Consider the following 57,351-nt stretch of genomic DNA (forward strand, 5'->3'; position numbering starts at 1 on the left):
TGGCTCAGCTGTTCGGGCAAAGTGAAGCCCCCATGATGATCTCGACGATGTCACCGAAGGAACACTTCGGCCCGGACGGCACTGTCGCAACGTCGCGACTTTCCTCGGCCGGTCGACCGTCGCCGTTGGTGACCGTGGGGATCATGGACGACAAAGGCGCACTGCTCGACCGCGGGGAGCGTGGTGAGGTGGTGATCCGCAGTTCGTTGGTGATGGCGGGCTATTACAAGAACCCCGACGCAACCGCGGAAGCGTCGGCTCACGGCTGGCATCACACCGGCGACATCGGATACCTGGACGAGGACAATTTCCTGTTCATCGTCGATCGTGCAAAAGACATGATCATCACGGGCGGTTTCAACGTCTACTCGGTCGAGGTGGAGCAGGCGCTCATGGCGTATCCGGGGATCCAGGACTGCGGAGTGATCGGGTTGCCGGACGACAAGTGGGGCGAACGCGTTGTGGCCGTGGTGCAGCCACACCTCGGCGCCGCTATCGACGGCGCCGAGGTGATGGCTTTCGTGAAAGCTCGCATCGGAAGTGTGAAGACTCCGAAGCAAGTCATCGTCTGGGACGATCTACCTCGCTCCAAGGTCGGTAAAGTTCTCAAGAACGAGATCAAGAGTGAGCTGACTGGCTGAATGCCCCCGGAACGCCTATGTTTCACCGCGCGGAGTGCCTGTCGAAACCGACAGGCACTCCGCCTTCTTGTCACCCCGGCCGGTCGATTGCTCACGAATCGAGTACCGATCATCGGGAATCGTGTCTGTGAAGTTCGAATCGCGACCCGCATCGTCTCTGTGTCAGCCATCACAATGATGTGTTCGAATGAGTACGAGGTGAATCATGCGTCACGAAAGAACAGTCACCGAGCAACTTCCCCTTCCGGCCAGGACCGTCCGGAAGGTCATGCTCCGCTTCATGCCGGTCATCGGATTGGCATACATCGTCCTGTATCTCGACCGATTGAACATCGGCGTTGCAGCATTGACGATGAACAAAGAACTCGGAATATCGGCCTCGATGTTCGGGTTTGCGGCCGGAATCTATTTCTGGAGTTACACGATCTGCGAACCCCCGAGCAACTACATCCTCACAAAGGTCGGTGCGCGGCGCTGGATCACACGAATCATGATCACGTGGGGCGTGGTCACCATCGGAACCGCGTTCGTTCAGGGTGCCAGCGGATTGGTGGCAGCACGATTCCTGTTGGGTATTGCCGAAGCCGGCTTTTCGCCCGGCATGCTGTTCTTCGTCTCGAAGTGGTTCCCGAATCGGGATCGAGGCAAAGCAATGGCGTGGATCGTGACCTTCATCTGTATCTCCGGCCTGGGTACTCCGATCACCACGCACCTGATGGCTATCGACGGCTTTCTCGGGCTTTCCGGATGGCGATGGGTATTCATTCTCACCGGCGTCCCCGCCGTGGTCATGGCGTTTGTGATCTACAAGGTTCTGCGGGACAAGCCTTCCGAGGCGGAGTTCCTCTCCGAGGAAGAACGCGGTTGGCTCACCGATACGCTCGAGTCGGAGGCGCAAGAGCGCGAAGCGGTCGTCGGTAAGCACAGCTTCCTCCAGGGACTCGTGCACCCACGAGTGCTGGTGTTGATCGCCGTGTTCATTTGTTTCACCTTCAGCCTCAACGGTTTCCAGATTTGGATGCCGCAGATTTACGCGCAATTCGGGATGAGCACCAATCAGATCGGATGGGTTGCCGCACTACCTGCACTGATTGCGATCGGACCGATGATCTGGTGGACGCGCCATTCGGACCGCGCCGGAGAGCGCCCCGTGCACTTCGCCATCGCCGCATCGGTCGCAGCACTCGGTTTTGCTATTGCTGCGCTGTTCTTCACCACACCTGTTGTCGCCATCTTCGGATTCTGCATCGCCGGGATCGGTCTCTACAGTTCGATGAGCATCTTCATCACCATGCCTTCGAGCTTCCTTACCGGCGCTGCCTTGGCGGCAGGTTTCGGTGTCATCAACGGAATGGGTAACCTCGGAGGCTATTTCGGTCCACAGGTCACCGGCTGGATCAAGGACGCGACCAACAGTTTCACACCGGCAATCGGGGTGTACTCCGCGGTGCTGGCGACGGCAGCATTGATCGTGCTGCTGCTCAAGGTGATCACCAGAAAGGCCGACAAGGCCAACGCCCAACTGACTCTGGATTACCGGGCGGAGCGCGACGCCGGAACCTTGGTTGCACCTGAGCAGGTTTGAGCCGAGTCTCGGCCCGGAAGATTCCCGATCAACGGGAATTCTTCATTCTTCAGGCGAGCATGCGCAGGACATCATCACTTATCAGGATCACAGTCGTCGACCGTAGTTTCGTCGGCAACGAACAAACGAGGACTTCGTGAGTAGATACTTCGGGCCTTTGCGCCAATTGGGTTTTGTGGTCAACGACATCGACAGCGCGCTGAAGCATTGGATCGACGTTGTCGGCGTAGGCCCCTTCTTCTTCGTGGAGGACCAACCGTTGAACGACTTCGTCTTCCGTGGCAAGTCGAGTGCGCCTCGATTCAGTGTGGCGCTCGCGCACAGCGGAAGCGCGCAGATCGAGCTGATTCAACAACACAACGATGAGCCGTCGGCATTTCGCGAGTTCGCAGATCGCGGGCTCGAAGGACTTCAACATGTTGCCTACTGGACAGCGGATTTCGATCGATATATGGAGGAATCCAAGAACCGAGGGCTCGTCGAATTGCAGAGTGGTAGGTCCGGTAGTGGCGCTCCGGACGAGCGATTCGTGTACTACGAGGACGGCCCGTATCCGGGAACAGTCATCGAAATCTCGGAGGTCAGTGGAAGGAAGGGTGATCTGTTTCGCGCAGTCGAGGCTGCATCGAAGGAGTGGGACGGGTCGAATCCCATTCGCGACATGAGGAAGGTGCTGTAGTCGTGAGTAGGAAGGTAGCGATCGTCACTGGTGGCGCATCGGGGATTGGCCTGGCAACGTGCAAACGATTCGCCGACTTGGGTTGGAATGTCATCTCTGCCGACCTGTCGCATACATCCGGAGACACTGCGCCAGAACCAGATACACGGACAGTCGGCGTTCGAGTGGATGTCACCGATGAGGGGGATATCCGACGGCTTCGCGACGTCGCCGAGAAGCTGTTCGGTCGTGTCGACACGGTTGTGACCTCGGCGGGAACCGCGGACAACGCGCCGATCCGGCACACCACACCCGATCGATTCAGGCGAACCCTCGAGCTGAACCTCGTTTCCACGTTTGCGGTGGTCAGGGAGTTCGTGGATCTGCTCGCCGGAGATGGCGGCGGATCGGTGGTGACAATTGCCTCGGTTTCCGGCCTACGCGGCAGCGTAGACCGCGCTGCGTATTCCGCCTCGAAAGGTGGCGTGGTCGCGTTGACCACACAACTCGCGATCGAGCTCGCCGGCGAGGGGATCCGAGTCAACTGCGTCGCGCCCGGATCGACCCTGACCCCGCTCGCCAGTCGGGCCCAGAGCCCTGAAATGCAGAGCGCCATCTTGCAGTCGATCCCGTTGAGCCGTTACGCGGAGCCGGCTGAGATTGCCGAAGTCGTGACCTTTGTCGCTGGTCCCGGCGCCGGTTTCGTGACGGGTCAGACGTGGACGGTCGACGGAGGTCAGTCGATGACAGCCGGTTGGAATCTTGCGAAGGAGCGACATGACTCTTGACACAACGTCCAATACAACGGAGAAACCGGTAATCATCGGAGTGCACGTCAACGAGAACACCATGCGCGCACCCAACCCCCACATTCCGTGGACGCCCAGCGAAATAGCCGACACCGCCCGCGCTTGTGAGGATGCGGGGGCGTCGTTGATGCATTTTCACGGTCGAGCCGTGGACGGCGGCGTGGATCACTCGGCGGCGACCTACGGAGAGATCGTCGAGCGGGTTCGGGCGGTATCGAATCTGCTGCTTGCGCCGTCGATGGCCAATGTTCCCGGCTACACGATAGATGAGCGGCTGTCGAATCTTGCCCCGAACCAAAGTGATCCGAAACGACGTTCCGACTTCTTGGTCGTCGATATGGGTTGTGCGGCGATGGACTTGATCGATGCGACGACAGGCTTGTTCGCAACCGATTCCAGGGTCTTCGTCAACGACACTCGAACACAGATCGAGTTACTTTCGCGCGCTGTTGAATTGGGAATGACGCCATACCAGACGTCATTCAACGTGAGTTGGACGCGCGCGATCTTCGCCCACGCAAGGGTGCGGAATCCGTCGTCACCATTGGTGATCGCTTTCATTCTCGGTGGTGACGAGTTTCCGGCTGCACATCCGGCGACAGCGGCAGGGCTACGTGCGCAACTGGACCTCCTGCCGGCTGATCTTCCAGTGGAGTGGATCGTCTCGGCCTACCGAGGCAATGTTCTTGCAGCAGCTGAAGAGTCGATCAAGCGCGGGGGCCACGTTGCAATCGGAGCCGGTGACTACCACTACGAAGAACTGGGATATCCCTCCACACCTGATCTGGTCACCGAAGTTGTTTCGATCGCTCGGCGGTACGGGCGTGAACCCGCAAGTCCTGATCAGGCACGTCGAATTCTAGGGGTGGATGGCCATGCGAGTAGTTGAAACCGAAGGTGCCGAACCTACTTTGGTTCATTCCTCTAACGGAAAGAGAGTGTGGATCATGGATTCGATTGCGTTTGCTTCTTCGGCTCAGGCCGGTGATGTGATCGTGACCGGATCACACGGAGGGACGAGTGCTGGAGAGTACGCCGTCGGGTTCGGGGTTCGTGTTGTGGTGTGCAATGACGCCGGCATAGGGAAGAACAAGGCCGGAATCGCAGGCTTGGCTGCGATCGATGCCCAGAAGATCGTCGGCATTGCAGTCGGACACGAGAGTTCGCGTATCGGAGATGGCAACGACGTGTGGGAGTGCGGCATCGTGACGTATGCCAATCCGACTGCGGTCGCAGCGGGTGTGCGTGTGGGCAGCCGCGTTTCCGAAGAAGTGCTGGCACTGATAGAGAGGAGCGTCGACTGATGTTTCGGAACATTGTCGGTGTGGAGAACGGTAGACAGATTGTCGTCATGGACAGTATGTCGCAGATCGAACGGTCGGACCGCGACCGCATCGTCGTTGCGGCATCCAACGGCGGTCAAGAGTCAGGGCGGATGGCGATTGCGACGGGCTGTGCGTTGGCTGTGCTGAACGATGCCGGAATCGGCAAGGATAACGCAGGGATCATCGGAATCGTCCGCATGGGAGATGCGGGACTTGCCGGCGTAGCGGTCAGTCACGACTCTGCCGAAATCAGCAATGGAATGGATATGTGGCACAACGGAACTGTCTCCTACGTCAACGAACCCGCGGCGTCGGCTGGGATACGGGTCGGTGACAATGTTCGCACGTGTGTGAGTGCGTTCGCGGTTTGCTTCCCTGTCGGTCCAATGTCGGCGTCCGAGAGTTCGTCATGATCGGCCATGTGGTCAATCGGCCCGAGGATGTAGTCCGCGAAGCGCTCGAAGGACTTCAGATCCTGCACCCGGAAATGCTCTCCTACCACCGAGATCCGTCGTTTGTGACTCGCGCGGTTGTCGCCCGAGACAAAGTTGTGTTGGTCTCGGGTGGCGGGGCCGGGCATGAGCCGCTACACGCGGAGTTCGTCGGATCCGGCATGTTGGACGCCGCAGTTCCTGGGTCGGTCTTCGCCAGTCCCACAGCCTTTCAGATCCGCGCTGCGGTCAATGCTGTCGAGACCGGACGGGGTGCCCTTCTCATCGTGAAGAACTACACCGGAGACAAACTGAATTTCTCGATCGCGGCCGAGTTACTCGGAACTGAGCGGCAAGTGGAGATCGTGATGGTCGACGACGATCTCGCGACGACGACTGCAGACGAGGGTGGACCTGGACGTCGTGGTACCGCTGCGGTAATTGCCGTGGAGAAGATTTGTGGGGCGGCCGCGGAACGGCACTGGGCGCTTTCCGAGATCGCTGACTTGGGGCGCCGGGTGGTGGCGGCGTCGGCGACGTTGGGTGCAGCTTTCCGCTCGTGCACGGCTCCCGGACAGGATCGTCCGTCCTTCGAACTGGCGCCGGGGGAGATGGAGTTCGGCATCGGAATCCATGGCGAGCGTGGACGTGAGACGCGTCCGACGGTTCCTGCAGCCGAACTCGTGGCGCAGTTGTCGGAGCCGATCCTCGATGCTGTCGGGGTGGAGCGCGGGGACGGTGTGATAGCGATAGTGAATGGGCTAGGGGCAACCCATGGGCTCGAATTATCGATTGCCACTGCAGAATTGAAGTCTTTCCTCGGGGATGCCGGTATCGGTTTGGATCGGGTGATTGCAGGTTCTTTCGTCACTGCATTGGATATGCACGGGCTCTCTATCACCCTTCTCCGTTCGACCGAGGAGTTTCTGGATCTCTGGGATGCAACGGTACGCACTCCCGCACTCGCTTGGTAACTCGAATATGCACTACTGAAAAGAGTTTCATGATGACAACGTTGAGCGTCGGGGACACTCGGGCGTGGATCGATCGATTTGCCGACGCTGCCGAAGATCAATTCGATTCCCTCACAGATTTGGACCGGCTTGTCGGAGACGGCGATTTCGGAATGAATCTGCGGACGGGCCTGCGAAGTGCGGTGCAACGACTTCGTTCCGACCCGCCGACCAGTCCTGGTGAAGTGTTCGCCCGTACGTCGGATGCGTTTCTCGGCATCGGTGGGACAAGCGGACCACTTCTCGGTCTGTGGTTCGGCCGGATCGGAGCAGTCTCTGGAGTTGAAGTGACCGCAACAGACTTGGCTTCTGCCCTAGGTACGGCGACAGCTGCGGTGCAGCGTCTCGGCAATGCCCAGGTGGGTCACAAGACCATGGTCGACGCCATGGTCCCCGCAACCAGCGCATTGACCGAGGCGGCAGTCAGCGGGGCAACCTTGTCTGCTGCCTTGAGCTCTGCGGCCACGGCTGCGAGGCTCGGCGCCGAATCGACTCGCGCGATGCTCGCCCGCCGCGGACGCGCGACCTACGTGGGAGAACACGCCAGGGGCGTCGAGGACCCCGGGGCATCGGCGATTGCCATGTTCTTCGCCGCATCCAGCTACAAGAGCGTTCCGGCATGAGCGATCTGCGAGACAAGGTCATCGTCACAGTTGCCCCGACGGGTGGCTTCCTCACTGTTGCCGACAATCCGTTCATTCCGACTCAGCCTGAGCAGATTGCGGCGGATGTGGCACGCTGCCACAGCGCTGGAGCCAGCGTGGCAGCACTTCATGCTCGACGACCGGACGATCAAGCGACCTGTGATGCCGCAATCTATCGGCGGATGAATACGCTTGTCCGCCAAAGCTGCGACATCGTGATCAACAACTCGACCGGCGGCGGAGTCAACGGTGACATGGTGAGTGTTCGCAGTGACGGAACGCGCGTCGTGGACTGGGACGCGAGGCTGCAGGGCCTGCATGGCGGAGCAGACACATGCACGCTCGATGCCATCACGGCCTATGTGACATCACCGGTCGGTGAGGTACTGATGGACACGCCGCCCAGTCGTGCCGCCGAACTGGCAGCGTCAATGCGCGAACTAGGAATCAAACCTGAATGGGAGGCCTTCAGCCCGTCACATCTGCTCCAGGAGATACGTACGTTGACCGAAGAGCAGCCTGGCCCGCACCTCGTCAATCTTGTACTGGGACTTGATCGAACTTTTCAGAATGCGATGCCGTACTCCCCGCAGATCTTGCAGCAGATGGTGGAACACCTACCGGAGAAATCGGTCTTCTCCGTGAGCATCAGCGGGCCAGATCAACTGCGTGGTCTGACTCATGCACTCGTGCTCGGTGGGCACGTGCGTGTGGGAATCGAAGACTATCCGTTTCTCGCGAATGGGGAGCCGGCCGAGAACGTTCGTTTGGTGGAGAACATCGTCGACATCGTCCAGCGACTCGGAATGCAGCCTGCAACACCTGGGGAGGCAAGGGCAATCCTTGGTTTGGAGGGTTCGGATGAGTAGAACACCGACGAGTAGAACACTTCGCTCGCAGGATTGGTTCGGAGGCAATGATCTCAATGCATTCATCCACCGCTCGTGGATGAAGAACCAGGGTATCCCTGATCGGATGTTCGACGGCCGACCGGTTATCGGTATCTGCAACACGTATTCCGAGCTCACGCCGTGCAACGCTCACTTCAGAGATCTGGCCGAGCAGGTGCGACTGGGTGTCATCGAAGCGGGCGGATTTCCAGTTGAGTTTCCGGTGATGTCATTGGGTGAGACGATCATCCGCCCCACCACGATGCTCTATCGGAACCTCGTCAGCATGGACGTGGAGGAGTCGATTCGAGCCAATCCGATCGACGGCGTCGTACTGCTCTGCGGCTGCGACAAAACCACCCCGGCGCTGGTAATGGGCGCAGCCAGTTGTGACCTTCCCACCATTGTCGTATCCGGTGGGCCCATGTTGAACGGCCGCCATCAAGGTAAAACTGTCGGATCTGGAACCTCGGTGTTCGAGATGAGTGAAGCAGTGCGAGCGGGGTGCATGAGCGAATGTGAGTTCAGAGCAGCGGAATCGGCGATGTCTCGATCGCCTGGTCACTGCAACACTATGGGCACCGCGTCGACGATGGCTTCGATTGTCGAGACTTTGGGCCTCACGCTGCCCGGTAATGCTGCGATCCCGGCAGTGGATTCACGGCGACGTGTACTTGCACGCGACAGCGGCGTGAGAATCGTGGAGATGGTCGTCGAGAACCTGACGATGTCTTCGGTCGTCGACCGAAATTCATTCGAGAATGCGATCAAGGTGAACACGGCGATCGGTGGGTCCACCAACGCTGTGGTGCACTTGCTTGCCATCGCCGGGAGGCTGGAAATTCCCCTCGAACTCAGCGATTTCGGGGAGCAGAGTCGTGACGTTCCCCTGCTGGTCAACCTCATGCCTTCGGGTACCTATTTGATGGAAGATTTCTTCTACGCAGGCGGACTGCCCGCGGTGATCGCCGAGCTCGGAGACATCCTCCATCTGGATGCCGCCACGGTTACCGGAAAGACTCTCGGTGAGAACAACTCCGGCGAAACGATTTGGGATGACGACGTAATTCGTAGCACGGCGGCACCGTTGCTGGAGCAAGCCGGCATAGCGGTATTGACCGGCAATCTCGCGCCGAACGGTGCAGTGATCAAGCCGTCTGCGGCGTCGCCCGAGTTGCTCAGCCACGTGGGTCGTGCGGTCGTGTTTCACGGAATGGATGACTTCACGGCGCGCGTCGACTCGCCGGATCTCGACATCGAAGCCGACGACGTCATCGTCCTCACCGGTGCTGGGCCGAAGGGGTTTCCGGGGATGCCAGAGGTAGGTAATCTGCCACTCCCTCGAAGGCTGCTCGAGCAGGGTGTGCGAGACATGGTCAGGATCTCGGATGCGCGAATGAGCGGAACAGCCTTCGGCACAGTCGTTTTGCACGTTGCGCCTGAAGCGGGAGCCGGTGGGCCTCTCGGCGCCGTCAGGGATGGTGATTTGATCGAGTTGGATGTTGCTCGTGGAGTCTTGCGTGTACTCGTCGACGACGACGAGCTGGCCAGGCGTCTCGAGGCGTTGCCGCCACGCGTACAAAAGAGTACGAGTGGGTATCAACGACTGTTCGTGGATCATGTGATGCAGGCCGACCGCGGAGTCGATTTCGATTTCCTGGTGGGCAGGCGTGGAACGGAGGTACACGGTGACAATCACTGAGCGTGTCGGCCGAGTCGTGGTCGTGACCGGTGCAGGGTCGGGACTCGGCCGCGCAATGGCCAGAGGTCTACTCGACGCCGGACACCACGTTGTATTGGCTGGTCGAAACAGCGTGAGCTTGGAAGGGACAGGTGGGGGTCACGAGCGTGCAGTGGTAATTCCCGCTGATGTGTCCTCGCCCGAATCGGTTCACCGGTTGTTCACATCCGTGACTGAGCGTTTCGGCAGACTCGATGTACTTGTCAACAACGCAGGGACATTCGGGCCGTCGGGGAGTGTGGACGAGATCGATCCTGAAGCGTGGAACGCGACAGTCGCAGCCAATCTCACCGGCGTATTCCTTTGTGCGCGTGAAGCGATTCGTATCATGAAAACACAGGATCCGAGAGGAGGCCGGATCATCAACAACGGTTCGCTCTCTGCTCACACACCACGGCCCGACAGCGCCGCCTACACTGCGAGCAAACACGGTGTGTCAGGCTTGACGAAGTCGATCTCTCTCGACGGCCGAGAGTTCGACATCTGCTGCAGTCAAATCGACATCGGTAATGCGGCAACTGATATGACAGCCGGAATCGGCCACTCCGCCAGACAATCCGACGGCACCACCAAGCCGGAGCCGACATTCGATCCACGTCATGTGGCGGACACCGTTGTACAACTGATCGATCTACCACTCGACGTGAATGTCCCGACTCTGACGATCATGGCCAACCGTATGCCGTACGTCGGGCGCGGTTGACGGCGTCAACGTCGTTGTAGGACAGGGCGGACGACGGACTGGGCGCTCGAGAGATCGCGTGAGATGGCGATTGCCGTCGTCCGCACCGCCGCGTCGATACGGGTCAGATTGATTCGGCCGGCCATGCCGGAAATGGAGATAGCGCCGAGGACGTCTTCGTCGGGGCCGAATATTGGTGCTGCGGCGCCGACGATCCGGGGAAATGCTTCCTGGCGGTCGAAGGCGACACCACGCTTGCGAACACGATCCAGCTCTCGGTGGAAGAGTTCGGGATCGGTGATGGTGTTCTCGGTGTGTGCTTCGAGTAGAGTGGGCATCGCGAAGTCCGAAGAGTCTGCGAAGGCCAATACTGCTTTGCCGGAACAACTTGCGTGTGCAGGCCATCGACCGCCGATCTGTTGCGGAAGGCGTGGTCCGTCGTCTCCGCGGAAGACATCCAGGTAAACCACGTCGAAACCGTCCAACACCGCGAGGCCCACATTGTGTCCGGTTGCTTCACGCAGTGCCGAGAGGTGTCGGCGCGCTGCTTCGCGGAGGTTTCGCTGCCGTGGAACGGATTCACCGATCTCGAACAAGAGCAGGCCGAGGCGGTAGTTGGTTCCTTGCCGTTCGAGCAACCCGACTCGGACGAGATCGTCGACCATTCGGTACACCGTTGTTTTCGCCATGCCTGTTCGGCGAACCAGCGCTGCTGCGCTGAGAACGCCTGAGCTGTCACGAAAAGTCTTCAGGATCTCGGTGGAACGACCAATTGCCGAAATCTCGCCATCGGCCCGATGAATGGGACTCACCGAACTATTCTGTCTGCCTGATGCGCGATTGTCGAGGGGCAATCGCGCATCAGATCACGCAGGTCTTCCGGCGACGGGATCACCGGATATCGTCACGACTCGCACACCACGTCCTCTTCCGGCAGTGTGCCGTCGAGTAGGTACGAGTTGACGGCGGCGTTTGCGCAAGTATTCGCGTAACCGGGGAACACCGCATGAGTTCGGCCTGGAACTGTCACGAGCCGTGAGCCTTTCATCGCTTCATGCATACCGAGTCCTTCGTCGTACGTCGTGCGGGTGTCACCGGTTGCCTGAATCTGCAATGTCGGAACGTTGTTGTCGATGTCGATCCGCGTCGGGGCCTCACTGCGCCAGAATGCACACGGCATGATCGTGTTGTGAGTGCCGGCAAAGATCGGCTGATCAGTGCGGTGCTCCTCCAACTTGTCGCGGTACCACTGGGGATCGCTCGGCATCGACACGTCTCCGCAGACAATGGCGATTGTTCCGGCATAGTCAGGGCCGGTTCCCAACTCGGTCTGGAACCACGCCTGCATCAGTCCCGTCAGCTGGGGATGGATGTTCTCGACGGTCTTGCCGGCGGCGAGATCGCGCAACTGAACCAATACCTGTGCGAATGCCTCGCTCTCTATCTCGGTGTCGCCGGTTCCGTTGACGTACATCAGGAATGGAAGGACGTGATCGTCTACGACGTAGTCACCGATACGAATCGGAGTGGTGGCAGCGTCCGAGATCAGCTTCTCGATGAGGGCTCGAACCTCGGCGGGCGTCGATCCGAGTGCATAGGTGGAGTTGTGTTCTGCTGCCCACCGCGAGAAACCGTCGATAGCCTTCTCGTTGGCCGGGCCCATGTCCTGGAACATTTCGTATCCGTATTTCTTCGGGTCCGGTGCACTGTCGAGAACCACACGGTCGATCCGGTCGGGGAACATTTGAGCATAGGTTGCACCTAGATATGTGCCGTACGACCACCCGAAGTACGACGCTTTCTCCTGGTCGAGGGCACCGCGAATCACGTCGAGATCGCGGGCGATGTTCTGAGTATTGATGTGCGGCAGATAGTCCGGGTACTTGTCCCAGCATTTGTCGGCGGCCTCGCGTGCGAGCGCAACACTCTCGTTCCACCCCTCATCCGTGGTACCGGGTGAACGCATCCATGTCATCTGCTCGACGCCGCAGTCGATCGGCGTGCTCTTGCCGAGTCCTCGGGTGTCCATACCGATGACGTCGTATGCCGCTGCGACTTCCGGTGTCATGCCCGCATTCAGAATCTCGGGCAAACCGAGACCTCGGCCGCCCGGGCCGCCGGGGTTGGTGAGCAGGATCCCGCGTCGCTGCGCGGGGTCGGTGGAGGCGACCCGCGAGATCGCCACTTCGATCGTCTTGCCGTCAGCGGCGGAATAGTCCAAAGGTACTGTGACCATGGCGCAGTCACTTGCCGTGGATGTCGCGGTATCGGCGGCGCACGGCCCCCATTCGACAGTCTGATCGTAGAACGCGCTGAGATCGGGTTGTGGAGCTGTCTGCGGGGCAGAAGGTTCCGAGCACGCCGCCAATGCGGGCACAGCGAGTGCGGCCGCAGCGACGGTGGAAGCCAGCCATTTTCGTGGTCGAGGCATGCGTGATCTGGGCATGATGGATCCAGTCATTGTCGTGTCCTTGCGTCGAGCCCTCTTCGGGCAGCATTGATCGCCCCACTTCTGATGTGGGGATTCGGTGTCGGGGTTCAGGGTCGGGATTGGCGGGCGGCGAACTCCGCAGCCACGGCCTTCGCGAATCTTTCCTGGGTGACGGTTCGTCGATCCGCTTGGTGTTCGCGCAGTACCGCTACCAGTCGAGTTGGGGAAGCGTTCTCCGGTGCAGCTTGTTCGGGTAGCACGCTCTCGGTGAAGTCGCAGAACTGAATGGCAAGGGCCGCAATTGTATCCGCGTCCGCCGGTGCGTCGGCGAGGGCATACATGCGAGCTATCAGTTCGATGGCCTGCTCGCGGTTCGGCTCAGCCAATACCCGGCGATGTGCGGACAGGAGTGAATCGCAGACCTCGGGATCACCCCCGGAGACCGTGAGTGCGAGGATCAGAAGTTCGCGCTCGTTGTCGATCCACGCTGTCGGCGCACCGGCAACGACATACTGTGCGAGCACTTCCGAAAATGCATCGGGTAGTTCAGGGTCGGCGTTTCGGCGTAGCGACTCGATGTGAGCACGCTGAACAGCGATCTGTTCGGCCTTTGTTGCCAAGTCCTTGTCGAGGGCATCGAGTGCGGACCGGGTGTCGTGAGCGTCGCCGTCGAGGAGTTCGGCGATCTTGGCGACAGGAATCCCCAGATCGCGCAGGCGGCGGATGCGGCTCAGTCGTGCCAGGTCCACCGCGCGGTACATGCGGTAGCCGTTCGGTTGGCGTTGTGGTTCTTCGAGAAGGCCGTTCGAGTGGTAGTAGCGCACGGATCTGACGGTGGTGCCGGCCAATTTGGCCAGCTCGCCGATGGTCATCATCGCCTTGCCCTCCCGTGATCGAATCGGATTCCGTCTGTGGAAACCATTCTCCAACCCTGACGCGGCGTCAGGGTCAAGGTTCGACCGGGGAACGTGACCGTTGACACATTAAGGATGAAACCTTAACGTGGATACCGTCCGTTACGACATTGTCGATTCCGAGGAAGTGCCCTGATGGCTACCCTTTTTCCTGCGGCAACAATCTTTCCGATCCCCACCGATCCGCTTGCTGCCTACGGTCCACTCGTTGCTCGCCGGAATCCCGAGTCGGTAGTTCCGGCGCCGTACGAACACTTTGCAGTCAAGGCGGTCGCGCCGACGATCGGAGCGGAAATCTCCGGTATTCGACTCAGCGGGGGCCTGTCCGATGCCGTGATTGCGGAACTCGGCCGAGCTCTCCTGGAATGGAAAGTCCTCTTCTTTCGGGATCAGGACCTCGACCGAGCGGAACATCGAGCATTTGCCGAGCGTTGGGGCGATCTGGAACAGCATCCGTTCTTCAAGTACACGCAGCCCGGGCAGACGGACGTCGATGTCACGACGCTGGCCAAGGATGGGATGGTCGGCGGCGTCGAGAACAACTGGCACAACGACGTGACGTGGCACGAGTTTCCATCGTTTGCTGCCGTGCTTCGTGCAGTCGAGGTGCCAGAGGTGGGTGGTGACACATTGTGGGCTGACACCGCTGCTGCCTACGATCTGCTTCCGGAAGACGTCAAGAGGCGAATCGATCCTCTTGTTGCTGAACATGATTGGATCAATTCTTTCGGGAGGTCGATGCCGGCCGATGCCGTCGAGATGCTGCGGCCTGAGTTTCCTGCTGTGCGGCACCCCGTGGTGCGGGTCATTCCCGAAAGCGGCAGGCGGGTGTTGTTCGTCAACATGACCTTCACGCAGAAAATCTTGGGGGTATCCGAAGAGGAGTCGAACGAGCTTCTCGCGATGCTCTACCGGCACGTCAACCGTCCGGAGTTTCAGGTCCGTCTCAAGTGGGAGCCGAATACCGTTGCCTTCTGGGACAACCGAACGTGCCAGCACTATGCAGCCAGCGACTACTTCCCGGCGAGACGTGTGATGGACCGAATCTCGATTGTGGGAGATCGACCAGTGGGCATTGTGGGTTGATTTGGCACTCACTGCTTCGGTTGCCTACTACAAGTCGTAGTTATGTACCTCACATAGCTTTTCGACGCCTTGTCGATATGATTTCGACAAGGCGTCGATAAAAGTCGGCGTGACTCGCATCGACGACTTTGGAGCTTCCCGAATGTTCCTCGCCCTGCGTGAACTGTGGTTTGCGCGAAATCGATTCCTCTTGATGGGTGCCGTGGTTGCCCTCATCGCGATCCTGATGGTGATCCTGTCCGGGCTCTCGTCCGGCCTGGTCAACGATGGTGTGTCCGCGTTGCAGCGGACACCGATCCAGGCATTCGCCTTCGCTCCGGACACGAAGGCAGACTCTGCCTTTTCACGGTCGGTCGTCACCGAAGAGCAGGCGCAGGCATGGCGCGCGCAACCGGATGTCCAAGACGCCGAACTGTTCGGAAACATGATCGTCAATGCAAAAACTCGCAGTGGCACTCCCGTCGATCTCACTCTTTTCGGCATCGAACCGGGCTCGTTCCTCGAACCCGCCCCTGCCGACGGGAGGGCTTTGCTCGCTGACACCGACATCATCGTCAGCTCCACCTTCCGTGACGACGGTGTCTCGATCGGTGACACCGTGATACTCGACCGACTCGGCACCGAGCTGACAGTGGTCGGATTCACCGAAGACAAACGCACTTTCGGACACGTCGACGTCGCCTACCTGCCCTTGCATACCTGGCAGGAGGTACACGCCGGCGCCAAGATCGGCGAAACTGTCAACGCCAGTGCGTATTCCGAAGCAAGTGTTGTGGCAATCCGAGGCAAGGGCGATGCGTTGCCGGGCCTCGCATCGGGAGATGCGGCGGCGGGAACGTCTGCCAAGACGCTCGAGGACTCTTTCGACTCGTCACCGGGTTTCTCCGCGGAAATGATGACGATGTCGATGATCAAGGCGTTTCTGTACGCGATCTCCGCGCTGGTTGTCGGCGCATTCTTCAGTATCTGGACTGTTCAGCGCGGTCGTGAACTCGCTGTGTTGCGTGCGATGGGTGCTTCCACCGGTTTCCTGCTCCGCGACGGACTGGCGCAGGCATTGGTGGTGCTGCTCGGCTCCATCGGTGTTGGCGTCGTACTCGGGTTGGGTCTCGGCTCGGGACTCGAAGGTGGAGGAATGCCGTTCGCTCTCGAGTCCGGTCCGATCGTCAACGGCGCGGCGCTCTTGGCGGTACTCGGGCTGATGGGCGCAGCCGTTGCCATCGTCCGCATCACCCGTGTCAACCCGCTCACCGCGTTGGGAGAAATCCGATGACCACAGTCGAAAAGACCACTACCGGATTGACATTGGACGCGGTCTGTCTTCGATTCGGTGACGGTGACTCCACGGTGCTCGCCCTCGACGACGTGAATCTCGACGTCCGGCGTGGGGAACTCGTCGCGATCGTCGGGCCGTCAGGTGCTGGTAAGTCGAGCTTGCTCGCTGTCGCAGGCGGCCTCGCGCGTACCTCGAGTGGGTCGGTCGTCATAGACGGCACCGACGTCACGGCCATGCCGGCCCGTGCCCTGGCCGAACTCCGGCGAGACAAGATCGGATTCGTCTTTCAATCCGGAAACCTTGTTCCGGCGTTGACGGCGCGTGATCAGCTTCGGCTGGTTGCCAAGATTACGGGCCGGCCCGGACGCGACGCCGATGAACTGCTCGACTCGGTCGGTATGAGTCACCGTGCCGATCGCCGGCCCGGGCAGCTCTCCGGAGGCGAACGTCAACGTGTGGGTATCGCTCGGGCACTGATGAGTAACCCCTCGCTCCTGCTCGTCGACGAGCCGACGGCTGCTCTCGACCGCAAGCGCAGCCACGAAGTGGTTGAACTGCTCTCGCGCGAAACTCATGAAGCAGGCGTCGCTACGATCATGGTGACCCACGATCACGACGTGCTCGGGCACTGCGACCGCATCCTCGAAATGGTTGACGGTCGATTGCGTCAGAGCGAGTAAGCCCGCAAGGGGACTGGAGGAGATTCGGTGCCGAGGATCGATGCCCCCACTGTGGCCGAGCATCGCGCTGCTCAGCGCCGTTCTCTCCTCGACGCTGCACACGCTCTTCTGTCCGAGACCCCGGACCGGCCGCCGGGGCTCGGTGAGGTTGCAGCGAAGGCCGGGCTCGCCAGGTCGAGTGCCTACCACTATTTCCGGTCCCGAGAGGATCTCCTCAGCGCCGTCGTCGAAGACATGTTCCCGCGCTGGAACGACAAGATCGTCGAGGCGATGGCAGGCGCCGACGATCCGGTATGGGCGTACGTCGAAGCAAATCTGCAATTGGTTGCCGACGGGGAGCATGCGATAGTCGGAGCGCTGGCGACGCTGACCCCGCAAACGTTTCGAGATTCGCGGATCATGGAAATGCACGACAGCCTTGTGCTTCCACTTGTCGAGGCACTCCGTCTCCGCGGTGTGTCGGACCCCAAGCTCACCGCGAAGTTGATCAACTCGCTCGTGCATACGGGTACAGAACTGATCGAATCCGGTTGCAGCATGGACGAAGTCAGGTCCGCCGTGCGCGAGGTCCTGGCGTGACGAGCAGGTTCAAGCCGTAGTCAGATCCATCCGGAGATACTCGGTGATGCGGAGCATCCTCGGGGGTTGGGACACGTCTGAGGAAAGTGCTTGAAATGCTTCGTCTTTCGCGACGAGGCGCGGGGCGCCGAGGCTCACCTCCGTCTCGTCGACCGACAGTCGAGCGCTCCCCGCTTTCAAGACGTTCTGCACCCAGTCCGAGCCTGATCCGTACACCAGGATGAAGACGTAGCCGCCGTCGACCGGATAGGCGTCGAGAGGCGTCTGATAGGTCGTCCCGGATGTGCGTCCGACGTGTGTCAGTACCGGCCACTTCCCGCTCGAGATCGCTCGCGGATTGAACACTCGCTTGTTGACGTGTCCCCACCATCTCGGCATCGGCATCGTGATCTCCTTTCGCGAGCGCCTTACGAGCGTAAGGCTGACTTACACCTGTAAGGGTGACTTACGTCTGTAAGGTTGTCAACGTATTCGTTCCTCGGAGGGGAGTCTGTGTGGCACGGCAACCGCGACAGTCGCTGAACAGAACTCGCGTGATCGAGGGTGCAATCCGCGTTGCCGACGCCGGCGGTGTCGAGGCCGTCACGATGCGACGAGTGGCTCAGGAATTGGGCATCGAAGCAATGTCGCTCTACCACCACGTGCCCAACAAAGATGCGATTCTCGACGGCGTCGTCGATGCGGTCTTCGAGGCGATCGACCTACCCGACAACGAGTGTGCGGATTGGCGAGATGCAATCCGTGGACGCGCCTTCTCCGCTCGCGCAGTCCTGTCGCAGCACCGTTGGGCTCTCGGTCTGCTGGATTCGCGACGCAACCCTGGCTCGGTGACTTTGCGTCATCTCGACGCTGTGCTGGGAGTTCTCCGGAAGGCGGGGTTCACGCTGCCGATGGCCGCCCATGGAGCCTCGCTGATCGACAGCTACATCGGCGGATATGTTCTCCAGGAGGCAAATCTACCGATCAGCGCCCCCGGCGACGTCGAAGAAGTTGCGAGTGGCATCCTCGAGCACCTTCCGGCTGAAGAGTTGCCCTTCCTTCACGAGATGATCGTCGATCACGGTCTGAGTCCGGCTTACGACCACACGAGTGAGTTCGCCTACGGTCTCGATCTCATTCTCGATGCGCTGGAAGCGCGTCGGAGATCGGCGACACCCGTCCTCGAATAGCGACCATTCGTGTTCAGTTGCTCACTCGTACTGGGGTGACGCAAGGTGTGCGCACGCGGATGAGCTGCGGTGTCCCTATTGACAGGTGGCTGTATATACAGGAATATACATTCATCAAAAGTGACCCAGGGCACATTGCATGGATCATGTGATGCACGCCGGTCGCGATGGCCGAGTCCTTCGATCGATGGAGTTCTGATGACTGAACGTCTTCCTGCGGAAGACCGGACGGAAGACGACAATGTCGTGCTCGACGGGAGAGGGTTGTCGGTTCACCGGGTGAACGAAATTGCGCGAGAGCCGGCCGTGATTCGACCTGCCGACGCGGCGCTCGAGCTCACACGGCGGTCATGGGAGACCGCGGTTCGGGTTTCCTCCCGTCAAGCGGTGTACGGGCGCACGACGGGGGTAGGCGGGAATCGTGAAACGGCCGTCTCCGACGGTGTGCAGCAGGATCTGAGGCTTCTGAGAAGTCACGCGACGGGATCGGGCCCCAGGCTCCCGGACCGGGTGGTGCGCGCCGCGATCGTCATCCGCACCAATCAAATTCTCAACGGTGGCTCAGGCATGCATCCCGACATCATCGACGGTCTGGTCGCTGCTGTTGCATCGCAGAACCTGCCGACAGTGCACGCACGCGGTGCGATCGGAACGGGTGACCTGAGTGCGTTCTCCGAAATCGCCATGGGGCTGATCGGTGAGAGCCCGCTTCGCGACGGACGCACCGGAGTCAGTTGGATTCCGCACCACGGTGATGCACTTCCGTTCATTTCCACCAATGCGATGACGGTGGCGATCGCAGGCGACACCAGTATCGACGTCGCGCGGTGGCTTCAACACTGCTTGGTCGTCAGTGTTCTTTCCGTGCTTGCGTCGCGTAGTTCGGTCGAACCGTTTGCTGCACAAGTACAGTCGGCAAGAATGCACTTCGGTCAAGCGGAGGTCGCCGAGCGCGTTCGCGATCTGCTGGCCCCACACGACATCACACCCGTGAGAGTTCAGGACTCGTTCGGGTTTCGCGCCCTACCGCAAATCTTGGGTGCCACCTGGCAAGCGGTGCATCGACTGCAGAACACGCTGAGTATCGAGATGAATTCGTCTTCCGAGAATCCGCTGGTGTCGGTCGAAGACGACATGGTGTTCCACAACGGAAATTTCCATGCGATGCCAATCGCTCTTGCAGTTGACGAGGCGAAGTTGGCGGTCGCCAGTGCTGCCCTGCTCTCGCAATGCCGGCTCGCCAACCTCTCCGACCCTGCAGTCACCGGCCTCCGTGCGTTCCTCGCAGACGGTCCTGACGGCAGCAGTGGAACCATGCTTCTCGAATACACGACTTCTGCTGCCATTGCCGAGATCCGCTCGTCGGCGGCACCGGGGTCGTTGGGCCACACGGTAATTTCGCGCGGAACCGAGGATCACGCAAGTTTTGCATCCCAAGCTGCAACCCAATTGGCGGACATTCTTGCCCAGTCTCGATTGGTGCTGGCGTGCGAACTGATCTCGGCAGTTCGCGCACTCTCGCAACAACAGCGTGAGCTGGATCCGGCGACCGAGCTCGGTGCGTACCTCGCGCGTGCGCGTTTGGTGCTGGATGCGAGGACCGAAGACCGGCCACTCAGTGCAGATCTGAGTGCTGCCGTGAACTTTCTTTCTCAACCGCTCGACCAGTAAGCAGGTGGACCGAATCACAAGTAGGTGTGTGCTCGAACGGAACTCGACCATTTCTCCTGGGTGCGTCCGGACTCAGGTCGACACGAAAGTAGTTCGTAGATGATCAAATTCGACAAGGTCACCAAGGCGTATCCAGACGGAACCATTGCCGTCGATGCTCTCGATCTGGAGTGCCCGACGGGAAAGATCACCGCCTTGGTGGGTCCTTCCGGCTGCGGCAAGACGACCTCACTTCGCATGATCAACAGGCTGATCGAACCGACGTCAGGCACGATTTCGCTCGACGGTGAGTCCGCAGCGGGAATGGATCCGGCTCTCCTGCGTCGACGCATCGGGTACGTGATCCAGCACGCGGGTCTCTTTCCCCATCGCACCATCGTCGACAACATTGCGACGATGCCTCGATTGCTCGGCGCGAGTAAAAAGGAATCTCGTGCTCGCGCTATGGAACTGCTCGAAACTGTTGGTCTGACGAGCAACTTCGCCGACCGCTATCCGTGGCAGCTCTCCGGAGGACAGCAGCAACGAGTCGGTGTCGCGCGAGCGCTGGCCGCGGATCCGTCATTCATGCTGATGGACGAACCGTTCAGCGCCGTTGATCCGGTCGTTCGCGGCCAACTGCAAGACGAGTTTCTCCGTCTGCAGAAGGAAATCGGAAAGACGATCATCATCGTCACTCACGACATCGACGAAGCGCTGAAACTCGGGGATCAAGTGGTGGTACTGCGTACCGGCGGCATTCTTGCGCAGGCGGCGACGCCTCTCGAATTGCTGACTCAACCTGCTGACGAATTCGTTGCCGACTTCGTCGGACGTGACCGTGGGTACCGATCGTTGGGGTTCACCACATTGGACGGCGAGTTACCGACAGTGTCAGAACCCGTTGCGCATCTGGGCGATTCCGCTGCGGCGGCCCGCGCACTCACCGGCGATACGTGGCTGTTGGTAGTGGATCCCGCGAACAAGCCGCTCGGATGGGTGAAGCCGGACGCGCTCACGGATTGTATCCGCCCGGACGACTTGAATCTCAGTGGAACACTTGCTGATTCCACAGGGACGATGCGCGCTCTGCTGGATGCGGCGCTGTCAGCGCCGAGCAAGCGTGGCGTCGTCGTGGACGACGCCGGACGTCTGGTGGGAACCGTCACCGCGCACGCCGCGGTGGAAGCCATCGAGGCCGCCGATCTGGCTGACGCGGGGAGGGCACTCCGATGAACTTCGAATGGCTCGGACGTCAGTCCGACCGGATCATGGACCTGGTGGGATGGCATGTTCTGCTGTCGTTGATTCCCTTGGTGATCGGCTTGGTGGTCGCGTTGCCGATCGGCTGGGTTGCCTATCGCAGTCGTCGGTTGCATCCCTACGTGGTGGGCACGGCCGGATTGCTCTACACGATCCCTTCGCTCGCGCTGTTCGTGCTCCTGCCTCCGATTCTGGGTACCAAGATTCTGGACCCGATGAACATCATCGTTGCGCTCACCGTGTACACCGTTGCTCTGCTCGTGCGGGTAGTGGCCGATGCGCTCGATTCGGTTCCGCCGGAGACAGTTCTGGCAGCGACGGCGATGGGTTACCGGCCGTATCAGACGCTGTTGAAAGTGCAGTTGCCAGTGGGAGTTCCGGTGATCTGTGCGGGTTTGCGCGTCGCAGTCGTCTCGAATGTCAGTCTTGTCTCACTCGGCGCACTCCTGGGTATTCCGCAGATAGGTTCGTTGTTCACCCAGGGATTTCAGTTGCGTTTCTACACTCCCATCATCGCGGGTATCGCTCTGTGTCTGGTGCTGGCGTTGATTCTTGATCTCCTCATCATGTTGGCGAATCGGCTCTTGACGCCGTGGACCCCGAAAGTGACCACATCATGATCAACTACCTACTCGACGGATCCCACTGGACCGGGCCGGACGGTATCCCCACCCTTCTCGTTCAGCACTTGATGTACACCTTCGCCGCGCTGGCGGTGGCTGCGGTTATCGCGATCCCGCTCGGTCTCTACATCGGACACACGGGCCGAGGCTCCGTTGTTGTTGCTGGACTGGCCAACTCGCTACGAGCGCTGCCGACCATCGGTCTGCTGATCCTACTGGTTCTCATTATCGCGCCGTCATTCCCGAACAAACTCGCGTATCTGATCCCCAGCCTCATCGTCCTGGTGCTTCTCGCGATCCCTCCCATTCTCACCAACACGTATGCCGGAGTTCGAGCGGTCGATCAGGCTGCAGTCGACGCCGCGCGGGGGATGGGATTTCGGTCGATGCGGATCTTGACCGAGGTCGAGATTCCATGTGCCCTGCCACTCATGTTGTCCGGCATCAGAAGTGCCGTTCTTCAGATCGTCTCCACTGCGACTGTGGCCGCCTACATTTCGTTGGGCGGGCTCGGCCGGTTGCTGATCGACGGAAAAGCTCAGAGCGATTACGGCCAGATGGCGGCCGGAGCCGTACTGGTATCGCTGATTGCGCTGGTTTTCGATCTCGGAATCGGCGCACTGACTGCGCGAGTCGTTTCGCCTGGCATCACCAGGCGCGATCGGAAGAAGAAGTCAGAGAAGCCTGCCGCCACCGAACAACGCACTGCTGTGCCCGAGCCCGCACCGATCTGAGGACATTCGAAATGAAGAAGGTATTGATCGCCGCGTTGGTCGGTGTGACAGCGGTTGCATTGTCCGGCTGCGGAATCGGCAAGGACCCCTTGGCCACGGACGGCGGTGGTAGCGCTGAGGGCGCCATCGTGATCGGTTCCGCCGATTTTCCCGAGAGCCAACTGATTGCGACCATTTACGCCGAAGCGCTTCGTGCCAACGGTATCGACGTTACCGAGAAGTTGAACATCGGTAGCCGAGAACTCTATGTACCGGCATTGCGCGATGGTTCCATCGATCTGATCCCCGAGTATTCCGGCGCCTTGTTGCAATATCTGGACAGCAAGACAACGGCGACGGCTTCAGCTGAAGTATCCGCCGAAATCGATGCGAAATTGCCCAAGGGTCTGGTAGCTCTCGAGCCGTCGCCCGCTGAGGATAAGGATGTACTTGCCGTCAAACAGGAGACGGCGGAAAAGTATTCGCTCGAGACCGTCGAGGATCTGGTGCAGTACGCCGACGAGTTGACGCTCGGCGGACCGCCGGAATGGAAGACGCGCGAAAACGGTGTTGCCGGCTTGAAGACCAAGTACGGCCTGACGTTCCGGGAGTTCCTGGCACTCGATGCAGGTGGACCCCTCACGCTCAATGCGCTCCTGAGCGGGCAGATACAGGTAGCCGATGTCTTCAGTACCGATCCCGCGATGCGCTCGGAGAACTTGGTTGCGCTCGAGGATACGAAGCATCTCTTCCTCGCCGAGAACATCACGCCGATCATCAACGAGTTGAAGGCTCGCGATGACGTCCGATCCGTGCTCGCGGGGGTTTCGGCGGCACTGACCACTGAAGACCTCATCGAGATGAACCAGCGCGTTGCCGATCTCGATGACATGAGCGACATCGCTCAGGACTGGTTGCAGAAGAACTCCTTGGTGCCATGATCGAAGGCCGGGTGGCGTTCACGTCACCGACCGCGCACACCAGTTGACCGAGTTCGGAACGGCGCAGCCACTACAACCACGGTTGTAGTGGCCGGCGTCTGTCTGTCGTTGTTTCTCGGTGGCTGTTCCTCTGACAGTCTCAACAGGACAGACGTAACGTCGTCAACGGAGTCTGCGTCGAGCACTGTTGTTTCGAGTAGTCCCGGGAAGGCATCGGCCGTGACAGAGGCAAGTTCAGAGAGATTCGGCTCGCTCGCGCTCGGTATGACACAGGCAGAAGCATTGTCGTCGTTGGGGAATCAAGCCGGAACGCCCACGCAGTTTCCGAGTTGCGCTGTCGTTCCGTTCACGACGTCTGGTGGCACTGGGCGGGCACTTCTCACCAGCGCCGGCGTCACCGTCATCGAATCATCGCCGGGAACGCTGACCGACCGCGGCGTCGGTGACGGCTCCACCGTGGCTCAGATCGAATCGGTCTACGGCAACGATCATTCGACAATGACGATTCAGACCGAGTCAGGCGAATCGATCTTCGTCACCACCGGAGATCCGCGGCAAGTCGGTAATGGCAACCCAGGAGGGTTGATCGGCTTTTCGATTCACGACGGCACGGTCGGGCCTCCCGTGATCGGTGGAGTCCCCGGCTTCGAGTACTGCTCGGGCAACTCGTCGACTTCGACTTCACAATTGCCGACGACATCCACATCCGAGGGGTGCGGAACGATCACCTACCCCGAGACAGGCGGTGTCGCCTCCATCGACAATCTGCAAGGTGGCGTCACTTGTGAGGTGGCAATGGGCATTGCCGAAAGGTACCTGAACGACACGTCGCTCAGTCATGCCGGAAATACCTGGTCAGCGGAGTTCGACGGCTGGCTGTGCGGCGTCTTGACTGCAACCGCCAGCGAGCTCGAAGGGCATAGTTTGGAGTGTGCTGACAGATCTCGCGGCATCAGCTTTCAGGCCGTTCCGTAGATCTGCTCAGTGTTGCTGAATGTACTCGGGGCTAGCGCCGAACCGGCACGTGCTTGGTGACAATCCGATGGATCAGGCGAGCAGCGGTCCGTGCAGTGCGATTGTCGACGTCGAGGCTCGGGTTCAGTTCGGCGACATCGAGAACCGCGAGCTTTCCGCTGGACGTGACTCGATCACATACGTATTGGATGGTTTCCAGGCTGACACCGTAGGCCGCGGGTGCGCTGACGCCCGGCGCCACGGCGGCAGGAAGTACGTCGAGGTCGATGGTCAGGTAGACCAGATCGACGTCGTCGAGGAAGTCTGCGAGGAACTGATCCACGACGCCTCGATCGATCACTCCGCATTCTTCGTCGAGCAGATAGCGAACGCCGAGACGGTGGGCCGTGTCGAACAGAGCAGTGGTGTTGCTGGGCTGGCTGATTCCGATCACGCTGTACTGATGCGAGGTACCGGCCGCGGCTTCGTCCTCGGCGATCTGACGAAAGGGCGTGCCGGAGCTGGGGATCGGATCGCCACGTAGATCGAAGTGCGCGTCCAAGTTGAGGATTCCGAGTTTGGCTCCGGCGGTCCGCAACTCGGAGCCCGCGACGCCGAGGTATGTACCGTAGGCGATTTCGTGTCCTCCCCCGAGAACCACGGGGAAGTGTCCCGAATCGAGCGCAGCGCTGACTGCGTTCCCGAGTGCGGCTTGACCGGCCTCGAGTTCTTCACCCGACACGGCAACGGTTCCCGCGTCCTGAATCTGCAGCGGTTCGGCTAGCGCCATGGAAGCCAACCCGGCTCGCAATGCGTCCGGGCCGTCCACGGCACCGCGACGGCCCTTGTTGCGACGGACTCCTTCGTCGCTGGAGAATCCGATCAGAACACAGTCACCGGGTGCGGTCTCGGCTGAATACGGTTGCACGGCATGATGCCACCGCAGATGCTCCGCAGAGGTACCGTCGGAGCGTCCGGTCCACGGCTTGGGTTCGATGTCGACTGCGATCTGATGTGCCACGACGGCCTCCCGGTGAGTGTATTTCAGTAGCTTGTGGCGAGTGCGCCGTTTTTCCAGACCTCGCGCACCAGAGGCACGCCCGGGCGGTAGGCGAGGTGGAGGTACGACGGTGCATCGAGCGCGATGGCGTCGGCACGTGTTCCGAGAGAAAGGGTTCCGACGTCGGTACGTTGTAGCGCGCGGGCGCCACCGGCAGTGGCCGCCCAGACCGCCTCAGCGGGCGTCATGTGCATGTCTCGCACCGCAATTGCGATGCAGAACGGAAGGCTGGTGGTGTAGCAGGTGCCGGGGTTGCAGTCGGCGCCCAGAGCTACGGTGACTCCGGCGTCCAGAAGTGCGCGGGCGTCGGGGTACTTGTTGCGGGTGGAGAAGTCGGCGCCGGGCAACAGTGTTGCGACGGTGGAACTCTGAGCCAGAGCGTCGATGTCCTCGGCGGTGACGTAGGTGACGTGATCGACGGACGCGGCACCCATCTCGACGGCGAGCTGGACTCCCGGCCCTTCGCCGAGTTGGTTTCCGTGGACACGGGGGATCAGTCCGGCGGCGACGCCTGCGCTCAGGACTGCATGTGCCTGTTCGCGGTTGAATGCTCCTCGCTCGCAGAAGACATCGATCCACTTCGCGTGTGGCGCACAGGCAGGGATCATCTCGTCGCACGCCATGGCGACGTAATCATCGGCGCGGCCGGCATATTCGGGTGGTGGAACGTGGGCGGCCAGCAGTGTGACCTCGTCGGTGAACTGCCCGGCGATCAGCGCGCTGCGTAGTTCGCTCTCGGTGTTCTGCCCGTACCCGGTCTTGCATTCGACGGTTGTGCTGCCCGAGCGCAAGGATTCGTCGAGTAGGCGCCGAATATTGGCCTGCAATTGCTCGTCGGTGGCCGAGCGCGTCGCTTCGATGGTGTTGCGAATGCCGCCGGCGGCGTACTTTTCGCCTGCCATCCGAGCTGCGAATTCCTCGGCCCGCTCGCCACCGAACACCAGGTGTGAGTGACTCTCCACGAAGCCGGGAAGCAGGGCCCGACCGCCGATATCCTGACCGATATCGGCAGCCGGGGCGTCGGCGGAATCGCCGACCCAAGCAACAACGCCGTCGTCGAAGACGATTGCCGCGTCGTGTCGTACGCCGAGCTTGCCCTCACCCAGAGTCGGGTCATTGGTGACGAGGGTTCCGATGTTGGTCAGAACTGTGGTTCGAGAACCATTCGTGGTCAATGTAATTCCTAACTCAGGGTGAGGTGGTGGAGCTGTTTCAGTTCTCGGTCATCGGGATACGGACGCCGCGCGTGGCTGCCGTGTCGATGGCGTGGTCGTATCCTGCATCCGCATGCCGGATGACGCCCATACCGGGGTCGTTGGTGAGAACTGCTTCGAGCTTCTTGGCTGCGAGTTCGGTGCCGTCGGCAATGCACACCTGACCCGCGTGGATGGAGCGTCCCATACCGACGCCGCCACCCTGGTGAAGTGAAACCCACGAAGCGCCGGATGCGGTGTTGACCAGGGCGTTGAGCAGCGGCCAGTCGGCAATGGCGTCGGACCCGTCGATCATCGATTCGGTTTCGCGGTACGGCGAGGCGACCGATCCCGAGTCGAGGTGATCGCGGCCGATGGCGATGGGTGCGGACAGTTCGCCCGAGGCGACCATCTCGTTGAACTTGAGGCCGGCGAGGTGACGCTCGCCGTATCCGAGCCAGCAGATGCGGGCCGGAAGGCCTTCGAAGGCAACCTTTTCGCCTGCCATGGTGATCCAGCGGCGCAGGTGCTCGTTCTCGGGGAAGAGTTCGAGGATGGCCTTGTCGGTGGCCTCGATGTCCTTGGGGTCACCGGAGAGCGCTGCCCAGCGGAAGGGGCCGAGTCCTTCTTCGAAGAGCGGGCGGATGTAGGCCGGAACGAATCCGGGGAAGTCGAAAGCGCGGTCGTAGCCGGCCTTGCGGGCTTCGTCACGGATGGAGTTGCCGTAGTCGAACACCTCGGCGCCGGCGTCCAGGAATCCGACCATGGCCTTGACGTGCGCGGCCATCGCGTTGCGGGAATCTTCGGTGAACTTCTGCGGATCCTTCTCCGACATGATCTTCATGTCGGGGAAGTCGATGCCGATCGGCAGGTAGGCGAGGGGATCGTGCGCCGAGGTCTGGTCGGTGACGATGTCGATGGGGGCCTTCATCTCCAGCAGCGCCGGGAAGATCTCTGCCGCATTGCCTTCGAGGCCGATGGAGAGCGGCTTCTTGGCGTCACGTGCCGCTGTCGCCAGTTCGAGCGCGTGCTCGATGCTGTCGGCCTTGGTGTCGAGGTACTTGTGAGCGATACGACGGTCGATGCGGGTGATGTCGCAGTCGACACAGATCGCGACACCGTCGTTCATCGTGACGGCGAGAGGCTGAGCGCCGCCCATGCCGCCGAGACCTGCAGTGAGGGTGATCGTTCCGGCGAGTGAGCCGTTGTAGCGCTTCTTCGCGATGGCGCCGAAGGTCTCATAGGTGCCCTGCAGGATTCCCTGGGTGCCGATGTAAATCCAGGAGCCTGCGGTCATCTGGCCGTACATGGTCAGACCGAGGTCTTCGAGACGGCGGAACTCCTCCCAGTTTGCCCAGTCACCGACGAGGTTGGAGTTGGCGATCAGGACTCGGGGTGCCCACTCGTTGGTGCGGAAGACACCGACCGGCTTGCCGGACTGGACCAGCATGGTCTCGTCGTTCTTCAGCGTCTTCAGCGTGGCGACCATGGCGTCGAATGCCGCCCAACTACGTGCTGCGCGACCGGTTCCGCCGTAGACGACGAGGCTGTCCGGGTGCTCGGCAACATCGGGGTCGAGGTTGTTCATGAGCATGCGCAGGGCGCCCTCCTGCTGCCAACCGAGCGTTGTGAGCTCGGGGCCGCGGGGAGCACGGACGGGGCGCGGCTCGTGGCCGGGGGTGCTGATTTCCATTGTGTTCTCCTAGCTTGCTGAAGTTCGAAAGATGTTGGGGGATCAGACGCGAGAGTCGGTCATCGCTGTGTGATCGGGGTAGATCATCGACGCAGGCGGATTACTGGTGCGCTTGGCGAGCGGGTAATAGATCAGGCCGGTGAAGACGATGCCGACGAGCCACGAGATGTCGGCGCCACCGAGCATGTCCGTGACGGGGCCGGTGTACATCTTCTGGGCGAGGAACGGGATCTGGGCGAGAACACCGGCGGCGTAGCAGGCCAGGGCAGTGAAGTTCCAGGCTCCGTACCGACCGTTGACGTCGTAGAGCGCCGGAATGTCGATGCGCTCCTTGGAGATCAAGTAGTAGTCGATCAGATTGATCGCACTCCACGGCGTGAACACCATCAGCAATACCAGGACGAAGTTCTTGAAGTTGTCCAGGAAGTCGGCGCTGGCGGCGATCGCGATCAACACCGAGACGGCGGTGAAACCGAGGATGTAGAGGGTGCGCGCGGTGCTGGAGATTCGCGACTGGCCGTTGAAGGCTGTGACGGTGGTCAGGATCGACATGAATCCGCCGTACGCGTTGAGCACGTTCACCGTCAGCTTGCCGACCAGGATGACGAAGTAGATCAGGAAGGCGATGGCAGCGGGTCCGGCGAGATCTCCCATGAAGCCGACCTGGTTACCCAGGAACGCGTCGCCGGCGCAGGCCGCGACGAGAGCGCCGAAGGTCATGGACCACTGTGATCCGATGACGCTACCGAGGAACGTCGACCAGAACGTGGTGCTCTCGGAGGTGCTGCGCGGCAGGTAACGCGAGTAATCGGCGACGTACGGGCCGAAGGTGAGCTGCCAACCGGCGCCCAGCGAGATCGCGAGCAGGAAGGTGACGATGTCGAAGCCCTTGATGCCGACGTATGAGGCGACGTCGTACTCGAGGAACAGTCGAACGGCCAGGTAGGAGAATCCGACGATGCCCACGACGGTGGCGATTCTGCCGACGATGTGGATCAGCTTGTAGCCGGTGACCGCGACGAATGCGGTGAGGAGACCGAAGACGACGATGCCGACGGTGGGGCTGTCGATGTGCAGGATCTTGTTGACGGCTTGGCCGGCCAACACAGTGCCCGTGGCAGCGAAGCCGAGGTACATCAGGATGACCAGAACAAGCGGGACGACGGCTCCCTTGACGCCGAACTGGGCGCGACTCGAGATCATCTGGGGGAGGCCCATGCGCGGACCCTGTGCGGAGTGAAGCGCCATGACAGCGCCACCGAAGATGTTGCCGATCAGAAGTCCGACGATCGCCCAGATGGCGTCCGCGCCGAATACGACGGCGAGAGCACCGTCGACGATTGCAGTGATCTGCATGTTGGCGCCGAACCAGAGAGTGAACTGGCTGCGCGGGGTGCCGTGTCGTTCTGCATCCGGGACGACGTCGATAGTGCGTCGCTCCGGAGTGAGGATGACCTCGGCCGGTCCATCGTGAGTCATAGGCCTGTCTTTCTGCTGCGAGCCCGTCGAGCGACGGAATCGACGTCGGGGTAATGCCCACCTTCTTCGTGCTTGGTGCTTTGCGCCTTGCGCTCTGTGCGCTGGGTCACTGTCACTGCGGATAAATGTATATGCCTGTATATACAGGCGTCAATACCCGGAACCAGTTTTCACGTAAATGCTGTGTAACACCCCTCGCGAATCAGAAACCCTTACCCGGGTTGAGGATTCCGAGCGGATCGAACGCGGCCTTGATCGATCTGTGCAGTTGCATGCTGTCCTCGCCGAGTTCGAGAGAGAGCCAGCGACGCTTCAGGACGCCGACGCCGTGCTCTCCGGTGAGAGTTCCGCCGAGTTCGAGGGCATGCCGGAAGACCTCGTCCGCGGCGGCCCACACGGCTTCGGGGACCGAGCCGTCTTCGGTGCGGTCGAATACGAACGTCGGGTGGACGTTGCCGTCACCCGCATGGGCGACCGTCATGATCTTCACCGAATGCTCGGCAGCGGCCCGGTCGATACTTTCGAGCATGTCGGGCAGTTTCGACCGTGGGACCCCGACGTCTTCCACGAGGCATTGCCCAAGACGTTCGGACGCCGGGTAGGCGAGCCTGCGGATCTCGAGTAGTTGTGCGGCTTCCGCTGCATCCTGCGAGACGGCGACAAAATCGGCGCCGGCCTGTTCGAAGTGTTTCTGCATCGCCGCCGCTGCTGCGTCGGCATCGACCCCGTCGGCCTGCGCGATCAGCATCGCGGCAGTATTGTCTTCCAACCCGATTCGTTTCCAGTCGTCGACTGCGCGAAGGGTTGCTCGATCGATCAGTTCGAGCAGGCTCGGCCCGATCCCGTCACGAACGACCGCGGCAACTGCGTCCGCCGCGGAGCGGAGAGAATCGAAACTGCCGACGACGGTGACCGGTGCTCTCTTGGGTTTGGGTTGGAGCTTGAGTGTGGCGCTCGTGACGACTCCGAGAGTTCCTTCCGAACCGACGAGAAGGCTCGTCAGGTCGTATCCCGCAACACCTTTGACGGTCCTTCGACCCGTTCGCACGATCCGCCCGTCAGCGAGTACCACCTCGAGGCCCAAGACTGAATCGCGAGTGACGCCGTACTTCACGCATCGAAGTCCACCGGCGTTGGTGGCGATGTTCCCGCCGATCGTGGAGATCTCGAAACTGCTCGGATCCGGGGCGTACATCAGCCCGTACTCGTCTGCTGCTCGACTGATGTCGGCGTTGATCACCCCGGCTTCCACGACAGCGAGCTGATCGTCCGGATTGACCTCGAGAATCGAGCGCATGCGAGTGGTCGAGATGACCAGGCAGCCCTCGACCGCTGTCCCGCCGCCCGCCAAACCGGTTCCCGCCCCGCGGGTTACCACCGGGACACGGTGAGCAGTAGCCCATTTCAGGGCCTCGGAAATGTCGGCCGCAGTTTCGGCGAGCATGACGGCTACCGGATGGCCGGGTTCGGCGAGATGGGCCTCGTCGCGACGGTACGAGTCCATTACCGCCGGGTCGGTGATCAGGCGACTCGAACCGATCGACCGAGCAAGTTCGTGGACGGACATTCTTTTCTCCAGTCGGTCAAAGGTTGTGTGCGAGAGCGTCCACAGCTGAGATCACGGCGTTTTCTGCGGCCCGCTCGCCGACGGTGACCCGCACCCCCTCGCGAGGGAACATCCGGACCGAGACACCCTGGGCGACGCAAGCCGCTTCGAGTGCAGAAGCTCTCTCGCCGAGAGGGATCCAGACGAAGTTGGCTCCGCTGGGGACGGACTCGACGCCGCGCAGAGCCAATTGCTCACGTAGGTGCGCGCGACCCTCGGTCACCGTTTCGACTATCGAATCGGTGTGCGCCGGATCGGTCAACGCTGCGCAGGCCGCGGCCTCGGCAACGGCGCTGAGCCCGAAGGGCGGTGCCGCGCTACGAAGATCCGCTGCGATCGCCGAGTCGGTGATGGCGTAGCCGGCCCGAAGGCCGGCCAATCCGTAAGCCTTGGAGAAGGTTCGGAATACGACGATGTTGGGAAAGGCTCGAAGCAGATCGACGCCGTCGACATCGCCGGTCGCGAACTCCCGGTAAGCCTCGTCCAGGAGGATGAGGACGTCACCCGGGATCGAGCGGGCGAACGAGACGAACTCCGCGGTCGAGAACTCGCTTCCGGTCGGATTGTTCGGGTTGCAGACGAGTACCGCGCGGGTCTGCGGAGTCACGGCTGCCGCCATTGCACTCAGATCGTGCCGATGTTCGGAATCGAGGGCGACAGGTACACCGCTCGCTCCGGCGATTCCGATCAGAATCGGGTACGCCTCGTAGCTACGCCACGGGTAGACGACTTCGGTGCCCGAGCCCGTGTATGCGGTCAATACCTGCTGGAGCAGTGCCAGCGAACCGGCGCCGACCAATACCTGGTCGTCGCCCACGCCCAGACGGTCGCTCAACCGGGTGATCAGCGTGTCGCCGAACAGCGACGGGTACAAGTGCGAGTGTGCGGCCGCGAGATTGGCGGCCTCGAGAATTGCCGCCGAGGGTGCAACCGTCGACTCGTTGCTCGACGCCCGCCACCGAACCTGCTCCAGGCCGGCGGCTTTGGAGTATCGAGGGAGTGCTTCGATTTCAGGTCGTGGGCGCGGCCTCAGTGCTCCGGGTGCGGTCATGCCAGGGCGCCGATCGCGTTCTCCGCGGCCGCAACGAGTGCGCCGGATGCCGCCAAGTCCACCGCCGCCTCGATCTCGGGGGACAGGAAGCGATCGGTACCAGGCCCTTGCACCTTCTCGCGTAGCGTCCGGAGAACCGCTCCGGTGGCGGGGGAGGGCTCGAGTGGGGACCGGAGATCGATTCCTCGTGCTGCAGTCAGTATCTCGATGGCGAGAACCCGGGTGAGACCGTCGATGGACCGGCGGAGCTTGCGGGCACCCGACCATCCCATGGAGACGTGATCTTCCTGCATGGCCGAGGAAGGAATCGAATCGACGCTGGCGGGGCTCGCGAGTCGCTTGAGTTCGGACACGACGGCAGCTTGCGTGTACTGCGCGATCATCAGTCCGCTGTCGACTCCGGGGTCGTCGGCGAGGAAGGGAGTCAGGCCGTGATTGCGCGCAACGTCGAGGAAGCGGTCGGTGCGGCGTTCGCTGATGCCCGCGACGTCCGCTGTCACGATGGCGAGGAAGTCCAAGACGTAGGCCACGGGAGCGCCGTGGAAGTTGCCGTTCGACCGAACCCGCCCGTCGAGGGTGACAACGGGATTGTCGACAGCACTGGCCAATTCGCGTCCGGCGACGAGGCGGGCATGATCGACGGTGTCACGTGCGCCGCCGGCGACCTGCGGAGCGCACCGCAGTGAGTACGCGTCCTGAACCCTGGTGCAGTCAGGGCCCGCATGGCTGGCGACGATCGGGGAGTCGGCCAGCAGACGCACCATGTTCGAGGCCGCCGCACCCTGTCCGGGGTGGGGGCGAAGTGCCTGAAGATCTGCGGCGAATACCTGATCGGTTCCGAGCAGGCCCTCCACGCTCATCGCGGCAGCAATGTCGGCCAGCTTGAGTAGATGATCGAGATCGGTGATCGCGAGGGCCAATTGGCCGAGCATCCCGTCGGTGCCGTTGATCAGTGCGAGGCCTTCCTTCTCGGCCAGAACCACCGGTTCGAGGCCGTGGGCGGCCAATGCCGTTGCCGCATCGGTGAGTTCACCGTCGGCGGTGCGGACGGAACCTTCACCGATGATTGCCATCGCCACGTGCGCCAGTGGTGCCAGATCTCCCGAGCATCCGAGGCTGCCGTATTCGTGCACCACCGGAGTGATGCCCGCGGTAAGTAGGTCGGCGTACGCCTGCGCGACCACGGGGCGCACTCCGGTCCGTCCGGTGGCGAGCGTCGACAGGCGTAGCAGCATCAAGGCCCGGATCACTTCGCGTTCGACCTCCGGCCCCGAGCCCGCCGCATGCGAGCGGATCAGGCTGCGCTGCAACTGCGTCCGCAGATGCTCCGGGATGTGCCGGGTGGCAAGCGCGCCGAATCCCGTGGAAACTCCGTACACCGGCGTGGGGTCTGCGGCCAGGGCTTCGATGCGTGCACGACTTTCGGCGATCGCGGCGAGGGACTCGGCGGTCAATGCGACGCCGTAACCGTTTCGGGCGACGTCGACGACGTCGGCGATGGTGACAGCGCCGATTCCGACCTGGATGGTTCGGGTGGCTGTCTGGGTGGCAGGGGTGGCGTTCATGGGACTCCAATAGTGCGGCAGTGATTCAGTAAGTCTTGTATACGAGACTCTAGTCTTGAATATGAGACGAAAACAAGGCCCGGGAAGTACGCAGCGGAGAATTTTGTTACATGTCGGCGGTCGGGGTCTCCACCATTCGATCGCCGAGGTCGGCGGAGAACTCGGCGCTGACGGAGCGCACTCGGTCGGCGATCAGGGCGCTCTCCTCGGCCGATTTGGAGCCGGAGAGGAAGGTGACGCCGAGAGCTGCGACCGGACGACCGTCCCGTGTGATCACGGGGCTGGCGATGCAATTGATCCCGGATGTCGTCGCATTCTCTTCTACCGCATACCCGCTCTCGCGTGCTTCGGCGAGCAGGTTTCGCAGTTCGGCGAGCGTCGACGGTCCTGTTCCGGTCCGCGTCGGCCAGGTGTACCCCTCGTACAGCGCGCTGATCTGTTCCGCGTCCAGGCGGCTCAGAATTGCCCGCCCGACTGCGGTGAGGTGCGCCGGAAGGCGGGTCCCGATCTCGGTCACCAACCGCACGCCCGGCTTGAGCGGTTCACGTTTGTCGAGGTAGATGACGTCAGAACCTTGGAGTACCGCCAGGTGGGAGGTCTCGTCCGTCGACTGCGTGAGTGCCAGCATGAATCGTTGGCCCTCGCGGTGCAGTGGGCCGGATCGCATGTACGACGCACCGACTTCGAACGCCGAGACACCCAGAGTCCAGGCGCGTTGATCAGCCCAGTACGAGACGAACCGTCGATCCCGCATGACATTGAGCAGATGATGTGTCGTGCTCTTGGGTAGGTCGAGGGCGCTGGAGATGTCCGCGGTCGCCAGCGGCACACCCCGGCGAGCCAGCAGATCGAGCACGTCGAGCACACGCTCAGCGGATTTCACGCGGCTCGTGCTCATGGGTGTGTCCTTACAGGTAGGTCGGAGGAGGTAGCGGGGGACCCACATTGTCTCGGATACGAGACTGAATCGCCAAGCGCTCGGATACGAGACTGAATCGCCAAGCGCTCGGATACGAGACTGAATCGCCAAGCGCTCGGATACGAGACTGAATTGCCAAGTGCTCGGGGTGGCTCAGGGAGTCTGGCTGCCGAGTTCCGCGGACAACCGGGCGCAGTGCTCCACCAATACGCGACCGTGGCTGGCGCAGACCTCGTCCGTCAGACGGAATGTCGGGCCGACGACGCTGAGCGCCCCGGCTATCTGACCGACCGCGTTGTAGATTGGCGCGGCAACTCCGGTCGAGTGGTCCTCGATGGTGTCGTGCGCAATGGCGTATCCGCTCTCACCCACCTTGCCGCTCAACGCTGCGCCGACGGCGGTGCCGTTCAGGGGAACGCTCTGGCCCACCCACCCCATGTGGCGGATCGCGTGCGTGCCCTCGATCTGATCGAGATACAGCGCAGTGTCTTTCGGTCCCATCGTCGACAGGTAGGTCGACTCCCTCGTGGTTTCGGCGATGGCCTTCATCGCGGGCCTGGCTCTCGGCAACAGTTGATTGTCGCCGAGAGCGCGAGCTCCGATCTGCAGTAGCCGCGGGCCGACGCGATAGACGTTGTCCTCGCCGCGAACGACGAACTCGGTTTGTTCGAGGCTTCTGATCAGGCGAAGCGCGGTGCTGGTTGCCAGATCGGTTGCCTTGGCGGCGTCGCCGAGCGTCAACCCGCCGTGCTCGACGATCGCACCGAGAAGTTCGAACGTGCGATTCGCGCTGCGGGTCACGTCGCCGGGGGCCATGTCCTACTCCAAGTGCCGAGGGATGTCTGCGCTGAATCTATCGCGAGCCCGGCAGCACCTCACCGTGGTGCTCGTCCAGCAGGGGGCTGCGGCGAACTCCTGGACGTCGGCTCTCACCGAAGACGACGGGTTGTCGTACGTAGGAGATCTTTCCTGCTACCGGGTGCTCGAACGATTCGACGACTCCGCGGTACTCGGCCTGTGCGGAGGTGAGTGCCTGTTGGACGTCCCAGATCTCCGAGCCGGCGAGCCCTGCAGCGCCGAGAATGTCGACCACGTCCGCGACGGTCTTTCCGGCGGCCCAGTTTTCGATCTCCTTACGCAGTGCCGGCTCGTTCTCGGTCCGGACGGTGTCGTCGGCAAATCGAGGATCTGCGATCAGGTCGACGCGATTCATCGTCTGCGCCAATTTCTCGAACCCGGATTGGCTCGCAACTGCGAGGACGAAGAGTCCGTCGTCGGCCCGGTAGGTGTCGAAAGGTGTGGACACCGGATGACGGTTACCGACGCGTGGGGGAGTGAGCCCGGTGGATTGCAGTTGGCTGTGTGCTGTCGGCAGCATGGCGAGCATGCTGTCGAACATCGCGACGTCCAGATGCTGTCCGAGCCCGGTCGCCCGTGCACTCAGCAGGGCAGTACTGATTCCCCAGGCGGCGAACAGCCCGGCGACCAGGTCTCCGAACGACTCACCCAACCGGGTCGGCCCGGATGCTTCCGAGCCGGTGATGCTCATGATCCCCGAAAGGGCTTGGACCACAAGATCGTAGGCTGCAGCTCCGGACATGGGTCCGTCCTGGCCGAAACCGGAGATCGACGCGTACACGATCCGCGGATTGCGAGCCCGCGCAGCCTCGTAGTCGATTCCCAGGCGCTTGGTGACGCCCGGGCGAAAGTTTTCGACGACGACGTCGGCGTTCTCGATGAGCGTCAGCAGCGCCTGGCGGTCCTCGTCGTTCTTGAGGTTGAGTGCCACCGAACGCTTTCCGCGATTGAGCACGTTGAAGTAAATGCTCTCGCCGTCGCGGAACGGTCCGAGATGCCGAGAGTCTTCACCATGCTCGGATTCGATCTTGACGACGTCCGCGCCGGCGTCCGAAAGCAGTGCGGTGCAATAAGGTCCGGCGAGGACACGCGAGAGATCGATGACCCGGATGCCGTCGAGTGGGGGAAGTGCAGTCATGTCCGCGCCTTTCAGAACTCGGTGGAACGCGGCGACGGAGCGTTGCCGGCAATGGTGAGCAATTGAATCTGCGAGGTGCCCTCGAAGATGCGGAGAATGCGGCAATCCCGGTACAGGCGTTCGATTTCCGATTCGCGCATGAATCCCGCGCCACCGTGGATCTGCACGGTTTGATCGACGATCGAGAAGCAGGCTTCAGTGGCGACGTACTTCGAAATCGATGCGGCGCGGCGGATGTCCTGGCCGGCGTCCTTGACGTCGGCGGCCCAGTCTGCGGTGACGCGTGATGCGACCAGTTGCGCGTCGCAGCCACCGAGGAGGAGCTGAATTGCCTGGAAGTCGAAGATCGGCGTGCCGAACTGCTTTCGCTCGGTGGCGTACTCACGTCCCAGTTCCCAAGCGCGCAAAGCGATGCCGTTCGCCATTGCCGCGACGTCGATGCGCGCTCGGTTAAGTGCGGTCAAGGCGATGTTGCCGCCGCGGCCTTCGGTGCCGATCACCGAGTCGAGCGGCAGGACGACGTCGTCGAGGTAGACGGTGTATGTCGGAGCCGAGCGAATTCCCATCTTGTCCTGCGGTTCCGAATAGCTGATTCCCGGTGTGCCTTTGGGGACGACGAAGGCGGTGATGCCGCGGAATCCTGCGCTCGGGTCAGTCTTGGCGAAGAGTACGACCAGGTCGGCTTCCTTCGCGTTGGAGATGTACGTCTTGGACCCGGAGAGATGCCAGCCGTCGTCCTCGCGTCGGGCGACGGTACGCATCGACGCGATGTCTGATCCGGCGTCGGGTTCGGTGAGTGCGAAGCCGGCCAGCAGTTCGCCTGAAGCCAACTGGGGCAACCAGCGATGCTTCTGCTCTTCGGAACCGCCGACGAGAATCGGCTCGAGGCCCAGGTAGTGCGCGGTGTAGATCGACGCCAGAGCGGCGTCGGTGCGTGCAACCTCCTCGATGGCGACCAGTTGGGTTCGTGTCGACAGACCCAGTCCGCCGAATTCCTCCGGCACGGAAATGCCCATGAGGTCCTGCTGTCCGAGGCGCTTGACCAGCTGCGCCGGGAACTCTTTGGACTCGTCGCGTGCGGCCGCACCGGGGTGAATCTCGGCGTTGGCGAAGGCTCGGACGGTGCTGCGGAACTCTGCGAGATCAACGTTGTCGATGTCGGGCGCGGTCTGGGTGGTCACGGGGGCTCCTTCGAAGCGAGGTGTTCAACAAATTTCATCTAATGGAATTTAATTGCCACTAGTCGGCATTAACTGACTATGGCCGAGGGTGGCGAATTTGTCCAGGGGTGTAGCTGTTGTGTCGCGGCTCACGTTCTGCAATGATCAACTTGTCTAAGCCTGTATAGACAAGTTGATCGCGGATCGAATCCTCTACCAGTCGGAAGCAGCGTGGCTTTCGGCGGAAGGTGCTGACATGAGCCTCGTTTCAGTCGACACGACACCGGACTCCGAGAATGTGAGGAGGGTGTCCAGTACGTATTTCGAGGGCTTGTCTGCGGATCGATACGCTGCGCTTGCCGAAGACCGCAAGCTTGCGATCGTCGCCGCGCACATGGACCTTTCGCGTCGGCGAGGACATAATTCGTCGATCTCGCGACTCGCGCCGGCCGGGGAGTTGGGTGATGGCCCGGCGATTCAATACGTCGGCGACGACATGCCGCAGCTCGTCGAAGCGGTCCTGGCGACGCTCGCCCGTGCTCGCATGGAACCGGAATTCGTGGTGCACCCTGTGCTTGGCACAGTCGTGCAACCGGCGCACAGCATCGAAGGTGCCCGGTTTGGTGAGCGCACCGAATCATGGATCCACATCGGGCTACCTGCACATTGTTCGGACGAGCAGGCTCAGGTGATCGCGGAGGACGTCGACGGAATCCTCGACCGAATCGCGCATGCCTTCCGCGATTCCTTACCCCTGCGGGATCTCGTCGACGAGGCGCGCGAGCAACTGGACTCGGATGGCTACGCAGAAGAGGCTGACTTCCTCCGGTGGTGCAGCGCCGGAAACTTCAGCGTCGTCGGCGGTGCGAAGACAATCGACGGCGAGGAGACGAAGACTCTCGGCGTGCTCCCCGATCCAACCGGCTCCTCGGATTCGAAAGCGGCGCCCCTCTCGGTCGGGGTGATGACTCTCGGGCAAGGGTTCGGTGGCTCCGCCTACGCCACCGAGATCGATGTGTCCGTCGGTGACCGTGCGTACCGGTTCATCGGGTCCTTGACCGCGACCGGCCTTGTCGCGGATGTTCGGCGAACCCCGCTCGTGCGCGGGCGTGTCGCAGACATCTTCGATGCCTCCGGATCCACCGTCGATTCGTTTGTCGGACAATCGATGCTGGCAGTAATCCAGTCGATCCCGATCACAGTGCTGTTCGCAGCCGAGCCGGCCCGAATCGCGGACGCGCTGGACGAACTCACTTCCGTGGACGGCCGCACGTCGATCCATCTGTTCTTGCAACCGGTGGGATGTTCTCCTGCGGCTGGGCGGGATCAAGAGTTGTCGGCGTTGCTCTTCGTTCCGCGCGAGAAGTTCAGTACGACGATCAGAACAACGGCCGAGTCGGTACTCGCCGACGCGCTCGGTGCCCGCAATATCGAATTCTCCAGTCGAGTCTCGGAATCTGCCCTGGCCGTCGTGCATTTCACGGCCACAGTCGGCAGCGGCGCGAATTTCGCATCGGCGCGACAAGCGCGGGAGATTCGGGACCTCGTCGTCGACGCGTGCTTGACGTGGGACGAGCGATTCGTTCTGGATGCTTCGCACTACGACGAGCGGCGCAGGCGTGCTCGGTTCGCCGAGCGAGTTCCGGTGGCATACAAGCAGGATTTCGATGCCGTCCGCGCTGCCGAGGACATGGCGGTATTCGATGGCCTCGAACTCGGAGAGGTGAGCCCACGGTTGGCCCGATCTGTCGACGGACCCGGTACTCACAGACTCGGGCTGTACGTATCGGGTGACCCGCTCTCGCTGGGCGAGGTGCTGCCGGTATTGCAGAGCCTGGGTGTCGACGTGGTCGACGAGCGTCCGTACGAGCTCGTCCCGGTGGGGTCGGAACAGGCCTGGATCTACGAGTTCACGCTCGACTATCCGAATGCTCCTGTCGACGGCTTCGACGACTTTGCCGCGCGCTTCGCTGCGACATTTGCCGCGGTTCGACGCGGCGACGCCGAGCCGGACTCGTTCAACGAATTGGTCGCGATCGCGGGACTCGGTTGGAAACAGGTTGTGGTGCTGCGGGCATACGCGGAGTTCTTGCAGCAAGCAGGATTTCCGTACAGCAACAGTCGTGTCGCCGAGGTACTTGCCGATCATCCCGAGATCGCCGGCGGTCTGTGTGAATTGTTCGAGAGTCGTTTCGATCCTGACGCCGTCGACGGTGATCGGGGCGCACGCGCAGCAGTGGCGGTGGATACGGCCGTGGCACAAGTGCAAGGACTGGACGCCGATCGGATCTTGCGCGCGATGTCGGAACTGGTCTGTAACACGTTGCGTACCAACTACTTCGTGTACGGCACCGCATCGCTCGGCGCACTCTCGCTGAAGTTCGATTCGGAGCAGCTGTCCGTATTGCCTTTCCCTCGTCCGATGTTCGAGATATTCGTGTACTCACCCGATGTCGCAGGTGTGCACCTTCGCTTCGGTACGGTCGCTCGCGGCGGCCTGCGCTGGTCGGATCGGAAAGAGGACTTCCGCACCGAGGTACTGGGACTGGTGAAGGCGCAGGCAGTCAAGAACGCGGTCATCGTGCCTGTCGGCGCGAAGGGCGGATTTGTCGTCAAACGCCCGCCGGTTCCGGGTCTGGGTTCAGACGCAGACCGGGAAGCTGCATTGGCGGCCGGAATCGATTGCTACCGATCCTTCATTCGCGGGCTACTTGACCTGACCGACAACGTCGACAAGCAGAGCGGCGCCGTTGTCGCAGCGCGACGGGTCGTTCGCCACGACGGAGACGACACATATCTTGTTGTCGCCGCGGACAAGGGCACTGCAAAGTTCTCCGACATCGCGAACGAAGTTGCTGCGGAGTACGGATTCTGGCTCGGCGACGCCTTCGCCTCCGGCGGATCGGTCGGCTACGACCACAAAGCCATGGGTATCACGGCGAAGGGCGCCTGGGAAAGTGTCAAGCGGCACTTCCGGGAGCTCGGCGTCGATACCCAGCACGACGACTTCACCGCGGTGGGGATCGGAGACATGAGCGGTGACGTCTTCGGTAACGGAATGTTGTGCAGCAATCACATTCGCCTGATCGCGGCGTTCGATCATCGGCACGTGTTCGTCGACCCGAACCCGGCAGCGCAGAGCTCGTACGACGAGCGATCACGTCTCTTCACGCTCCCACGATCGTCGTGGGCCGACTACGACCCGACCTTGATCAGTGCCGGCGGCGGAGTGTGGGAGCGCTCGGCGAAGCGCGTTCCGATCAGTGACGAGATGCGACAGGCACTGGGCCTCGAGGACGACGTCACCGAACTGACGCCACCGCAACTGGTTCGGGCGATTCTGCGGTCCCCGGCAGATCTGTTGTGGAACGGCGGCATCGGAACGTACGTCAAGGCCTCCGCCGAGTCCGATCTCGAAGTCGGCGACAAGAGCAACGATGCCGTTCGGGTGAACGGCAACCAAGTGCGTGCGCGAGTGATCGGTGAAGGAGGCAACCTCGGCCTCACCCAGGCCGGACGGATCGAGTACGCACGCGGCGGCGGGCGGATCAACACCGACGCCCTCGACAATTCGGCCGGAGTCGATTGCTCAGATCACGAGGTGAACATCAAGATCCTTCTCGACTCCCTGATCAGTTCAGGCGTCGTCGCGGACTCACATCGCGTTGCGCTACTCGAATCGCTGACCGATCAGGTCGCAGAACTCGTTCTTGCAGACAACCGTTCACAGAACGAGCTGATGGGCACCACGCGCGCGGATGCGGGGGCGATGATCGGTGTGCACGGCAGAGTGATTTCGAGCCTCGAGGCTCGCGGAATCGTCGACCGCGTCATCGAAGGGTTTCCGACCAAGAAACAGTTCGCTGCGGCCGAGAAGACGGGAACGGGACTGACGTCGCCGGAACTCGCCACATTGATGGCCCACGTCAAACTCGATCTGAAATCCACTCTGTTGGCGGGAAGCTCGATCGACAACCAGATCTACCGCAAGGCGCTGCTGAACTACTTTCCGGAGGGCGTTCGAGATGCAGGGGGCGATGCCCTCGACCGGCACCCCCTGCGACGCGAGATCGTCGCGACGGTGCTGACGAACAACGTCATCGATCGGGGAGGCATCACCTATGTGTATCGCCTCGGTGAAGAGGTCGGTGCTGATCCGGAGGACGCAGTACGCGCCTTCACCGTGGTGTCCGAAGTGTTCGGTCTGTGGGAGTTGTGGCGCGACATCAGCGAAGCCTCGATCTCGACAGCCGTATCCGACGAGTTGATCCTGCTCACCAGACGACTGCTCGACCGCGCGTCACGGTGGATGCTGACGCGTCGGCCTCAACCGCTGGCCGTCGGGGCCGAGATCAGCCGGTTCGGTGATCGCATCGCCGAGGCATCGGCCGAACTCGATGGCTGGCTGGTAGGTGCAGATCAGCGGAACCTGGCTGCGCGAACTGTCCTCATCACGGACAAGGGCGCGCCGGAGAACCTGGTCAGGCGAGTGGAGATCCTGCTCGACCAGTTCGGGCTGCTGGACGTGGTGGAGATCGCGGACCTCGCCGATCGCACAATCGCGGAGACCGGCGAACTTTACTTCCGGCTGGGTGAACACGTTGGGCTCGTCCCGATGCTCAATCGAGTGTCGGCATTGAGCAAGGACGGAAAATGGAACGCGCTGGCCAGGTTGTCGTTGCGTGACGAGTTGTACTCGACGGTGCGGGCATTGACCCTCGACGTCCTGGCCGATGCGCAAGCAGGTGACTCGACAGCGGAAAAACTCTCCCGGTGGGAAGAGAGGAATGCGTCGAGAATCGAGAGGTCCACTCTCGCGCTCGCCGAGATCGAGGCATCCGGGCAGCACGATCTTGCTGCGCTTTCGGTTGCGACGAGCCAATTGCGGCGCATGGTGGGTTAGGTCCGGCGCGGACGCTCGCGGATGGATCGGAAAGGTGCACGAGGCGGATAGACTTCGGAGGCCGAACGGGAGAACCGACTCGGTGGTTTTCGACGAACGGGTGGTGGCGATGGCGATTGCCGAAGTGGACGCAGAACTCGCCGTGCTGTTCAACGAGGCAGGCGGCGAGTCCGCCCCTGCCTACGAACGGGTCAAGAACCTCGTGGTCTCGCAGATCAACTCGGGTCGGTGGACCGAAGGCGATCAGCTGCCTTCGGAAAACCAACTGGTGAGTGCGCTGGGATTGTCACGTATGACCATCAATCGAGCGCTTCGTGAACTCACCAGCGACGGTCTGATCGTGCGGATGATGGGGGTCGGTACTTTTGTCGCCGCCACCAAGACCGCGTCCCCGCTGTTCGAAGTCAAGAACATCGCCGACGAGATTCAGCGCCGCGGCCACCGTCATCGAACCGAGGTCGTCTTCGTTCGTGAGGAAGAAACCGACCACGGGCAGACGTTTCTTCGTGAATCGGTGGGCAAACGGGTGTTCCATTCGCTGATGGTGCACTTCGAGGACGAAACTCCGATTCAGGTGGAAGACCGATTCGTGAATCCGAACGAGGCGCCCGACTATCTGCGCCAGGACTTCACCGCGATCACCCCCAACAACTACTTGAGTGACGTTGCGCCTCTGGTTCGCGGCGAGCATGTCGTGGAAGCGGTGTTGGGGAGCCCGGACGAATGCGAGCTGCTCCGCATCGATCGAGGGGAACCGTGCCTACTGATTCGCCGCCGCACCTGGTCGGCCAACGGGTTGGTCAGTGCGGCGCGCTTGATCCATCCGGGTTCACGCAATCGCTTGGAAGGAACCTTCGAGCGCTGATCGTTTCGAATGGCGAATCCTGAACACAGGCTCGTCCGATCGCACCATTTTCGGGTGCAACTTCGGTGCAATCGACCAGGACGTGACTGCGAGCACACTGAGATCATGGGTGGACGGCTATTGCTTCCGCAACCTCACCTCCCGACGAGTGAGACCTGAGCGGATCGCAGTAACGCCATCTACGCCACTGGCTTCCATGATCGAAGGAGTTCGACCTGTGACCGACTTGCCCAAGGACCTACTTGTCGCCCCGAAGTGGCAGGAACGCCTCGACGAACTGGCAGCCAAGCATTCGGTACCGGGCGCGCAGGTCGGTGTGATCGCGCTGGGCGAAGACGGCGCAGCGGATATCCGTGTCATCACCACCGGAGTGACGAGCCTGAACACGCGAGTCGACGTCGATGCCGACACCCTGTTCCAGTTCGGATCCGCGAGCAAGATCTGGACGACGACGCTGATCATGCAGCTCGTCGACGAGGGCAAGCTGACGCTGGACACCTTGGTGGTGGAGGTGCTTCCGGAGTTCACGATCGCGGATCCTTCCAACACGAAGGAAATCACGATTCGCCAGTTACTCACGCACACAAGCGGTATCGACGGAGACCTGTTCAACGACACCGGTGACGGCGACGACTGCGTCGAGAAGTACGTCGACGAACTCGCGACCGCGATCAGCGTCACCGAGCCCGGCGGACATCTGAGTTACAGCAACGCGGGTTTCGCCGTGGCCGGCCGTATCGTCGAGGTTCTTCGTGAGATGACGTGGGACGAGGCGTTGGTCGAATACCTCTGGAAGCCACTCGGATTGACGCACATCATCACCAAGGCCAAGGACGCCCCTCTGTTCCGCACCGCCGTCGGCCATGTGGCCAACCCGGATCGGACGTCGCCGGACAAGGTGGTTCCGACCAAGCAGTGGCTGCTTCCGCGCGGTATCGGTCCGGCCGGCATCATCACCGGATCCGTCAGCTCTCTGCTGACATTCGGTGCTGCACACATGCGAGACGGCCTGGCTCTGACGGGTGAGCGCATTCTGTCCGAAGAGTCCGCGCGCCTGATGCGCACTCCGCAATTCGACCTGACCGCGGTCTCGAGCGTCGATCAGGCCTGGGGTCTCGGCTGGATCCTGTCCGACTGGGGCGGTGTGACGTCCGCGCAGCATGGCGGTGCGACGATCGGTCAGATCACTCGTTTTCACACCTTCCCCGAGCTCGGTCTCGCCATGGCCGTAGTCACCAACTCGCGTGGCGGCGGTGCCCTGGCCCACGACATCGAGAAGGAGATCGCGCAGGAGCTCGATCTCGTTCTGCCGGAGCCGAAGTCCGAGCCGAATGCAGAAGACATCGACCTGTCGCACATTCTCGGAACCTATGAATCGACAACCGTTCGCATCGAACTCACGCGTGGCGACGACGGCGGATTCCAGGTGCAGAACTTCGCCAAGATCGAGATCGACGGCGAGCCGCCCGCTCCGCCCACCAAGGTCGTGCCTCTGTCCGCTTCCCGGTTCTCGATCAGTAACGAGAGCGCTTCGGGTGAGATGGCTCATCTCACGATCAATGGCGAGGAATATCTGTACATGACAAGGCTTTTCAAGAAGATTTCCGACTAGTCGCGGCGAGATGATTCTCTCCGCTGAATGAAATCTCGGGCAGGTCGAGGGCGATGAGGGCCCTCGACCTGCCCGCACTACTTTCCCGAGGAAAACTCATGTTGAAACCTCTCGCTCCTTTCCCGGACGTGAATCACCCAGCGGCACTGGATGCTTACGGCCTTGCACCGGTCATCGACGGCCACAACGATCTCGCATGGACAGCTCGCGAGACTGCCGACTACTCGGTGGAGAATCTCGAGAAGGATTCCATCTTCCAAACCGACATCGACAAACTCGGTCGCGGTGGCGTCGGTGCGCAGTTCTGGTCGGTTTACACCCCGTGTGACCGGACGGAGGCCGAGGCTGTTCAGTACACACTCGAACAGATCGACTTCGTGTACCGGTTGATCGAGCGGTACCCGGATACTTTCGAATTCGCGCGTACAGGTGACGACGTGCGTCGCATCTGGAGCGAGGGCAAGGTTGCGTCATTGTTAGGCGCAGAGGGTGGTCACAGCATCGGCAGTTCGCTCGGCGTCCTGAGAATGATGGCGCGCCTTGGTCTTCGGTACATGACTCTGACGCACAACGACAACACCGGGTGGGCGGACTCCGCGACGGACACCCGAGTGCACGGCGGGCTGACCGACTTCGGTCGCGAGATCGTGCGCGAAATGAACCGGCTCGGCGTGCTCGTCGACCTGTCGCACGTCTCGGTGGAAACGATGAGAGATGCCGTCGAGACGTCGTCGGCACCGGTGATCTTCAGCCATTCGTCCTGCTCTCAGCTGTGCGGTCACCCCCGCAACGTTCCCGACGACGTCATGCGGCTGCTCGCGGCAAACGGCGGGGTCATCATGATCGCCTTTGTGCCTATGTTCCTTTCTGCCGAGTACAACGAGTGGTTCAAAGGCGGGCGGGTCGGCCCACGGCCGGCGATGACGGTGGACCATCTGGCCGATCATGTCGAGCATGCCCGAGACGTCGCGGGCATCGACCACATCGGTCTGGGTAGTGACTACGATGGATTCGACGACTTTCCGGACGGTATGCAGGACGTATCCGGTTTCGCGGTGTTGATAGACCGTCTGGCGGAACGCGGTTGGCCTGCGGAGGACTTGGCAAAGCTGATGGGCAACAACGTGTTGCGTGTGCTCGACGAGACCAGTGTGGCCTCGATGTCGAGCCTTTCCTAGCCGTATCGACGCCCGAAAAGATGAGGATGAGAATGAAGAAGATTCGTACCGTTGCACTGAAGGTTCTTGCGTCGGTGTCCGTAGTTCTGGTTGTGCTGGTATCGATAGCGCTCGTATTCGATGTCGGCTCCGCCAAGGCGAGCGTTCCGACCGGGGAAACCGGCAACCAGTTCGTGTCCGTAGACGGAAAGAACATGAGCTACTCGATCCGCGGCAACGGCGATCAGACCATCGTTCTGCTGCCCGGATTCGGAACGTCTGCACCGATTCTCGACTTCACGCCGCTCGTCAACGAGCTGGCACCTGACTACCGCGTAGTCACGATCGAGCCCTTCGGATACGGGCACAGCGACGGAACGGACAAGGATCGCACAACGGCGAACATCGTCGAGGAGGTACACGAGGCTGTGCAGTCTCTGGGGATCGACCAATACATCCTCATGGGTCACTCGATCACCGGTGTCTATGCACTGGACTACACGGCGAAGTACCGCGACGAGGTCACCGCTTTCGTGGGAATCGACAGTAGTGTTCCGGGTCAGCCGAATATGGATACCAAATTCCCGATCGAAGCACTCCGAGTTGGAAGGCAATTGGGCTTGGCGGAATTGCTCTCCAAGTTCGTCGGCGGTGAAACCTCGGACGAGTACCTCGACGCCGCAGCAAAGGACGAGATGCGACAGTTGACTGCGAAGAACAACTTCAGCGACACCTATCTCAACGAGATGGATCATCTTTCCAGCAACTTCGCAGAAGCAATCGGCAGGACATTCCCGGCTGATCTTCCGATTCTGTTATTCGCCGTGCAGAACTCAGAAGTCGAGGGCTGGACTGCGCTGCACGAAGGACAGGCAGCATCGGTCGATCATGGTGAATTGGTCTTGCTGGACGGAGATCACTACCTGCACCACACCAAGTCGAAGGAGATCGCCGAGAACGTCAACAGGTTCATGGGAGAACTGAACTAGCTTCGGTAGACGTTAGGTTGAACGCGGGGTCATCGGATTCGATGGCTCCGCTTCTTCCATTTTTGACGAAAGTTCGGAGGCATTGTGGCGCAGACCTTGTCACGCGAGGAACTGGCGAGTGAGCTGGACACGGCGTATTCGAAACTCGACGCGTTACTCGAGAGCGCCGCCGAGGCCGATGTTTTCGACGTCGTTGCCGTCGATGCGTGGTCGGTGCACGACGTACTCGCTGTGCGTGTCTGGTGGGCAGAGGCCGTCGTAGAGTGGATAGGTGCCGGACTGCGAGACCAGACTCCGCAGACGCCGGCGGCGGGTTACAAGTGGACGCAAACACCCGCGCTGAATCAGTCGGTGGTCGAGGCGAGTGCAGGTACCTCGGTTCGAGAGCTTCGGGATCGTTTGCGCGCGGCTGTCGCAGCGCTGCGTCGATACGTGGAAACTCTCGACGAGGATCAACTGCTGTCGGTCGGGGTTTTCTCGTGGACCAGGACCTGGCCGGTGTCGAGGTGGATCGCAGTCAACACGATCACCCAATACGCGTCCTTGTCGAAAATGATTCGGCGAGTGCTGAAGTCGAACAATCAGTCCTGAAGTCGATGCATCCGCCATACGTCTGGTCCGTTGGGGAGCGAGGCCTGGCCGACGATCGTGAAACCGAACCGTTGGTACAGCGGTAGATTTCGTTCGGTTGACGTATCGAGCCAGCAATCCTGTTCAGTTCGATCCAGCTCCGCCAAAGCATGTTTCAGTAGCGCAGAACCCAATCCGGTTCCGCGTGAGCGCAGCGTCGTACCGATCGTTGCCAACGACCATGCGTTGTCGGGGACGGGAAGCGCAGACAGTTGTTCGTCAGCCTGAAGAACGCGCTCGAACCGATCTCCGTGCAGTTCGACGATCTTCTCGACGGTCGCTTCATCTGGCTCCGGGGCGTCGGGCGGCAGGACTGCGATGACGCCGTTGCCGGAATCGTCGATGTAGGAACGCCCGAACGGTAGTGCCAGGTGTTCGAGGTAGATCCGTTGCAGAGCCGCGACGCGTTCCACGTGGGAGTCTTCGGCGACGCACCAGTTCGTCCAGGGGTAGTCGGCAAACGCCTCGCCGAGAACCTCGGCGGCACGGTCGAGGTCGTTGATGGACAGCGGTCGAACAGAATTCTGCATAGTGCCACTTCAGCACAGTCGATCCTGCCGTCGCCACTCGATTTCGGCGGTGTAGCAGGTGCGCGGGCCATGGTCACGTACTTGTGAGTTCATTCAAGAAAGTTGGACGCGGCTGTCGATCCTGCGTTCACTGGTAGTGATCGGGTAATCGCCCAGCTGTCAATTCCGGGCACGTGAGATCCGGGTATGGCGATTGTCCGCGAAGGGAACAGACATGAACAGGCTCGAAGGCAAGAAGGTAGTGATCACCGGCGCCGCCAGTGGAATCGGGCGTGCCGCAGCACAACTCATGGCGGCAGAAGGTGCCGCGGTGCTGGTTGCCGACCTCGATCCGGCGCGAGCAGAGGAAGCGGCGGTGGCGATTCGCGAGACCGGTGGCACTGCACTGGGTTTCGGCGTCGACGTCATGAACGAGGACTCCCTGGCCGCGATGATCGAAAAGGCGGTCGCCGAATTCGGCGGCATCAACGTCTTGTGCAATCACGTGGGCGGTAGCAATCCGCGCAAAGATCTCGACCTGCTCCGGATGGACCTGGACGAGTGGGATCGCGTGATGTCCCTCAACGTGCGCAGCACTGTCGTCGCTTCACGCCTTGCCATTCCGCACATGAACAGCGGCGGCGGAGGGTCGATCGTCAACACGGCCTCGGTCGGTGGATTGATCGGAGACTCCCTGCAGTCGGCCTATGGGTCTGCCAAGGCGGCGGTCATCCGGTTGACTCAATACATTGCAGTTCAGTACGGAGCAAACGGTGTTCGGTGCAACGCCGTAGCGCCGGGTGCGATCATGACACCCGCACTCGTGGACAACATCCCTGCTGACGTCATCGAAGGCATGAAGCAGGCCAACGCCCTGCCTTACCTCGGCGAACCCGAAGACATCGCACACGCCATGGTCTACCTGGCGTCGGATGAATCTCGCTACATGACGGGGCAGACCTTGGTGGTCGACGGCGGACTCACCAGCAAGAGTCCACTCGCGACCGGCCGGTCGTCGATGTTGAGCTGAGTCAGCTCCGCCAACCGTTGGGGCCGGCTCCCAGAACCTCGATGGATCCCTGACTGGCGTGTGAATGCTTGGTGCGGTGCGTCATTCGCCACGTTCCGTCGATTCGCGACCACGAATCGTGGTAGTCGCCGAGCGTGAAGAAGTTCAGGTGAGCTTTGCTCCCGGTGCCCACGTGCATGTCACTGACGTAGGAGCGGCTGGTGGCGAGATCGCCGACCACCTCGACCAGCACGTTGCCGATCAGATGTTGGGTCGGACCGCACTCGTCGAGGAACGAGCGGATGGAAGCCACTACCTCGGCAGGTCCGCACAGAGTTCCGGTTCCCAGTTCCGCCGTAGCGTCCGGCGTCATGATCCGGTGGAGTTCATCCCACTCTCGCGCATCCATGGCTCGGGCGAACTCGAAGATGGAGCGGGTGATTTCACGTTCGTCGAGAAGGGTGGTGATGTCGACGCTCATGCTGTGCGCCTTTCTTAACGTCGGGGGGTTAATAAAGGCGCACAGCAGATGTCAGCGGTTCAGCAGCTTGCGCATCGCTTCGGCAGCGCCCTTGACCATCTTGTCTCGGGGGAAGCCGCTGCGCTTCTTGGCGCCTTCGTAGTTTCCTGCAGCAACCCAGATCGGGCCGTCGGCAAGGTGTTCGAGACCTTCACGTGCAACATCTTCGGGCTCGGCGACGTTCATACCCGGAATGTCGAAGTTCAATCCCGCGCGAATCATGGCCGGGGTGCGAGTGACACCGAGAATGAACTCGACGACGTGAACGCCGTACGGCTGGAGTTCGAGCCACAGGCTTTCGGCGAAGATGCGACCGAAAGCTTTCGAGGCCGCGTAGATGCTCTGGTGCTCGGAGCCCATGAATCCGGCCAGCGAACCGAGCAGCATGATGCCGCCTCGTCCGCGATCCTTCATCAAACCGCCGAAGTGGTGCGAGAGTTCGAGCTGCTTGTTGATGTTCAGCTCGATGACTCCGGTAAATCCCGTCAGATCACCGGTCACGAACTCGTGGCCGTAGCTGTTGGCGCCGGCGTTGAAGATGAGCAGGCCGACCTCGACGTCGTCGGTGACCGCCTTGATCTGATCGAGCGCGTCGGGAACCAATAGATCCAGTGCGAGAGTGCGTACTTCGACGCCGTTGGCGCGTGCCTTGGCTGCGGTCTCCTCGAGTGGGCCCGGCTTGCGGGCGATGAGAACGAGGTTGATGCCGATCTTGCTGAGCTCGTCGGCGAACCCCGCGCCGACACCTTCGGAACCGCCGGCGATGACTGCCCACGGGCCGTAGTACTGAGGATCGATCATTACTACCTTCTTCGAAAGATGTTGGCTTGACTAGTGAAACGGAGCCGGTACTGGTTCGCTGTCGTCGACGATCGGCTGAGGCACCGGCTCGTCGTTGAGAATCTCGAGCTCGCCCGCTGTTGCAGCGTTCACGATCGACGCGATCAAGGCGCCGCACTCCTTGCGGGGAGCACCGGGTCGTCCCTCACGTTGCCCGAATTCACGGTCGTCGGCGATTTCGAGGCACTGGGCGCGGGCCTGGTCACTCCACTGAACGGTGGTGTGTTCCCAACTGTTCTTCTGGACCAGGACCTGCGCCTTGCACTCAGCGCACTGAAGAGGCTGCATCTTCGTCTGCCTTCTTCGCAGCGAGGTTGTCTTCGACTTCCTTCTGCCAGGCGGCGACGGGTCGCGCGGTGTCGAGTTCGAATTCGAAGCGCTCGGTCATCTCGGGAGCGATGTCCGCGACGTCGACGTAGAACTGTTCGTACCAGCGACGGAGCTGGTAGACCGGGCCGTCTTCTTCGCACAGGAGCGGATTCTCGATGCGAGTCTTGTTCTTCCAGATCTCGACGTCCTGCTCGAATCCCTTGGCGATGAACGTGCCGAAGTTCGCGGCCATCGCGTCGGCGGCTTCGCCCTGGAAACGATCCGACTTCTTGACGATGATGCCGTACTGGAGCACGAACTTGTCCGCGCTGACCGGGTAGTGGCAGTTGATGAGCACGGACTCGACGTTGTAGTCCTCGTACTCGTAGGTCAGGTCGTCGACCATGAAGGAAGGACCGAAGTACGTCGCAACCGAGTTGCTTCCCACCATCTTCGGGGTGCCTGCCGCGTGGGGACGCATGTCCGAGCGAGCGACGCCGCGCATGTACTGCGTTGCGGCGTGGCCTTCGAAGACGTTCTTGAAGTACGTCGGGAACGAGTAGTGGACGTAGAAGAAGTGGGCCATGTCGACGATGTTGTCGACGATTTCACGGCAGTTCGTGTCGACGGTCGTGGTGTACCAGACCCAGTCGCTCCACTCGTCGCTGAGCGCGCCTTCGATGCGGGGGATGGCTACGTCGTCGGTCGGCGGGTTGCCCTCGGGGTCGTGCCAGACGAAGAGCATGCCGTCCTGGTCGAGCGTCTGCCATGCGCGCGTCTTGGCCAGCGGGGGAACGCGGCGTGCGTACGGAATCTTCTGGCACTTGCCGTTGCCGCCCCAGCGCCAATCGTGGAACGGACAGGCAATGGCGTCGCCCTTGATGGTGCCCTGGCTCAGGTCGCCACCCATGTGACGGCAGTACGCGTCGAGGATCTTGACGTTGCCTTCACTGTCGGCGAAGACGACGAGCTTGGTGCCGAACGCCTCGATGGAGTGCGGCTGGCCGTCCTTGAAGGACTCCGTGAGCCCAATGCAGTGCCATCCACGTGCAAAGCGAGTAGGCGCGGTTCCAGCTTGGATCTCGCGAACTTCGTCGTTGTCGGACTGATTGATCGTCACGATGAGTCCCGTCCTTTCCAGGGTCAGTGTCGACGCCCGACGCTAGGGGAGCGTGAATTGCCTCTGGGGCCTCGTCTCACTGGCCGGGACCAGCGGAGAGCGCGAGGATCCGGCGGCTCGTCCCGGCCTTCGGGACTTCCGATCACCGGAACGCGCGACCGACATATCGTGGCGAGGCAGCCGTTATGTCTATCTGCCGATCCGCTCCCTCACGGTTCGGTGCGAGGAGTGTCTCCCATGGTCAACAAGGTTCTGAGTACCGTCCGTGATCTGCTTCCGAAGATCGCGGCCCGTGCTCAGAAGGTCGACGATTCGCGCAAGATCTCCGAACGGACCATCCGGGAACTGTCCGAAGCCGGTGTCTTCTCCATGCTTGCGCCGAAGAGATACGGAGGCGCCGAGAGCGACCCGGTCCACTTCTACGAAGTCATCAGGGCCATCTCCGCTGCCTGTGGCTCGACCGGTTGGGTCGCCTCGGTGGTGGGAGTGCACCCGTGGCACCTGGCGCTTTTCGACGACCGAGCGCAGGACGACGTGTGGGGAGAGGATCAGACGACGCTCATCTCGTCCGCCTACGCACCGGTCGGACGACTGACGGCGGTGGACGGTGGCTACGAACTGTCGGGCCAGTGGGGTTTCTCCTCCGGCTGTGACCACGCAAGTTGGGCATTGCTGGGAGCGATGGTGGTCGGCGTGGACGGCCGTCCCGTCGACTTCATGACGGTGCTGGTGCCGCGCACCGATTACGAGATCCGCGACGTCTGGGACGTCGTGGGAATGAGAGGTACCGCGAGCAACGAGATCGTGGTCAAGAACGCGTTCGTTCCCGAGCACCGCTTGAAACGCAATTACGAAACAGCGCAACTGAGTGGGCCCGGCCAAGCGGTCAATCCTGGTCCGCTGTACAAACTTCCGTTCGGGAGCATCTTCACCTCGACGGTCGCTGCTCCGTGTGTGGGCATCGTCGCCGGTTGTTACGAGGGGTACCTGGACGTGATGCGTGAGCGCGTCCGTCTGAGCCTGGGTGGCGGACGGTTCAGTGAGGACCAGTTCGCTCAGGTCGCCGTCGCACGTGCGTCGTCGGAGATCGACGCTGCGATTCTGCAGATGGATCGCAACATCCGGGAGATGTACGAACTTGCGGTCGCCGGTCAGGAGCTCCCACTCTCGATGAGGTTGCGTACGCGTCGTGACCAGGTTCGCGCGACGGAACGCTCGGTGGAAGCGATCGACATGCTGTTCAAGACGGCAGGCGGCAACTCCCTCTCCCGCGGAAACCCGATCGAGCGTGCGTGGCGTGACGTTCATGCGGGCAGCGTTCACGTTGCCAACGAACCCGAGCGCGCGTTGGCGCTGTACGGCCGGGCGGCGTTCGGACTGCCGGTGGAGGACAACCTGATCTGACGGGTTGGCGCGCCACCGGGTGGGGTATTTGCCTTTGGATGAGGGAAGTTCCGGCTCTGACCATCGGCTCGATCGTCGACATGGCAGGTGTCGCTCGCGCGAAAGTGATGCCCGCGGCTCGAACCGGTGTCTTCGAGGAAGTCGGTGCGGGAGTCTCACCGAGCTGGAACGTCTTCTGTAGCGACGATCGGATTGCCTTCACCGATTCCTTCTCGGTCGTCGGTGATCTCCGATTGCGTATCGACCGATCCGACCTCCGCGATCTCGGCGGGGGTGTGTCGTGGGCACCGGCGACGTTGCACGAGCAAGACGGTTCCACGGCCGCCGTGTGCACTCGTTCCGCGCTTGCCGCGGTCGTGGCGCGGCTTGCTGCCGACGGACTGGACGCTCGGGTGGGCCACGAGATCGAGTTCACTCTTTTCGGTGATGCGTGCGGCGGTGAGTGGTCGGCCTACGGTCTGGGCGCAGTCCTCGGTCGCGAAGACTTCCTCAAGGACCTCCTGCGCAATGCCGAACGTGCACAACTGCATATCGAGCAAGTCCATGCCGAGTACGGAGTAGATCAATTCGAGATGTCGATCGCTCCGAGTGCTCCTGTTCAGGCCGCTGATCTGGTGGTCTTGGCTCGGATACTGATCAGCCGTACGGCCAGAGCTCACGGCTGGACGGCCTCGTTCTCGCCGATCCCTGCTATTGGTGGTGCGGGGAACGGTGCGCACCAACATTTTTCGTTGACCGCAGATGGTAGGCCAATTTTCTCCGGTGGCAATCGGGAGCACGGAATGACGGATGCGGGAGCTTCCGCCTTGGGTGGAGTCCTCGCTCATCTGGCGGAATTCACCGTTGTCTTTGCGTCCTCTCCACTTTCGGGTATCAGGCTGCGGCCGGACAATTGGTCGGGCGCCTACGTCTGTTGGGGGCTCGAGAACCGGGAAGCCGCACTGAGGTTCTGCGCAGAGTCGCCGTCGAATCCACACGGCGCCAACGCCGAACTGAAACTCGTCGATCCGTCGGCCAATCCGTACCTGGCCACCGCTGCGATACTGGGTCTTTCGCATATCGGTATCGACAATTCCGCGCAATTGCCTCCGGAAATGGTGGTGAACCCGTCGACTCTCACAGAGGCGGAACGTGATGAGCGCGGGGTGACCCGAGTCCCCACCGACCTCGGCGCGCTCGTGCAGAATTTCAGCTGTTCCTCGGCGGCGAAGAAAATCTTCGGGGAATCGATCGTCGAAGCATTGGTGTCAGTGAAGGGAGCCGAGCGGGAGACGTTCTCCCAGATGGACGAGGCGACAATCGTCGAGCGGCTTCGGTACACCTGGAGTTGAAAGGGTTGACGGCCACGATCTCGAGTTCTATGTTTAAGTTATTCCTTAATTAAGGAGTTGCTTACATGGATGCGCGAAGTGGCCGGCTCGATGCAGTGTTCAGCGCACTGGCCGACCCGACGAGGCGTGAAATGCTCTCTCGCCTGACGGATGGTTCGAAGACCGTCGGTGAGCTGGCCGAGCCGTTCGAAATGAGTAGACCCGCCATCTCGCAGCATCTGAAGGTGCTCGAGCGAGCCGGTCTCATCGAACGAACCGCCACCGCGCAATGGCGCACATGCACCCTTCGCGCAGAGGGTCTCGACGACGCGAGCGCCTGGGTCGACGAGCACCGGCGCGGTTGGAACGAACGCTTCGATCTTCTCGACGAGCGTCTACGTGAGCTGAAACAACGTCGACCGAAGAAGGAGAAGGACAATGAGTGACCAGAATGCCGATGCCACTGCAGAATTCACCATCACCCGGATCTTCGACGCGCCGCGCGATCTCGTCTGGCAAGCGTGGACCGATCCCGACGAGGCGGCGCGTTGGTGGCACCCTGAGGGTGTCAGCAGCCCTCGGGAGCACGTCACGATCGATCCCAGAGTTGGCGGAACGTACCGCTACCTGATGATCAACGACGAGAATGGTGCCGAGTTCCCCACCGGCGGAACCTATCTCGAGGTCGACGAGCCGAAGAAACTAGTCTTCACCTGGGGAGATCCAGGAGATTCGGTGGATACTGCGCCGCGAATCACGGTCACGCTCGCAGATCGGGGCGACAAGACCGAGATGACATTCCATCTGGTCGGGGTGCCGGGTTTCAAGGGCGACGGCAACGTCTACGACGGGTGGGAATCCGCGTTCGACGTGCTGGACCAGGTGTACCGCGGCGAGTAGTCGGGAATCGGACACCGCCACCGGGGCACCGATGATTGAATGGAGTGAATACACCATTCAATCACCGACGTGGGAGAGCCTGATGGCACCAGAGGTTGCGGTAGTTCTCGAGGGTTATACCTACTTCGAATGCCCACGCTGGCACGAAAACCGGGTTTGGGTGTCGGACTTCTATACCTACCAGGTGATTTCGGCCCGCGAGGACGGGACCGACATACGCGTGGAGGCGGAGGTTCCAGGGCAACCGTCGGGGCTGGGGTGGCTTCCGGACGGCAGATTGCTGGTGGTCTCCATGCGGGACCAGAAGATTCTGCGGCGAGAATCCGACGGCGAGGTGGTGGTGCACGCAGACTTGTCCGAGTACGTCAGTGCCAACGTCAACGACATGCTGGTCGATGCGCAGGGACGAGCGTACGTGGGCAACTTCGGGTTCGACCTGATGAACCTGGCTCCGGTCGAAACGGCAGATCTCCTGCGCGTCGACCCGGACGGATCGGTACACGTCGTGGCGCGAGATCTCCACTTCCCCAACGGTATGGCTCTGACGTCGACCGGAGATCTGCTCGTGGACGAAACGCTGGGAAATCGAATCAGTGCGTTTGCGGTCCAGGCCGACGGCTCCCTGAGCGAACGCCGTGATTGGGCGTCGTTCGGGCCGGTACCTGGTGGACCTGAGATGGAGACCACTCTCGCTCAGATCGTCGTTGCGCCCGACGGATGCTGCATCGACGGAGACGATTCGATGTGGGTGGCCGACGCCCTCGGAAGTCGTGTTCTTCATGTGAGCGCCGGCAAGATAATCGATGAAATTGCCTTCGACAGCGGTGTCTTCGCGTGCGGGCTCGGCGGCTCCG

55 protein-coding genes (2 of these 55 cut by a window edge) are annotated in these 57,351 nt (G+C 61.4%); 35 read left to right on the forward strand and 20 right to left on the reverse strand.

Annotation, left to right across the window (positions count from 1 at the left end):
- From G8767_RS00870 to G8767_RS00925, 12 genes are all read left to right on the forward strand, one after another.
- On the forward strand, positions 1 to 641 hold the 3' portion of the coding sequence (locus tag G8767_RS00870) for an AMP-binding protein (protein ID WP_166809076.1). 880 nt of this gene lie to the left of the window's left edge; only the last 641 of its 1,521 coding nucleotides appear in the window; its start codon lies beyond the left edge, outside the window; it ends in the stop codon at positions 639 to 641.
- A 205-nt stretch (positions 642 to 846) separates the two neighbouring features.
- Positions 847 to 2,226 carry an MFS transporter gene (locus G8767_RS00875; protein WP_019745369.1) on the forward strand — a complete coding sequence of 460 codons (1,380 nt, stop codon included), beginning with the start codon at positions 847 to 849 and terminating at the stop codon, positions 2,224 to 2,226.
- Positions 2,227 to 2,362: 136 nt separating this feature from the next.
- Positions 2,363 to 2,905: a VOC family protein gene (locus tag G8767_RS00880; protein WP_166809077.1), complete on the forward strand. Its 543-nt coding sequence runs from the start codon at positions 2,363 to 2,365 to the stop codon at positions 2,903 to 2,905.
- Between the two features lie 2 nt (positions 2,906 to 2,907).
- Positions 2,908 to 3,672, forward strand: a complete 765-nt coding sequence (locus tag G8767_RS00885; RefSeq protein ID WP_095968418.1) for an SDR family NAD(P)-dependent oxidoreductase — start codon at positions 2,908 to 2,910, stop codon at positions 3,670 to 3,672.
- Positions 3,662 to 4,582: a 3-keto-5-aminohexanoate cleavage protein gene (locus G8767_RS00890; protein WP_166809078.1), complete on the forward strand. Its 921-nt coding sequence runs from the start codon at positions 3,662 to 3,664 to the stop codon at positions 4,580 to 4,582. Before G8767_RS00885 ends, G8767_RS00890 begins: the two co-directional genes overlap by 11 nt.
- Positions 4,583 to 4,640: 58 nt before the next feature.
- The gene (locus G8767_RS00895) at positions 4,641 to 4,997 is read left to right on the forward strand and encodes a hypothetical protein (protein WP_007732768.1); all 357 of its coding nucleotides are present in this window, start codon (positions 4,641 to 4,643) and stop codon (positions 4,995 to 4,997) included.
- Positions 4,997 to 5,431: a hypothetical protein gene (locus tag G8767_RS00900; protein WP_166809079.1), complete on the forward strand. Its 435-nt coding sequence runs from the start codon at positions 4,997 to 4,999 to the stop codon at positions 5,429 to 5,431. The genes G8767_RS00895 and G8767_RS00900 overlap by 1 nt, the downstream gene beginning before the upstream one ends.
- Complete coding sequence (locus tag G8767_RS35650) at positions 5,428 to 6,423, forward strand: dihydroxyacetone kinase subunit DhaK (protein ID WP_124569594.1); 996 nt, start codon at positions 5,428 to 5,430, stop codon at positions 6,421 to 6,423. The genes G8767_RS00900 and G8767_RS35650 overlap by 4 nt, the downstream gene beginning before the upstream one ends.
- Positions 6,424 to 6,455: 32 nt before the next feature.
- Positions 6,456 to 7,085 carry a dihydroxyacetone kinase subunit DhaL gene (gene dhaL / locus G8767_RS35655; RefSeq protein WP_029256296.1) on the forward strand — a complete coding sequence of 210 codons (630 nt, stop codon included), beginning with the start codon at positions 6,456 to 6,458 and terminating at the stop codon, positions 7,083 to 7,085.
- Positions 7,082 to 7,975, forward strand: a complete 894-nt coding sequence (locus tag G8767_RS00915; protein WP_020909189.1) for a 3-keto-5-aminohexanoate cleavage protein — start codon at positions 7,082 to 7,084, stop codon at positions 7,973 to 7,975. The genes dhaL and G8767_RS00915 overlap by 4 nt, the downstream gene beginning before the upstream one ends.
- Positions 7,968 to 9,698: an IlvD/Edd family dehydratase gene (locus G8767_RS00920; RefSeq protein WP_166809080.1), complete on the forward strand. Its 1,731-nt coding sequence runs from the start codon at positions 7,968 to 7,970 to the stop codon at positions 9,696 to 9,698. The genes G8767_RS00915 and G8767_RS00920 overlap by 8 nt, the downstream gene beginning before the upstream one ends.
- A complete protein-coding gene (locus tag G8767_RS00925; protein ID WP_166809081.1) occupies positions 9,685 to 10,440 on the forward strand; it encodes an SDR family oxidoreductase in 756 nt (251 codons plus the stop codon). The genes G8767_RS00920 and G8767_RS00925 overlap by 14 nt, the downstream gene beginning before the upstream one ends.
- Positions 10,441 to 10,445: 5 nt before the next feature.
- On the opposite strand, the gene G8767_RS00930 is transcribed toward G8767_RS00925, so the two are convergent.
- The 3 genes from G8767_RS00930 to G8767_RS00940 form a co-directional block, all read right to left on the reverse strand.
- The gene (locus G8767_RS00930) at positions 10,446 to 11,231 is read right to left on the reverse strand and encodes an IclR family transcriptional regulator (protein WP_166809082.1); all 786 of its coding nucleotides are present in this window, start codon (positions 11,229 to 11,231) and stop codon (positions 10,446 to 10,448) included.
- A gap of 92 nt (positions 11,232 to 11,323) precedes the next feature.
- On the reverse strand, positions 11,324 to 12,880 hold the full coding sequence (locus G8767_RS00935; RefSeq protein WP_166809083.1) for an alpha/beta fold hydrolase: 1,557 nt from the start codon (positions 12,878 to 12,880) through the stop codon (positions 11,324 to 11,326).
- A 77-nt stretch (positions 12,881 to 12,957) separates the two neighbouring features.
- Positions 12,958 to 13,725, reverse strand: a complete 768-nt coding sequence (locus G8767_RS00940; RefSeq protein ID WP_095968428.1) for a MerR family transcriptional regulator — start codon at positions 13,723 to 13,725, stop codon at positions 12,958 to 12,960.
- 174 nt (positions 13,726 to 13,899) lie between these two features.
- Here G8767_RS00940 and G8767_RS00945 point away from each other — a divergent pair, with 174 nt between their 5' ends.
- The 4 genes from G8767_RS00945 (at position 13,900) to G8767_RS00960 (ending at position 17,385) form a co-directional block, all read left to right on the forward strand.
- Positions 13,900 to 14,850: a TauD/TfdA family dioxygenase gene (locus G8767_RS00945; RefSeq protein ID WP_166809084.1), complete on the forward strand. Its 951-nt coding sequence runs from the start codon at positions 13,900 to 13,902 to the stop codon at positions 14,848 to 14,850.
- A gap of 142 nt (positions 14,851 to 14,992) precedes the next feature.
- Complete coding sequence (locus G8767_RS00950; protein ID WP_166809468.1) at positions 14,993 to 16,123, forward strand: ABC transporter permease; 1,131 nt, start codon at positions 14,993 to 14,995, stop codon at positions 16,121 to 16,123.
- Complete coding sequence (locus G8767_RS00955; protein ID WP_095968430.1) at positions 16,120 to 16,806, forward strand: ABC transporter ATP-binding protein; 687 nt, start codon at positions 16,120 to 16,122, stop codon at positions 16,804 to 16,806. Before G8767_RS00950 ends, G8767_RS00955 begins: the two co-directional genes overlap by 4 nt.
- A gap of 27 nt (positions 16,807 to 16,833) precedes the next feature.
- Positions 16,834 to 17,385: a TetR/AcrR family transcriptional regulator gene (locus G8767_RS00960; protein ID WP_124569599.1), complete on the forward strand. Its 552-nt coding sequence runs from the start codon at positions 16,834 to 16,836 to the stop codon at positions 17,383 to 17,385.
- 9 nt (positions 17,386 to 17,394) lie between these two features.
- Here G8767_RS00960 and G8767_RS00965 read toward each other — a convergent pair whose 3' ends face one another.
- Positions 17,395 to 17,769, reverse strand: coding sequence for a nitroreductase family deazaflavin-dependent oxidoreductase (locus G8767_RS00965; protein ID WP_166809085.1), 375 nt, complete (start codon positions 17,767 to 17,769; stop codon positions 17,395 to 17,397).
- Positions 17,770 to 17,879: 110 nt separating this feature from the next.
- Between G8767_RS00965 and G8767_RS00970 the strand changes: the two genes are divergently transcribed.
- From G8767_RS00970 to G8767_RS01000, 7 genes are all read left to right on the forward strand, one after another.
- Positions 17,880 to 18,554 carry a TetR/AcrR family transcriptional regulator C-terminal domain-containing protein gene (locus G8767_RS00970; RefSeq protein WP_166809086.1) on the forward strand — a complete coding sequence of 225 codons (675 nt, stop codon included), beginning with the start codon at positions 17,880 to 17,882 and terminating at the stop codon, positions 18,552 to 18,554.
- Positions 18,555 to 18,752: 198 nt separating this feature from the next.
- Positions 18,753 to 20,225 (forward strand): aromatic amino acid ammonia-lyase, encoded by a 1,473-nt coding sequence (locus G8767_RS00975; protein ID WP_166809087.1) that lies wholly within the window; start codon positions 18,753 to 18,755, stop codon positions 20,223 to 20,225.
- Between the two features lie 99 nt (positions 20,226 to 20,324).
- On the forward strand, positions 20,325 to 21,440 hold the full coding sequence (locus G8767_RS00980; RefSeq protein WP_095968435.1) for an ATP-binding cassette domain-containing protein: 1,116 nt from the start codon (positions 20,325 to 20,327) through the stop codon (positions 21,438 to 21,440).
- The gene (locus G8767_RS00985) at positions 21,437 to 22,087 is read left to right on the forward strand and encodes an ABC transporter permease subunit (RefSeq protein WP_003940005.1); all 651 of its coding nucleotides are present in this window, start codon (positions 21,437 to 21,439) and stop codon (positions 22,085 to 22,087) included. The genes G8767_RS00980 and G8767_RS00985 overlap by 4 nt, the downstream gene beginning before the upstream one ends.
- A complete protein-coding gene (locus G8767_RS00990) occupies positions 22,084 to 22,824 on the forward strand; it encodes an ABC transporter permease subunit (RefSeq protein WP_124569604.1) in 741 nt (246 codons plus the stop codon). The genes G8767_RS00985 and G8767_RS00990 overlap by 4 nt, the downstream gene beginning before the upstream one ends.
- Positions 22,825 to 22,835: 11 nt before the next feature.
- A complete protein-coding gene (locus tag G8767_RS00995) occupies positions 22,836 to 23,744 on the forward strand; it encodes an ABC transporter substrate-binding protein (protein WP_166809088.1) in 909 nt (302 codons plus the stop codon).
- Positions 23,745 to 23,963: 219 nt separating this feature from the next.
- On the forward strand, positions 23,964 to 24,719 hold the full coding sequence (locus G8767_RS01000) for a hypothetical protein (RefSeq protein ID WP_166809089.1): 756 nt from the start codon (positions 23,964 to 23,966) through the stop codon (positions 24,717 to 24,719).
- Positions 24,720 to 24,750: 31 nt separating this feature from the next.
- On the opposite strand, the gene hutG is transcribed toward G8767_RS01000, so the two are convergent.
- From hutG to G8767_RS01055, 11 genes are all read right to left on the reverse strand, one after another.
- Positions 24,751 to 25,719: a formimidoylglutamase gene (gene hutG, locus G8767_RS01005; protein WP_166809090.1), complete on the reverse strand. Its 969-nt coding sequence runs from the start codon at positions 25,717 to 25,719 to the stop codon at positions 24,751 to 24,753.
- A 23-nt stretch (positions 25,720 to 25,742) separates the two neighbouring features.
- Positions 25,743 to 26,933, reverse strand: coding sequence for an imidazolonepropionase (hutI, locus tag G8767_RS01010; protein ID WP_166809091.1), 1,191 nt, complete (start codon positions 26,931 to 26,933; stop codon positions 25,743 to 25,745).
- Between the two features lie 37 nt (positions 26,934 to 26,970).
- On the reverse strand, positions 26,971 to 28,644 hold the full coding sequence (hutU, locus tag G8767_RS01015; RefSeq protein ID WP_166809092.1) for a urocanate hydratase: 1,674 nt from the start codon (positions 28,642 to 28,644) through the stop codon (positions 26,971 to 26,973).
- Between the two features lie 42 nt (positions 28,645 to 28,686).
- Entirely contained in the window at positions 28,687 to 30,123 is a 1,437-nt protein-coding gene (locus G8767_RS01020) for a cytosine permease (RefSeq protein WP_069145581.1), read from the reverse strand.
- A 202-nt stretch (positions 30,124 to 30,325) separates the two neighbouring features.
- A complete protein-coding gene (locus G8767_RS01025; RefSeq protein ID WP_166809093.1) occupies positions 30,326 to 31,690 on the reverse strand; it encodes an FAD-linked oxidase C-terminal domain-containing protein in 1,365 nt (454 codons plus the stop codon).
- A 16-nt stretch (positions 31,691 to 31,706) separates the two neighbouring features.
- Positions 31,707 to 32,780 carry an aminotransferase class I/II-fold pyridoxal phosphate-dependent enzyme gene (locus tag G8767_RS01030; RefSeq protein ID WP_166809094.1) on the reverse strand — a complete coding sequence of 358 codons (1,074 nt, stop codon included), beginning with the start codon at positions 32,778 to 32,780 and terminating at the stop codon, positions 31,707 to 31,709.
- Positions 32,777 to 34,345: a histidine ammonia-lyase gene (gene hutH / locus G8767_RS01035; protein ID WP_095968443.1), complete on the reverse strand. Its 1,569-nt coding sequence runs from the start codon at positions 34,343 to 34,345 to the stop codon at positions 32,777 to 32,779. The genes G8767_RS01030 and hutH overlap by 4 nt, the downstream gene beginning before the upstream one ends.
- Positions 34,346 to 34,451: 106 nt before the next feature.
- Entirely contained in the window at positions 34,452 to 35,243 is a 792-nt protein-coding gene (locus G8767_RS01040) for an IclR family transcriptional regulator (RefSeq protein ID WP_166809095.1), read from the reverse strand.
- 174 nt (positions 35,244 to 35,417) lie between these two features.
- Entirely contained in the window at positions 35,418 to 36,080 is a 663-nt protein-coding gene (locus G8767_RS01045) for an IclR family transcriptional regulator (protein ID WP_166809096.1), read from the reverse strand.
- Between the two features lie 37 nt (positions 36,081 to 36,117).
- Complete coding sequence (locus G8767_RS01050; protein ID WP_166809097.1) at positions 36,118 to 37,260, reverse strand: CoA transferase; 1,143 nt, start codon at positions 37,258 to 37,260, stop codon at positions 36,118 to 36,120.
- Positions 37,261 to 37,271: 11 nt separating this feature from the next.
- Positions 37,272 to 38,441 (reverse strand): acyl-CoA dehydrogenase family protein, encoded by a 1,170-nt coding sequence (locus G8767_RS01055; protein WP_124569612.1) that lies wholly within the window; start codon positions 38,439 to 38,441, stop codon positions 37,272 to 37,274.
- Between the two features lie 235 nt (positions 38,442 to 38,676).
- Between G8767_RS01055 and G8767_RS01060 the strand changes: the two genes are divergently transcribed.
- The 6 genes from G8767_RS01060 to G8767_RS01085 all read left to right on the forward strand — a co-directional run bounded on the left by G8767_RS01060 (position 38,677) and on the right by G8767_RS01085 (position 48,537).
- Positions 38,677 to 43,323 (forward strand): NAD-glutamate dehydrogenase domain-containing protein, encoded by a 4,647-nt coding sequence (locus G8767_RS01060; protein ID WP_240951818.1) that lies wholly within the window; start codon positions 38,677 to 38,679, stop codon positions 43,321 to 43,323.
- A 109-nt stretch (positions 43,324 to 43,432) separates the two neighbouring features.
- Complete coding sequence (gene hutC, locus G8767_RS01065) at positions 43,433 to 44,188, forward strand: histidine utilization repressor (RefSeq protein WP_024487384.1); 756 nt, start codon at positions 43,433 to 43,435, stop codon at positions 44,186 to 44,188.
- Positions 44,189 to 44,405: 217 nt separating this feature from the next.
- On the forward strand, positions 44,406 to 45,800 hold the full coding sequence (locus tag G8767_RS01070) for a serine hydrolase domain-containing protein (RefSeq protein ID WP_253252746.1): 1,395 nt from the start codon (positions 44,406 to 44,408) through the stop codon (positions 45,798 to 45,800).
- Positions 45,801 to 45,898: 98 nt separating this feature from the next.
- Entirely contained in the window at positions 45,899 to 46,978 is a 1,080-nt protein-coding gene (locus G8767_RS01075; RefSeq protein WP_124569616.1) for a dipeptidase, read from the forward strand.
- Between the two features lie 32 nt (positions 46,979 to 47,010).
- Positions 47,011 to 47,946: an alpha/beta hydrolase gene (locus tag G8767_RS01080; RefSeq protein ID WP_206028790.1), complete on the forward strand. Its 936-nt coding sequence runs from the start codon at positions 47,011 to 47,013 to the stop codon at positions 47,944 to 47,946.
- 84 nt (positions 47,947 to 48,030) lie between these two features.
- Positions 48,031 to 48,537, forward strand: coding sequence for a ClbS/DfsB family four-helix bundle protein (locus G8767_RS01085; protein ID WP_166809100.1), 507 nt, complete (start codon positions 48,031 to 48,033; stop codon positions 48,535 to 48,537).
- On the opposite strand, the gene G8767_RS01090 is transcribed toward G8767_RS01085, so the two are convergent.
- Positions 48,528 to 49,106, reverse strand: coding sequence for a GNAT family N-acetyltransferase (locus tag G8767_RS01090; RefSeq protein ID WP_166809101.1), 579 nt, complete (start codon positions 49,104 to 49,106; stop codon positions 48,528 to 48,530). The genes G8767_RS01085 and G8767_RS01090 overlap by 10 nt on opposite strands.
- Positions 49,107 to 49,320: 214 nt before the next feature.
- Between G8767_RS01090 and G8767_RS01095 the strand changes: the two genes are divergently transcribed.
- Entirely contained in the window at positions 49,321 to 50,115 is a 795-nt protein-coding gene (locus G8767_RS01095; RefSeq protein ID WP_095968455.1) for an SDR family NAD(P)-dependent oxidoreductase, read from the forward strand.
- A gap of 1 nt (position 50,116) precedes the next feature.
- On the opposite strand, the gene G8767_RS01100 is transcribed toward G8767_RS01095, so the two are convergent.
- Genes G8767_RS01100 through G8767_RS01115 form a run of 4 tightly spaced genes read right to left on the reverse strand, consistent with a single transcriptional unit; the run spans position 50,117 to position 52,883 of the window.
- Entirely contained in the window at positions 50,117 to 50,575 is a 459-nt protein-coding gene (locus tag G8767_RS01100; protein WP_166809102.1) for a nuclear transport factor 2 family protein, read from the reverse strand.
- A gap of 51 nt (positions 50,576 to 50,626) precedes the next feature.
- On the reverse strand, positions 50,627 to 51,415 hold the full coding sequence (locus tag G8767_RS01105; protein WP_166809103.1) for an SDR family NAD(P)-dependent oxidoreductase: 789 nt from the start codon (positions 51,413 to 51,415) through the stop codon (positions 50,627 to 50,629).
- A gap of 30 nt (positions 51,416 to 51,445) precedes the next feature.
- Positions 51,446 to 51,742: a hypothetical protein gene (locus G8767_RS01110; protein WP_021331969.1), complete on the reverse strand. Its 297-nt coding sequence runs from the start codon at positions 51,740 to 51,742 to the stop codon at positions 51,446 to 51,448.
- The gene (locus G8767_RS01115) at positions 51,720 to 52,883 is read right to left on the reverse strand and encodes a Rieske 2Fe-2S domain-containing protein (RefSeq protein WP_095968458.1); all 1,164 of its coding nucleotides are present in this window, start codon (positions 52,881 to 52,883) and stop codon (positions 51,720 to 51,722) included. Before G8767_RS01115 ends, G8767_RS01110 begins: the two co-directional genes overlap by 23 nt.
- Before the next feature lie 237 nt (positions 52,884 to 53,120).
- Between G8767_RS01115 and hsaA the strand changes: the two genes are divergently transcribed.
- The 5 genes from hsaA to G8767_RS01140 form a co-directional block, all read left to right on the forward strand.
- A complete protein-coding gene (gene hsaA, locus G8767_RS01120; RefSeq protein WP_166809104.1) occupies positions 53,121 to 54,287 on the forward strand; it encodes a 3-hydroxy-9,10-secoandrosta-1,3,5(10)-triene-9,17-dione monooxygenase oxygenase subunit in 1,167 nt (388 codons plus the stop codon).
- 38 nt (positions 54,288 to 54,325) lie between these two features.
- On the forward strand, positions 54,326 to 55,618 hold the full coding sequence (locus G8767_RS01125) for a glutamine synthetase family protein (protein ID WP_166809105.1): 1,293 nt from the start codon (positions 54,326 to 54,328) through the stop codon (positions 55,616 to 55,618).
- A gap of 65 nt (positions 55,619 to 55,683) precedes the next feature.
- Positions 55,684 to 56,043, forward strand: coding sequence for a metalloregulator ArsR/SmtB family transcription factor (locus tag G8767_RS01130; protein WP_166809106.1), 360 nt, complete (start codon positions 55,684 to 55,686; stop codon positions 56,041 to 56,043).
- Positions 56,036 to 56,497: an SRPBCC domain-containing protein gene (locus G8767_RS01135; RefSeq protein WP_124569623.1), complete on the forward strand. Its 462-nt coding sequence runs from the start codon at positions 56,036 to 56,038 to the stop codon at positions 56,495 to 56,497. The genes G8767_RS01130 and G8767_RS01135 overlap by 8 nt, the downstream gene beginning before the upstream one ends.
- Before the next feature lie 82 nt (positions 56,498 to 56,579).
- Positions 56,580 to 57,351 carry the 5' portion of an SMP-30/gluconolactonase/LRE family protein gene (locus G8767_RS01140; RefSeq protein ID WP_166809107.1) on the forward strand. Its footprint extends 107 nt past the window's final position, so only the first 772 of its 879 coding nucleotides appear in the window; its start codon is at positions 56,580 to 56,582; its stop codon lies off the right edge, out of view.

Origin of the sequence: Rhodococcus sp. IC4_135, from assembly GCF_011602025.1 — a bacterium.
Lineage (GTDB): Bacteria > Actinomycetota > Actinomycetes > Mycobacteriales > Mycobacteriaceae > Rhodococcus_F > Rhodococcus_F baikonurensis.

What these genes read in the sequence shown, in the direction of transcription:
- G8767_RS00975 (WP_166809087.1), top strand. Translation starts at nt 18,753, where the DNA reads ATGACTGAACGTCTTCCTGCGGAAGACCGGACGGAAGACGACAATGTC.
- G8767_RS01100 (WP_166809102.1), bottom strand. Translation starts at nt 50,575, where the DNA reads ATGAGCGTCGACATCACCACCCTTCTCGACGAACGTGAAATCACCCGC.
- G8767_RS00995 (WP_166809088.1), top strand. Translation starts at nt 22,836, where the DNA reads ATGAAGAAGGTATTGATCGCCGCGTTGGTCGGTGTGACAGCGGTTGCA.
- hutU (WP_166809092.1), bottom strand. Translation starts at nt 28,644, where the DNA reads ATGGAAATCAGCACCCCCGGCCACGAGCCGCGCCCCGTCCGTGCTCCC.
- G8767_RS00950 (WP_166809468.1), top strand. Translation starts at nt 14,993, where the DNA reads ATGTTCCTCGCCCTGCGTGAACTGTGGTTTGCGCGAAATCGATTCCTC.
- G8767_RS01105 (WP_166809103.1), bottom strand. Translation starts at nt 51,415, where the DNA reads ATGATCGATCCTCAGTACTACGGCCCGTGGGCAGTCATCGCCGGCGGT.
- G8767_RS00895 (WP_007732768.1), top strand. Translation starts at nt 4,641, where the DNA reads ATGGATTCGATTGCGTTTGCTTCTTCGGCTCAGGCCGGTGATGTGATC.
- G8767_RS00920 (WP_166809080.1), top strand. Translation starts at nt 7,968, where the DNA reads ATGAGTAGAACACCGACGAGTAGAACACTTCGCTCGCAGGATTGGTTC.
- G8767_RS01040 (WP_166809095.1), bottom strand. Translation starts at nt 35,243, where the DNA reads ATGAGCACGAGCCGCGTGAAATCCGCTGAGCGTGTGCTCGACGTGCTC.
- G8767_RS01135 (WP_124569623.1), top strand. Translation starts at nt 56,036, where the DNA reads ATGAGTGACCAGAATGCCGATGCCACTGCAGAATTCACCATCACCCGG.
- dhaL (WP_029256296.1), top strand. Translation starts at nt 6,456, where the DNA reads ATGACAACGTTGAGCGTCGGGGACACTCGGGCGTGGATCGATCGATTT.
- G8767_RS01080 (WP_206028790.1), top strand. Translation starts at nt 47,011, where the DNA reads ATGAAGAAGATTCGTACCGTTGCACTGAAGGTTCTTGCGTCGGTGTCC.
- G8767_RS01090 (WP_166809101.1), bottom strand. Translation starts at nt 49,106, where the DNA reads ATGCAGAATTCTGTTCGACCGCTGTCCATCAACGACCTCGACCGTGCC.
- G8767_RS00980 (WP_095968435.1), top strand. Translation starts at nt 20,325, where the DNA reads ATGATCAAATTCGACAAGGTCACCAAGGCGTATCCAGACGGAACCATT.
- G8767_RS01130 (WP_166809106.1), top strand. Translation starts at nt 55,684, where the DNA reads ATGGATGCGCGAAGTGGCCGGCTCGATGCAGTGTTCAGCGCACTGGCC.
- hutC (WP_024487384.1), top strand. Translation starts at nt 43,433, where the DNA reads ATGGCGATTGCCGAAGTGGACGCAGAACTCGCCGTGCTGTTCAACGAG.
- G8767_RS00945 (WP_166809084.1), top strand. Translation starts at nt 13,900, where the DNA reads ATGGCTACCCTTTTTCCTGCGGCAACAATCTTTCCGATCCCCACCGAT.
- G8767_RS01045 (WP_166809096.1), bottom strand. Translation starts at nt 36,080, where the DNA reads ATGGCCCCCGGCGACGTGACCCGCAGCGCGAATCGCACGTTCGAACTT.
- G8767_RS01110 (WP_021331969.1), bottom strand. Translation starts at nt 51,742, where the DNA reads ATGCAGCCTCTTCAGTGCGCTGAGTGCAAGGCGCAGGTCCTGGTCCAG.
- G8767_RS01030 (WP_166809094.1), bottom strand. Translation starts at nt 32,780, where the DNA reads ATGACCGCACCCGGAGCACTGAGGCCGCGCCCACGACCTGAAATCGAA.
- G8767_RS00875 (WP_019745369.1), top strand. Translation starts at nt 847, where the DNA reads ATGCGTCACGAAAGAACAGTCACCGAGCAACTTCCCCTTCCGGCCAGG.
- hutH (WP_095968443.1), bottom strand. Translation starts at nt 34,345, where the DNA reads ATGAACGCCACCCCTGCCACCCAGACAGCCACCCGAACCATCCAGGTC.
- G8767_RS01095 (WP_095968455.1), top strand. Translation starts at nt 49,321, where the DNA reads ATGAACAGGCTCGAAGGCAAGAAGGTAGTGATCACCGGCGCCGCCAGT.
- G8767_RS00915 (WP_020909189.1), top strand. Translation starts at nt 7,082, where the DNA reads ATGAGCGATCTGCGAGACAAGGTCATCGTCACAGTTGCCCCGACGGGT.
- hsaA (WP_166809104.1), top strand. Translation starts at nt 53,121, where the DNA reads ATGGTCAACAAGGTTCTGAGTACCGTCCGTGATCTGCTTCCGAAGATC.
- G8767_RS01050 (WP_166809097.1), bottom strand. Translation starts at nt 37,260, where the DNA reads ATGACTGCACTTCCCCCACTCGACGGCATCCGGGTCATCGATCTCTCG.
- G8767_RS01025 (WP_166809093.1), bottom strand. Translation starts at nt 31,690, where the DNA reads ATGTCCGTCCACGAACTTGCTCGGTCGATCGGTTCGAGTCGCCTGATC.
- G8767_RS01075 (WP_124569616.1), top strand. Translation starts at nt 45,899, where the DNA reads ATGTTGAAACCTCTCGCTCCTTTCCCGGACGTGAATCACCCAGCGGCA.
- G8767_RS00940 (WP_095968428.1), bottom strand. Translation starts at nt 13,725, where the DNA reads ATGATGACCATCGGCGAGCTGGCCAAATTGGCCGGCACCACCGTCAGA.
- G8767_RS35650 (WP_124569594.1), top strand. Translation starts at nt 5,428, where the DNA reads ATGATCGGCCATGTGGTCAATCGGCCCGAGGATGTAGTCCGCGAAGCG.
- G8767_RS00935 (WP_166809083.1), bottom strand. Translation starts at nt 12,880, where the DNA reads ATGACTGGATCCATCATGCCCAGATCACGCATGCCTCGACCACGAAAA.
- G8767_RS01020 (WP_069145581.1), bottom strand. Translation starts at nt 30,123, where the DNA reads ATGACTCACGATGGACCGGCCGAGGTCATCCTCACTCCGGAGCGACGC.
- G8767_RS01060 (WP_240951818.1), top strand. Translation starts at nt 38,677, where the DNA reads ATGAGCCTCGTTTCAGTCGACACGACACCGGACTCCGAGAATGTGAGG.
- G8767_RS00990 (WP_124569604.1), top strand. Translation starts at nt 22,084, where the DNA reads ATGATCAACTACCTACTCGACGGATCCCACTGGACCGGGCCGGACGGT.
- G8767_RS00965 (WP_166809085.1), bottom strand. Translation starts at nt 17,769, where the DNA reads ATGCCGATGCCGAGATGGTGGGGACACGTCAACAAGCGAGTGTTCAAT.
- G8767_RS00890 (WP_166809078.1), top strand. Translation starts at nt 3,662, where the DNA reads ATGACTCTTGACACAACGTCCAATACAACGGAGAAACCGGTAATCATC.
- G8767_RS01125 (WP_166809105.1), top strand. Translation starts at nt 54,326, where the DNA reads ATGAGGGAAGTTCCGGCTCTGACCATCGGCTCGATCGTCGACATGGCA.
- G8767_RS00955 (WP_095968430.1), top strand. Translation starts at nt 16,120, where the DNA reads ATGACCACAGTCGAAAAGACCACTACCGGATTGACATTGGACGCGGTC.
- G8767_RS00985 (WP_003940005.1), top strand. Translation starts at nt 21,437, where the DNA reads ATGAACTTCGAATGGCTCGGACGTCAGTCCGACCGGATCATGGACCTG.
- G8767_RS00900 (WP_166809079.1), top strand. Translation starts at nt 4,997, where the DNA reads ATGTTTCGGAACATTGTCGGTGTGGAGAACGGTAGACAGATTGTCGTC.